Source organism: Streptomyces diversicolor (assembly GCF_057537855.1).
Genome location: NZ_BAAJXA010000005.1, coordinates 230238 through 287908 on the forward strand (window position 1 = coordinate 230238; position 57671 = coordinate 287908).

Sequence of the window (57671 nt, forward strand, 5' to 3'; positions counted from 1 at the left end):
GGGCCGGTCGAAGACGGCACGGACGACGGTGGTTTCATGGCGGTACTGCGGTACGCCGCCCGGCGCGGCCATGACGGCCGTCACCGCCGCCGACCGGAAGCCGAGCGCGCCGAACCGGGCGACCGCGGACTGCGCGGCCGCCCCGACGGCGAGCGGGGAGCCGCTGATCCCGGGGAAGTGGCCCCGGCCGGTGTCCCGCGCGCCGGTGAGCCCGAACAGCTGGTGCAGGGCGAGCAGATCGTGGTCGGCGCGCACGTCGAAGGCGACGGTGGTGACGTCGAGGGTGACCGGCTCGGGGGTGACGGCCGGCTGCCGTTCCACGGTCAGGCCAGGCCCCACGTGCCCATAAGGGAGTTGGCCGCCCCCGACGACCGGCAGCGTGCGCTCCAGGGCCTCGATGCCGGCCCGCAGGATCTGTCCCGGCGTCATCCGCTCCTCGCCGAGCAGCAGATGGACGTCGATGCCGTTGTCCCCGGGGACCTTCAGCGCGGTCACCATGCCCTCGGCGGCGCTGACCACGCCGATCCGGTCGGGCCGCACGCCCCTGCGGTGCAGCCCGAGCAGGGTCCGCCCGCGCCAGGGCCCGGTCTGCGGGCGGCTCGGCTGCTCCGTGAAGGGGCGCGGCCAGTCCGTGCGCACGGTGAGGGCGGTGGCGAGCACCATCCTCGCCTCCCGCGTCAGCGTGACCGGCATCCGCTCGATCAGTCCGTCGCTCCGCTTCGCCGCCCAGGCGTCGAGGGTACGCTGCGCGGCCTTTGGGTCGTCGTCGAGCCTCCCGTGGGTGTCCGCGGGCAGCCCGGCCCGCCACTCCTGCCGTAGGTCCAGCGTGCGGCCGGTCCACAGGCCGAGGGCGGCGCCCAGGCCGGGCATGCCGTCCAGCGCGGCGAGCACGTCCCGTGCCGCACCGGCCGCCCGCTCGGCGGGCACCCCGACGGCCCGTGCCAGTTCGGTGCGGGCCTGGCCCCCCGCCCCGTGCGCGAGAAAGGCCAGCAGGGGCCAGACCCCGGCGGCCGAGAGCACGGTGCCCTCGGCCGAGGCCCCGGCCCAGCTCGCCGTCAGCGCGTTGACCGCGCGGACCGTCTCGGGCGTCAGCTCGCTCACTCGTCGTTCTCCCACTCGTCCTCGAAGCGAGGCGGGGGCCCGTGAGCCGGACCGTGCACCGCGGGAACCGTCGCACGCGTGACCCGCATTCCACCCCCACCCGTAGCGCGCTTACCATGCGCGAAGTCGTACGTCAGTTCAGCGCTGCCGCCGTCCGAACCCAGGAGCACGGTACCGGTGTCCATACCCCCGCCCCCCGGCCCCCACCAGCCCGAAGGGCACTCCCCGCAGCCCGGTCCGTATCCGCACCAGCCGGGCCCCTACCCGCAGGGGCCCGGCCCGTACGCGCAGGGGCCGTATCCGCAGGGTCCCCACCAGCACGGTCCGCATCAGCAGGCCCCGTACGGGCAGCCGCCGTACTCGGCGTGGGGGCAGGGCTACAGCCCCTACAACCGGCCGGCGCCCGTCAACGGGCTCGCCATCTCCTCCCTCGTCCTCGGCATCCTGTGCTGCCTTCCCGGCGTGGGTCTGGTGCTGGGGCTGGTCGCGCTCCGGCAGATCAAGCGGCGCGGGGAACGCGGCAGGGGGCTGGCGATCGGCGGCTCCGTGCTGTCCGGTGTCGGTCTCGGGCTGTGGGTGCTGATGCTCGCCACGGGCGGGGCGGGCGCGTTCTGGGAGGGGGTCAAGGAGGGCGCACGCGACAACGTCGTCTTCACGCTGTCCAAGGGCGAGTGCGTCAACGCGCCGGGCGGTTCGCTGCGCGGCGAGACCTACGACCTCGACACCGTCGACTGCGACGGGGAGCACGACGCCGAGGTGTTCGCGTCCTTCGACCTGCCGGGCGGCTCCTACCCGGGCCAGGAGTCGCTGGACGAGACGGCCGGCGACCGGTGTTACGGGCTCCAGGACGGCTATGCGATGGACGCCTGGGCCGTGCCCGACGACGTCGACGTGTACTACCTCGTGCCCACCACGGAGAGTTGGTCCATCGGCGACCGCGCGGTGACCTGCCTGTTCGGCAACACCGTCGAGGGCGAGCCGCTGACCGGCTCGCTGCGCAACGACGAGACCGTCCTCGACGCCGACCAGGTCGCCTACCTGAAGGCCGCGCACGTCCTGAACGCGGCCCTCGACGCCGCGCCCGACAGCGAGTACGTCGAGGACGACCTGCCGGGCCACCGGGCGTGGGCGCGGCGCGTGTCGACGGCGCTGGGCGAGCAGGCCGGGCTGCTGCGCGGGCACGACTGGCCGACGGGCGCGAGCGGGCCGGTCGCGGCCCTGGCGGACGATCTGGACACGGCCCGCGCGCAGTGGTCGAAGGCCGCCGGGTCCGGCGACGTGGACACCTTCTACGAGCACTACGAGAAGGGGTACGACCTCCTTGACCCGAAGCGGTCGGTCACGGCGCGCAAGGCTCTGGGGCTGGCCACCACCCCGCCGTCGGCGGCGGGCGGTGGCGCCGGCACGGGCGGCACCGGCATGGAGGTGTGATCGCGTCGGCAGCGGGGAGAAAAAATGCCTGGGCAGGGCCTTCCCGCGCCGTAAGTAATCACATCGAGTGATTCTCTGGCCTTTGCTTGCACGTCTCAACCCACGGTTGCCACGCTGTTGCTGTCTGTACAACCTGATGGGAGCGGTCAGTGACATTCGGTGAGCAGCCGGCGTATCTGCGCGTCGCGGGTGATCTCCGCAAGAAGATCGTCGAAGGTTCACTGCCGCCGCACACCCGGCTCCCTTCACAGGCCCGGATTCGCCAGGAGTACGGCGTCTCGGACACGGTCGCGCTGGAGGCGCGCAAGGTGCTGATGGCCGAGGGCCTGGTCGAGGGGCGGTCCGGCTCGGGGACGTATGTGCGCGAGCGGCCCGTGCCTCGGCGCGTGGCCCGTTCCGGGTACCGGCCGGACGGCGGCGCCACGCCGTTCCGGCAGGAGCAGGCCGATGTCACCGCCCGCGGCACCTGGGAGTCCAGAAGCGAGCAGACCGAGGCGAGCGGGATCATCGCTGAGCGGCTGGGCATCCGGGCCGGCGACCGCGTGATGTGCACCAAGTACCTGTTCCGGGACGCCGGGGAGCCGATGATGCTCTCCACCTCCTGGGAACCCCTCGCCGTCACGGGGCGCACGCCGGTGATGCTCCCCGAGGAGGGCCCGCTCGGCGGCATGGGCGTCGTCGAGCGCATGCGCGCCATCGACGTCATCGTCGACAACGTCACCGAGGAGGTCGGCGCCCGTCCCGGGCTCGCCGAGGAACTGCATGTGCTGGGCGGGGTCCCCGGCCATGTCGTCCTGGTCGTCCAGCGCACCTTCTACGCCTCGGGCCGGCCGGTCGAGACGGCCGACGTGGTGATCCCCGCGGACCGCTACCGGGTTTCGTACCACCTGCCGGTGAAGTAGCGCACACCCCCCGGGTGTTCGGCGTCACACCACTCGGACCGGCCCGCGTCGGCGGGTCGTTGGGATCCGGCCGTCCTCGCAGGTGACCGGTGCTGTGCCGGGCGCGCCCCGGCCCCGCCCGGCGGGACGCACACAGGGCGCACCCGGCACGGTGCGCCCCCGGCGTTCTGGCTGGTTGCGTACCTCTTTGTGAAAAGCCGTATTCGCTGAGTGAAGGTTAGGCGTACGCTCGGGCATATGCGGATTGCTGTTTCCTTAGAAGGCGGGGCGACGGGCGGCGGAGGGGCGCGATGAGCGACGGCACGGTCTTACTGCCCTGGCTCGTCATACGGCAGGACGACAACGGCAATCGCTATCGCGTGGGCAGGTACGCGACCCGCGCCGAGGCCCAGAAGATCGCCGACAGTCTCGACGGCCGCGGGCACAAACAGCTCTACTGGGTCGAGCGCATCGGCCAGCTCGGAGAGGGCGCCGGCAACTGAGCCGGACCGCGCTCCCGTAGGCTCCGGCGCATGACCGAACGGATCGTGGTGGTGGCGGCCGCCCTGCTCGACGCCGGCCGCCTGCTCGCCGCCCGCCGCAGCGCACCCCCCGAACTGGCCGGACGCTGGGAACTGCCCGGCGGCAAGGTCGAACCCGGCGAGCGGCCCGAGGACGCCCTGGTGCGCGAACTGCGTGAAGAACTCGGCGTCGACGCCGAGGTCGTCGCGCGTGTCCCGGGGGAGTGGCCGCTGAAGTCCCCGTATGTGCTGCGGGTGTGGACCGTCCGGCTGCGCCCCGGCTCAGCCGCCCCCGCACCCCTTCAGGACCATGACGCGCTGCGGCTGCTCGCCCCCGGCGAGGTCTGGCAGGTGGACTGGCTCGACCAGGACGTGCCCGCGGTGCGCGAAGTGATGGGCCGACTGACGTCGAACGCCCGCTGAGCACCCTGTACGCCGTTCGTGCCACAGTGCGCCTGTCCGGGCGGTACTGGCTCCCGGATATCGGGTATGTGCCTATTAACCCCACGAAACCGGACATGGGATGGGTTCGCTGGCCTGGGAAGTGATCGGCGTGATCGACACCGAAGGCGACTGCGCCGAATGGACGTTTCCGGCGCAGCCCGGCTCCGTGCGCACCGCCCGCCGCGCGGTCCGCGACCAGCTGCGCACCTGGGGGCTCGACAGCCTCGCCGACCTCTCCGCGCTCCTGGTGAGCGAGCTGGTGACCAACTCCCTGCGGCATGCGACGGGCCCCATCGGGGTGCGCCTTGTCCGCTCCGCGAACCTCGGCGCCACCCTGCGGGTGGAGGTCTCCGACCCGCTCCCCGATCTGCCGCGCGAACGCGTCCCCCGACCCGACGACGAGAGCGGCCGCGGCCTTCAACTGGTTGCCAACTCCTCGCGGCGTTGGGGGACCCGGCCCGCCGACAGCGGTAAAACGGTCTGGTTCGAACTGGCGGTGCCGAAGTGAACCGCCGGGATGAGGGAGCGGAGCCATGATGAGCGGAAGGGGGAGGAACCGGATGGAACCGATGTACACGCGCTGCCGTGGCGTCCACTCCCGACGGCCGTCCGGCGGCGGCTGCCGGGGGACGTGATTCGACGGCGTGCTCCCTGGTTAGAAGACTGGAAGTGTTGTCACGGCCCGGCCCGAACAGCGCCTGGACCAGGCTGTGATCGTGAACACCGTGTCGTGCGGACCCGTAGTGCTGGATACTGCGGGCAGCCGCCCCCGGTGACCGGTGCCGGGCGCGGTGAGCTGGAGGGGACGGTTCGCGTGAGCGAGATACCAGCGAAGGCCACGGAGTCCGAGGATCCGTCGGACGCCGCGAGGGCCCGGGGCGTGGCGGCTGCCGCGGCGCCCGGCGACGCCATGTGGCAGAGCAGTCCGCCCGGCTCCATCTACGACTACATCAAGGTCGCCTCCTTCTCCATCGGCCCCGGCGGGCTCGTGGACCAGTGGAGCCTGCGGGCCGAGCAGCTTTTCGGGATCCCCGCCGAACGCGCCGTGGGCATGGACCCCATCGAGGCGTTCGTCGACCCCGACCAGCGCGAGCGCGGCCAGCGGAAGATGGCCGAAGTCCTCGACGGACGGGAGTGGACCGGTGTGGTCCCCTTCCGGGTGCCCGACGGACCGGGCGGCGGGCGCGGCGAGGAGGGCCTTGCCGAGGTCTACGTCATGCCCACCCGCACCGCCGAGGGCGAAAGGGCCGCCGTCTGCATCGTCGTGGACGTCCGCACCCTGCGCAGCATCGAGACCGACCTCGCCGCCTCGCAGGCGATTTTCGGTCAAACCCCGTTCGGTTTCTTCCTGATCGACACCGAGCTGCGGGTGCGCCGCGTCAACACGCGGATCGCCTCGATCTTCGGCGGCACACCCGACGACCACCGCGGCCGGGGGGTCCACGACTATCTGCCACGGGGCGAGGCGGAGCGCATCGCGGCCACCCTGCGCCGGGTCCTGGAGACCGGCGAGCCCATCACGGACATGCACGTCACCGGCTTCGTCCCGGACTCCGAGGAACGCCGGCACTGGTCCGTCAACCTCTACCGCGTGCAGAGCGGCAGCGGTCGCCCGCTCGGCATCGCCTGGCTCGGCACGGACATCACCGCCCGCCGGGAGGCGGCCCGGGAGGCCGCCGCCGCACGACGCAATCTCGCCCTTCTCAACGAGGCGGGCGCCCGGATAGGGAACTCCCTCGACCTGGAGACCACCGCCCGGGAACTCCTCGACGTCGTCGTCCCCGGCTTCTGCGACCTCGCCTCCGTCGACCTCTACCAGGGGCTGCTGGCCGGAGACGAGACCCCGCCGGGCCTCGCTGACGGCAGCGCCGAACTGCGCCGCGTCGCCTTCGCCAGCGCCGTCTCCGGCGCGCCGATTCTCGGCGGCGGTTCGCCGGTCGCGGTCGGCGCGGTCCACCACTACCCCTTCAACTCGCCCTGCGCGGACGCCCTGCGCACCGCCCGCCCGCAGACCGTGCCCGCCGAGGAGGGCGGCCTCGTCCAGTCCACGCTGGCCGTTCCGATGGTGGCCCATGACACCGTCGTCGGCCTCGCCCAGTTCTCCCGGACCAAGGGCAGCGAACCGTTCGGCGACCGCGACCGTGACCTCGCCGTGGAACTGGCCGCGCGCGCCGCGGTCTGCATCGACAACGCCCGCCTGTACCGGCGCGAGCACGAACGCGCCCTGATACTGCAACGGTCCCTGCTGCCGCCGGGCGACCCGGAGGCATCCGGCCTCGACATCGCCTGCCGCTATCTGCCCGGCAACGCGGCCACGGAGGTCGGCGGCGACTGGTTCGACGTCATCGAACTCCCCGGTCACCGCACGGCGCTGGTCGTCGGCGACGTGATGGGCCGCGGTCTGCGCGCGGCGGTGGCCATGGGCGAACTGCGCACGGCGGTACGCACGTTGGCCCTGCTCGACCTGGAACCGGCCGAGGTGCTGTCCGCGTTGGACGAGATCGCCCGGGGCCTCGGCACGCCCGGCGGGGTGCAGCAGGCGACCCGCACGGCCCGCCAGTCCCGGGACGCGGACCTGTCCGAGGTCTATCTGGCGACGTGCGTGTACGCGGTGTACGACTCGGTGACCAGGCGCTGTACGTTCGCCAACGCGGGCCATCTGCCCCCGGTGCTGGTCGAACCGGGCGAGGCGGCGCTGATGCTGGACGTGCCGCCCGGCATGCCGCTCGGCGTGGGCGGCGAGCCGTTCGAGGAGGTGGAGGTCGAACTGCCCGAGGGCGCGCTGCTCGCCCTCTACACCGACGGCCTCGTCGAATCCCGTGACCATCCGCTGGACGAGGGCCTTCAGGCGTTCGTGGGCGCGTTGACGGATCCGACCAGCGCCCTGGAGGACGTCTGCGACCACGTCCTCAACACCCTCGACACGCATCACGGCGAGGACGACATCGCGCTGCTGATGGCACGGGTGCAGGGGCTGCCCACCGAGTCCGTCGGCGACTGGACACTGCCGCGTGAGCCGCGCAGCGTGGGCCGGGCCCGGGAGTACGCGCGCGGGCAACTGCTCGGCTGGGACCTGGAACCCCTGGTCGACACCACGGAGTTGCTGGTCAGCGAGCTGGTGACGAACGCGCTCAGGTACGGCGAGGGAGAGATCAGACTGCGTCTGCTGCTGGACCGCACCCTGGTCTGCGAGGTCTGGGACTCCGGCCTGGTCCAGCCGCGCCGCCGCCGGGCCCGGGACACCGACGAGGGCGGCCGGGGCCTGCAACTCGTCGGCCTGCTCAGCGCGGCGTGGGGCTCCCGCCGCACCCCCCGGGGCAAGACGGTCTGGTTCGAACTCCCCCTCCCCGACGGAGAAAACCCCCTGACAGACCCGGCGGAGGCCCTGCTGAGCCTGTTCTGACGGCACAGAATCCGACCCACGTTTTCAACAGCGCCCCGAAGGGGGCACGGGGCTGTATCAATATGCGGCTCCGCCGCGCGGGCGCGCCCAGCCACGACGACGCCGCACCCGCCCGACGACACCGCGCGGCACTTCCGGCAGGGCGTGTCAGCCACGACGGCGCCGCAGGCGAAACGACGGCAAGCCGTGGCACTTCCGGCCGGGCGCGTCAGCCAGGACCGCGCCGCAGGCGAAACCGACGGCTCATCGCGGCGCATCCCGCGGAGCGTTCCGTGGGCCGCCGAAGCGTGCCGGTGGGCCGCCGTCCGGGTCCTCGCCGAGGAGGACGCCGCCGAGGACGGCACCGGCGAGCCCGGCCGCGTACCCGGACTCGCCGACGTACGGCGTGCCATGCGTGCGCACGTCCCGTTCGGCGAACTCCCGCGCCCTGCGGGCCAGTTCGTCCGCAGCCCGGCTGTCGCCCTGCGCAAGCACCCGCACCGCCTCGGAAAGCGACGTGCGCGCCTCGGCGCCCACCGCAGCCCGGTGCGTGGTCACGAAGTCCTCGGCGATCGCGGTGGCGCTGCGGGCCGCGAGGAACCCGGCGAGCGGTACCACGCCGGAGCGCCCCGCCCCGACCGGCTCGACGGCCCGCGCGATCCGCCGCAGCGCGTCCAGCGGATCGTACGGCCCGCCGGTCAGCTTCCCCCGCACGGCGGCCAGAACGGCGTCGGCGTGCGCCAGCCGGGCACGGAACTCACCGAACGGAATCCGGTAGGCGGCCGTCTTGCCTTGGGGCGGCGGCGCGTCCGGCCGGGCGGCGGGCGCCCCGTCGGCCGCACGCCGGCCCGTGGCCCCGGGCTCGACGGCCGGTGCCCGCGGGACCTGGCCCCGGGCCCGGGCCAGTTCCGCCTCCGCTCCGGTGAGCGCCGACGGCACCAGCGCCGCGGCCTCGGCCAGTTGGTGGGCAAGCCGCTCGACGCCGGTCACGAAGACGTCCGCCTGGGCGATGGCGCCCTCGGCCGCCCGCAGATGGCGGGCCGCCCGCCCGGCGTCATCGGAATCGGCGGCCTGGCGGGCCCGGTCGAGTTCCGCGGTGGCGAACAGCAGCCGGTCGTTGGCCTGTTCGGCATGGCCCCGGACCGGCTCGGCGGCCATCGGCCCATAGCGCTCGCCCAGTCCCGCCGCGGACGCCTGAGTGCCCGCCGTACGCCCCGCCAGCGCCCGGAGCCGCCGCTCCGCGTGGTCCAGCGCACCGCCCGGGTCACGCTCCAGCGCCCGCAGCCGGTCGAAGGCCGCCGCCTCCGTGGCCAGCCGCCGCCCGGCCTCCGCGCACCGCCCGACCACCCCCACGAGCGCCTGCCGCCGGGCGGCGTCGTCCCGCGGCAGCCCTTCCTCGTAGCGCCGTCGTATCGCGAACGCGGCCGACAACTCGGTCTCGGCCGCCCGCAGGGCCCGCGCGAACGGCTCGACGGCCCCGGGCCCGGACCGCGCCTCGGCCCAGGCCAGTTCCTCCCGGCTGCTGCGCACGGCGTCATCGGCCGCGACCAGGGCGGCGCGGGCCTGCCGGTCGGACTGGCCGGGCGCCGGCACGGGCGGCGCCCCGGGTGTCGTACGGGTCCGGGCCCGCCGGGTGCGCCGTATGCAGGCGTACCCCGCGAGCACCCCCGCCGTGCCCACCGCCACCAGCGGCAGGACGAGATCGGCCGGGGACGTCCCGGTCCGTCCCGGCGCGGCGGCCTCGGCCACGGGCCCCGCGCGCGCCGCGGGAACCGGATCTTGCGCGCCGATCGTCATCCCCGGCGACACCAGCCACGCGACCGAGACGACGCCGCCCAGCACGGTGTGCGCCACCCGCACACGTATGTGCGACGCGGCACGCCTGGGCCGCCCCCGGATCAAGGATGACGTCACATTACGGAGCGTATGGGCGTGCGCCCGGCTCCGCGACCGGGGCGGATACGCGCGGGGGACCACGGAAACAGGGGGAAACACGATGACCGCGAACCCGACCCCGACACCCCCACCCCCCGACGCCGACCACACCTCCGACACGCCCGGCGCGCCCGCCCCGCCCGCCACCGAGGCGGCTCCCGGTCCCGTGCCGGAGCAGGGCTCCGACGTGTCCACCGGTCAAGCCGCGCCCGGTGCCGTTGCCCGGCGGGGTGTCGGGGGAAGCAGGCTGCGGCGGTGGGGGCGGTGGGTGGTCGGTGGGGTGCTGCTCGTCGTGGTGCTGCCGCTGCTCGCCGCGGGGATCGCGCTGCGGGTGAACTACGCGGGGGAGCCGGCCGACGGTACGTACACCCGGAACCGGGACGCGATCTGGCTCGGGCACGCCTGGGTGGACGGCCGGAAGAAGGACGCCGACGTCGCGGCGCTCGCACGGCGGCTGCACGGCACCGGCATCCGCGATCTGTACGTGCACTCCGGGCCGCTTGAGCACGACGGCACGCTGCCCGAGTCGGCGTATCCGAGGGCGCGTTGGCTGACCGACGCCGTGCACCGCGCCCTGCCCGGCGTCCGCGTGCAGGCATGGCTGGGCGACGTGCTGGCCACCGAGAGCCCCGAGGGGCTACGCCTGGAGCGCGCCGCGACCCGGGCGGCGGTCGTGGACAGCACCCGGCGGATCCTCGCCGCCGGGTTCGACGGCGCCCACTTCGACCTGGAGCCGCTGCACTCAGGAGACCGCGACTACCTCTCCCTGCTGGACGATCTGCGCGGCGTCACCCGCCGGCACGGCGCCCTGCTCTCCGTCGCCGCCCATCAGATCGACCCGCTGCCCGCCCTGCACTCCGTCTTCGGCGCGGTCACCGGCCACCCCAAGTGGTGGTCGCAGGCGTACTTCGGGCAGGTGGCGCGCCGTGTCGACCAGATCGCCGTGATGTCGTACGACACCATGCAGCCGCTGGAGAGCCTGTACGGCGGCTATGTGGCCCAGCAGACCGCCCTGGCCCTGGAGGTCACCCCGGACTCCACCGACCTGCTCATGGGTCTGCCGTTCTTCCGGGAGAACCGTTTCGGACACTGGGCGCACGCCGAGACCGTCCCGGCCGCCGTGCGCGGCGTGCGGCTCGGCCTGTCCCGCACGGACGCCGACCGGGCCCGCTTCGGCGTCGCCCTGTACGTGGACTTCGCCGCGACGGAGGCGGATTGGGCCGCCTACCGCTCGGGCTGGGTCCGCTGACCCCAGGCCCCCCGGCCGAGCGGGCCGAGAACCTGGGGGCGGTCGGCCACGATGCCGCCGCGGCCGGCCGGCGACGGCACGGCCCTTCCTCCGGGGCTGCCGGGTGCGGGTGTTTCGTGGTTGCTCGCGCAGTTCCCCGCGCCCCTTCGAACTTCGGGGCGCGCCTGCTCCATGCCGGGTGCGCTCTGAGCGATCGCGCTCAGCTTGCGTCGCTGCGCCGCCTGATCTTGGAGCCCAGCCACACCAGCGGGTCGTACTTGCGGTCGACGGCCCGCTCCTTCATCGGGATCAGCGCATTGTCCGTGATCTTGATGCCTTCGGGGCACACCTCGGTGCAACACTTGGTGATGTTGCAGTAACCGAGGCCATGTTCGTCCTGGGCCGTGGCCCGCCGGTCCAGGCCGGTCTCGGCGGCGGCGTCCAGCGGGTGCATGTCCAGTTCGGCGACGCGCATCAGGAAGCGCGGCCCCGCGAACGCCTTCTTGTTCTCCTCGTGGTCGCGCACCACATGGCAGGTGTCCTGGCACAGGAAGCACTCGATGCACTTGCGGAACTCCTGCGGACGGTCCACGTCCTCCTGCATCATCCGGTACTCGCCGGGACCGAGGCCCGCGGGCGGCACGAACGCCGGGACCTCCCTGGCCTTCTGGTAGTTGAAGCCGACGTCGGTCACCAGGTCGCGGATCACGGGGAAGGCGCGCAACGGGGTGACGGTGATCGTCTCGTCGCGGTCGAAGACCGACATGCGGGTCATGCACAGCAGCCGGGGCCGGCCGTTGATCTCGGCGGAACACGAACCGCACTTGCCCGCCTTGCAGTTCCAGCGCACCGCGAGATCGGGCACCTGGGTGGCCTGGAGGCGGTGGACGATGTCCAGGACCACTTCGCCGTCGTTGACCTCGACCCGGAAGTCCTCCAGGCCGCCGCCCTCGGCGTCGCCCCGCCACACCTTGAAACGGGCCTCGTAGCTGCTCACTCGTACAGCTCCTCTTCGGCGAGGTACTTGACCAGCTCCTCCTTCTCGAAGAGGGCGAGCAGGTCGGGGCGGATGGGCTCGGTGGTCTCGCGGGTGAGGGCGATCCGGCCGCGCGCCGGGTCCGTGTCCGTGTCGGCGAGCCCGTCGGCGGGGCGGGCGAGCGCGCACAGCAGGTTGATGTTGCGCCACGCCCGGTCCATCCCCGGACGGTCCTCGCGGGTGTGCCCGCCGCGTGACTCCGTGCGTTCCAGGGCCGCGCGGGCCACGCACTCGCTGACCAGCAGCATGTTCCGCAGGTCGAGGGCGAGGTGCCAGCCGGGGTTGAACTGGCGGTGCCCCTCGACGCCGGCCCGCCGCGCCCGCGTCCGCAGCTCGGCCAGCTTCTTCAGGGCCTGCTCCATCTCCGGCTCGCGGCGGATGATGCCGACGAGGTCGTTCATCGTCTGCTGCAGTTCCTGGTGCAGGGTGTACGGATTCTCCGGCGGCCCGCCCACCGCAGGGCCGGCGCCCGCCGCCGTTTCCTCGCCCGCGGAGAACGGCCGCAGGGCCTCGGCCGCCGCCGCGTCGACCTGCTCGTCGGACACCCGCGGCCGGTCGTCCGCCGACGCCGCCGCGTGCTCGGCCGCGTGCAGGCCGGCCCGGCGCCCGAAGACCAGCAGGTCGGAGAGCGAGTTGCCGCCGAGCCGGTTGGAGCCGTGCATGCCGCCGGCCACCTCGCCGGCCGCGTACAGGCCGGGCACGCCGCGCGCCGCCGCCGTGTCGGAGTCGACGGCGATGCCGCCCATCACGTAGTGGCAGGTCGGTCCGACCTCCATGGCCTCCGCGGTGATGTCGACGTCGGCCAGCTCCTTGAACTGGTGGTACATGGAGGGCAGCCGGCGCCGGATCACCTCGGCGGGCATACGGGTCGACACGTCGAGGAAGACCCCGCCGTGCGGGGAGCCCCGGCCCGCCTTGACCTCGGCGTTGATGGCGCGGGCGACCTCGTCGCGGGGGAGCAGTTCGGGGGGCCGCCGGTTGTGGTCCGGGTCGTCGTACCAGCGGTCGCCCTCCTCCTCGGACTCGGCGTACTTCTCCTTGAACACGTCGGGGATGTAGTCGAACATGAACCGCTTGCCGTCGGAGTTGCGCAGCACACCGCCGTCGCCGCGCACCGACTCGGTGACGAGGATGCCCTTCACGGACGGCGGCCAGACCATGCCCGTCGGATGGAACTGCACGAACTCCATGTTCAGCAGCGGTGCGCCGGCGAGCAGCGCGAGCGCGTGCCCGTCGCCGGTGTACTCCCACGAGTTCGACGTGACCTTGAAGGACTTGCCGATGCCGCCGGTGGCGATCACCACGGCGGGCGCCTTCAGGACGAAGAAGCGGCCGGTCTCGCGCGCGTAGGCGAAGACGCCGCACACGCGGCTGCCGTCCTTGAGGATCCTGGTGACCGTGCACTCCTGGAAGACCTTCAGCCGGGACTCGTAGTCGCCGGTCGCCCGGTGGTCCTCCTGCTGGAGGGCGACGATCTTCTGCTGGAGGGTGCGGATCAGCTCAAGGCCGGTGCGGTCGCCGACGTGGGCGAGGCGCGGGTACTCGTGGCCGCCGAAGTTGCGCTGCGAGATCTTGCCGTCCTTCGTCCGGTCGAACAGCGCGCCCCAGGTCTCCAGCTCCCACACCCGGTCCGGGGCCTCCTGCGCGTGCAGTTCGGCCATCCGCCACTGGTTGAGGAACTTGCCGCCGCGCATGGTGTCGCGGAAGTGCACCTGCCAGTTGTCGTGCTCGTTGACGTTGGCCATCGCCGCCGCGATGCCGCCCTCGGCCATCACCGTGTGCGCCTTGCCGAACAGCGACTTGCAGATCACCGCCGTACGGGCGCCGCGCTCGCGTGCCTCGATCGCGGCGCGCAGCCCGGCACCGCCGGCGCCGACCACGACGACGTCCCACTCCTGTCGGTCGACCACGGACATCAGTAGGCCCTACCCCAATCTAGAAGAAGCGCGGATCGTCGAAGACGCCGGAGGCGAGCAGGTACACATAGAAGTCGGCGAGCGCCACGCTCACCAGCGACGCCCAGGCCAGCTGCATGTGCCGGGCGTTGAGCCGGCCGACGAACCGCCACGCCCGGTAGCGCACGGGGTGCTTGGAGAAGTGTTTGAGCTTGCCGCCGACGATGTGCCGGCAGGAGTGGCAGGACAGGGTGTACGCCCAGATCAGCACGATGTTGGCGAGGAACACCAGGGTGCCGAGACCCATGTGGCCCCACCGGTAGTGCGTGTCGCGGAAGGACAGCACGGTGTCGTAGGTGAGGACCCCGGCGACCAGCAGCGCGGCGTAGAAGAAGTACCGGTGGAGGTTCTGCAGGAGCAGCGGGAAGCGGGTCTCGCCGGTGTACTTCTTGTGCGGTTCGGCGACCGCGCAGGCCGGCGGGGACGCCCAGAAGCTGCGGTAGTAGGCCTTGCGGTAGTAGTAGCAGGTCAGGCGGAAGCCGAGCGGGAAGATCAGGATGATGATCGCAGGGGAGATCGCCCACCAGCTGCCGAAGAGGCCGGCGTTCGGTCCGGCGTGCATCGTCGCGCAGTTCTGTGCCAGGCAGGGCGAGTAGAAGGGCGAGACGTACGGCGCCGAGTAGTAGTCGGCGTTGGCGAAGGCCCGCCAGGTGGAGTACACGACGAAGGCGAACAGGCCGGCCGCGGTGACGGCCGGGGCCAGCCACCAGCGGTCGGTCCGCAGGTGCGGTGCGGCGATCGCGGCGCGCGTACGGGTGCGTACGCCGCCGCCGGTGCTCTGGGGTTCCGTACCAGTGGCCAATGGATGACTCCGGTCGGGTTCGGGTGGCGGGGCCTGCGGTGCCGTCCCGGGGCGGGCCGGCGGTCGCGCCCAGGGGGTGGCGGTCGCGGGCGCTAGGGGGCGTGGCGGTCGCGGGCGCCGAGACCCTCGTCGTCCGTGTCCGTCCACAGGCTGATGTCGTAGGGCGCGTCGGAGATGGTGACGAGATCGGGGCGGCGCGGCGGGGTGCGCCCGGGGGCCGCCTCCCGCAGCAGCGCCACGCTCTCCCGCAGATGATCGGCGTCGGCGCGGACGCGGCGCATCTCCAGTCCGCCGCCGCTGCCGAGCTGCTGCTCCAGGCGGCCGACGGAACGCAGCAGATCGTCGAGGTGGCGCTGGACTGATGTCAGGTCGTCGTGCACGGACATGACGTGACCTCACTTCCGCGGACCGCACGGTCCAAGGCGGCAACGTTCATGCGCCTGCGAGTGTTGCGCGTCACACGTGCCGATGTGAAGGCATGTGCAGCGATTGGCGGATCGTGCCCCGCCGCCGCACGCCCGCACGCGCTCTGTGTGCGCCGGGGCGCGAGTTGCGCCGCACGGGTGGGCTTGGCAGCGCCCGTCGCCGTGTCGCCCCCGGCCGGCGAACCCTTTCCTTTTCAGTGGGTCCGTAGATCTGATCAGCACCAAAATACCGCCAAACGTGATCAGAACCCACCTTTGTCACCGGGCTCCCCGGAGGTAGCACGATGTCCCACGTCGGCGTCGGACCACGCGCGATCATGCGCTCGGCCGCCTTCCTCACCGCGGGCGCCCTCGCGGTGTCCGTCCTGGCCGGCTGTAGCTCCGAAGACGAGGCGAGCCGCCCGCTGGCCGGGCAGGACATCGCCGCCGTCTCCCGCGACGAGGTCACCGACGGCGGCACCCTGCGCTGGGCCGTGGACGCGCTTCCCGAGACCCTGAACGCCTTCCAGGCCGACGCGGACACGGGCACCAACCGGGTCGCCCAGGCCGTGCTGCCGTCGATGTTCCGGCTCGACGAGAACGGGCGCCCGGTCCGCAACCCGGACTACCTGGAGTCCGCCAAGGTCATCGAGACCGAGCCCCGCCAGGTCGTCCTCTACAAGCTCAACCAGCAGGCCGTGTGGAGCGACGGCCGGGAGATCGGCGCCGCCGACTTCGCCGCCCAGTGGCGCGCCCTGTCCGGCAAGGACACCGCCTACTGGACCGCCCGCAACGCCGGCTACGACCGCATCGAGAAGATCGAGCGCGGCGCCAACGACCTGGAGGTCCGGGTCACCTTCAGCCGCCCGTACGCCGACTGGAGGTCGCTGTTCTCGCCGCTGTACCCGAAGGACGTCATGGGCACCCCCGACGCCTTCAACGACGGCGCGCGCCGCAAGCTCCAGGTCACCGCCGGGCCGTTCCGGCTCGACAAGATCGACGCCAAGGCACAGGACATCGTCCTGAACCGCAACCCGCGCTGGTGGGGGCGCCCCGCGAAGCTGTCCGAGCTGGTGCTGCACGCCGTGCCCCGCGACCAGCGGGCCACCGCGCTGGCCAACGGCACCGTGGACCTCACCGACATCGACCCCGCGGACGTCGAGCGGATCGTTCTCGCCGCGCGGGGCAGCGGTGGCGCCCCCCTCGTGGGCGCCGGGCGCACCTCCGCGACGAAGCTGCGCTCCTGGGCCCTGGCGCACGGCCTCCCGCCCCACGATCTGCCCGAGGACACCACGCGGCTGCGCCAGAAGATCACCACGTATCTGCGTGAGCAGGACGCACTGCGCGACGTCGAGGTCCGCAAGTCCCTGGAGCCCGCCTACACCCAGCTCGCCCTCAACGGCTCCGAGGGCCCGCTCGCCGACGAGCGGGTGCGCCGCGCCGTCGCCCGCGCCCTCGACCGCAAGGCGCTCGCCAAGCTGGTCCTCGGCCCCCTCGGCCTGCCCGCGGTGCCGGTCGGCAGCCACCTCGCCCTGTCCGGCCAGTCCGCCTACGCCGACGGCAGCGGCTCCCTGGGCAGCCAGGACACCGCGGAGGCGCAGGCCCTGCTCGCCGACGCCGGCTGGGTGCCCGGCGGCCCGGTCACGGAGCAGAAGACGGACAAGGCGGCCGGCGCCCAGGCGGACAAGGAGTCCGACGGCGGCAAGGAGGGCACCTATGTCGTCGGCGACGACGACAAGCCGCCGCACCGGGACGCCAAGGACGACCCGAAGGACTCCGCGGACTCCGCGGACGGGCACAGCGTGGCCGAGCCGGGCGACGAGGCCGGCAGGCGCCTTGCGCAGGACGGCCGGCAGCACACCGACAAGCACCCGCCGCAGGGCGGGGCGCCCGGCGCGTACGCCCCGCAGGGCACCGCCGCGCCGGCCCCCGCGGCCGGGCCGCTCGCCAAGGACGGCAAGGCGCTCACACTGCGCTTCGTGCTCCCCTCGGGCCCCGGCTCGGAGTCCCTGCGGGCCGTCGCTGACCGGATCACGCAGATGCTGGACAAGGTCGGCATCGTCACGGAGATCAGCAAGGTCCCCGACGAGAGCTACTTCAAGGACCACATCGCCTCCGGCCAGTACGACCTCGCCCTGTACTCCTGGCCGTCCTCCGCCTTCCCCGCCACCGACGCCCGCCCGATCTACGCCAAGCCGGTGCCGGCCGCCGACGGCTCGGTGAACGTCGAGCAGAACTACACCCGGATCGGCACCGACCAGGTCGACCAGCTCTTCGACCAGGCCGTCGCCGCGCTCGACGAGGACGAGGCACGCTCGCTGATCCGCAAGGCCGACTCCCGCATCTGGGCCGCGGCCGGCTCCATCCCGCTCTACCAGCGCCCGCAGCTCACCGCGGCGCGCAGGAACCTGGTCAACGCGGGCTCCTTCGGGTTCCAGACGCCCGTGTACGAGGACATGGGATTCCTGAAGAAGGGGGCGCCGGGCCCGTCCGCGGGCTGAGACGCCGAGGGCTGGGGAGGTCACCTCCCGCGGCGCCCCGTAACATGGGGTGAGGCCGTGGCGTGTCAAGCCCGGCAGGGCCCGCGTCACACGGACCGACGCGAGGGCCTTCCTCACACCCCGGGAGTACGCCGCACTATGGCTGTGACCGCTACGCGTCACGACATCCGCAACGTCGCCATCGTCGCCCACGTCGACCACGGCAAGACCACCATCGTCGACGGCATGCTGAAGCAGGCCGGCGCCTTCGCCGCCCACCAGCTCGACCAGGTCGACGACCGCGTCATGGACTCGAACGACCTGGAGCGTGAGAAGGGCATCACGATCCTCGCCAAGAACACGGCGGTGAAGTACCACCCCAAGCACGGCGGGGACCCGATCACCATCAACATCATCGACACCCCCGGCCACGCCGACTTCGGCGGCGAGGTCGAGCGCGGTCTGTCGATGGTCGACGGTGTCGTGCTGCTCGTGGACGCCTCCGAGGGCCCGCTGCCGCAGACCCGCTTCGTGCTGCGCAAGGCGCTCCAGGCCCGGCTGCCCGTCATCCTGTGCATCAACAAGACGGACCGGCCCGACGCCCGCATCGACGAGGTCGTCAACGAGACCTACGACCTGTTCCTCGACCTGGACGCCGACGAGGAGCAGATCGAGTTCCCGATCGTCTACGCCTGCGGCCGCGACGGCATCGCCTCGCTGACCAAGCCGGACAACGGCACCGTCCCGGCCGACTCCACCAGCCTGGAGCCGTTCTTCTCCACCATCCTGGAGCACATCCCGGCGCCCACCTACGACGCCGAGGCCCCGCTCCAGGCCCATGTCACCAACCTGGACGCCGACAACTTCCTCGGCCGTATCGCGCTGCTCCGGGTCGAGCAGGGCGAGCTGCGCAAGGGCCAGACGGTCGCGTGGATCAAGCGCGACGGGTCCGTGCAGAACGTGCGGATCTCCGAGCTGATGATGACCGAGGCGCTCACCCGCAAGCCCGCCGAGAAGGCCGGGCCGGGTGACATCTGCGCCGTCGCCGGCATCCCGGACATCATGATCGGCGAGACCCTGGCGGACCCGGAGAACCCGGTCGCGCTGCCGCTGATCACGGTCGACGAGCCCGCGATCTCCATGACCATCGGCACCAACACCTCCCCGCTGGTCGGCCGCGGCGGCACCGGCAAGGGCGCCGACAACAAGGCGGCCGTCAAGGACCGCAAGGTCACCGCGCGGCAGGTCAAGGACCGCCTGGACCGCGAGCTGATCGGCAATGTCTCGCTGCGCGTCCTGGACACCGAGCGTCCGGACGCCTGGGAGGTCCAGGGCCGTGGTGAGCTGGCGCTCGCCATCCTGGTCGAGACCATGCGCCGGGAGGGCTACGAGCTGACGGTCGGCAAGCCCCAGGTGGTCACCAAGGACGTCGACGGCAAGGTCCACGAGCCGGTCGAGCGCATGACGATCGACGTGCCCGAGGAGCACATGGGCGCGGTCACCCAGCTCATGGGCGTCCGCAAGGGCCGGATGGACAACATGTCCAACCATGGCTCGGGCTGGGTGCGCATGGAGTTCGTGGTGCCCTCGCGCGGCCTGATCGGCTTCCGCACGGAGTTCCTGACCAACACCCGCGGCACGGGCATCGCCCACTCCATCCACGAGGGGCACGAACCCTGGTTCGGCCCGCTGCAGACCCGTAACAACGGCTCCCTGGTCGCCGACCGGTCCGGTGCCGTCACCGCGTTCGCGATGACCAACCTCCAGGAGCGCGGCGTGCTGTTCGTGGAGCCGGGCACCGAGGTGTACGAAGGGATGATCGTCGGGGAGAACTCCCGCTCCGACGACATGGACGTGAACATCACCAAGGAGAAGAAGCTCACCAACATGCGGTCGTCGACGGCCGACGTGGCCGAGTCGATCGTGCCGCCGCGCAAGCTGTCGCTCGAACAGTCGCTGGAGTTCTGCCGCGACGACGAGTGCGTGGAAGTGACCCCGGAGGCGGTCCGTATCCGCAAGGTGAACCTGGACGCCCGCGAGCGGGCCCGCGCCGCGAGCCGCGCCAAGCACGGCTGAGGCGGACCCGGTCCCCGGACCGCGACGGGCCGGGCCTCCCCAGGGAGGCCCGGCCCGTCGTCATGTCCCTTTAGGGAAAACCCTCGGTTCCGCCCGGGGGACGGCGCGGCGCCACCGTCTCCCACTAGTCTGTGGCCGCGGTCTGCGGCGGCTGTGCCCGCGGTGCGCGCGGGACGGGCCCGGAACCCGGCGCGACGCCCGGCATCCGAAGGCGCACGCGCGTGCGGGTACGCCGAATGGGCCCCGCACGAATCGAAGTCTAACCGCAACCGGATTTCCTATCCTGAGCGTCCGGAATACGGACGCCCGGGGCCGATAGATGTGTAACAAGTCCGTTTCGCAGGGATCTTTCGGCAAACGCTTTGTCCGGATTTTGGAAGATGTTCGCGCCAGGTGTGATCGAACCGAGACCTTAGGAATGTGGTTTCGGTCTTCGCTCATGGCAGATAGTTAGGCGCGTAGAGCTCGGATCAACGGGTCATGCGCTTTCAGGTGGCGCCGACTCACGAGCAGGGGGGCACTCGACTCTCTCCGGCACCGGTGACGGTGCCGTGTCGCGTGCCTCTCCATGCGGTGAACCATTGGACTCATGAGGAGGAACCCATGCGCGGTGCCAAGAGCGCCAAGTGGGTCGCGATAGCCGCGGTTGTGGCGCTGGGCGCGACCGCCTGCGGTGGTGGAGACGGGGACAAGGGCAGCGAGGGCAAGGGCGCGGTCGACCCGAACGGCAAGTTCTCGGTCGAGGTCGGCGAGCCGCAGAACCCGCTGCAGCCCGCCAACACCATGGAGTCCAACGGCAGCATCGTCATCAAGTCGCTCTTCTCCGGACTTGTCGACTACGACCAGAGCGGTAAGATCGTCTACGTCAACGCGCAGTCGGTCGACTCCAAGGACAACAAGACCTTCACGGTCAAGCTGAAGCCGGGCTGGAAGTTCCACGACGGCACCCCGGTGACCGCCGAGTCCTACGTCAAGGCGTGGAACTGGGCCGCCAACCCGGACAACAAGCAGACCAACAGCTTCTGGTTCTCCGACATCAAGGGCTACGACGAGGTCGCGCCGGCCAAGGGCAAGGCGACGGCCACCGAGATGTCCGGCCTGAAGGTCGTCGACGACAACACCTTCACCATCACGCTGAGCAAGCCGATCCCGTACTACGTGTACAAGCTCGGCTACGAGGTCTTCGACCCGCTGCCGGAGTCCTTCTACAAGGACCCGAAGGCGGCCGGCGAGCACCCGATCGGCAACGGCCCCTACAAGTTCGTCAGCTGGGACCACAAGAAGCAGATCGAGGTCGCCCGCAACGACGACTACCAGGGTCCGAACAAGGCCAAGAACGGTGGTGTGGTCTTCAAGAACTACACCAACCTGGAGACGGCCTACGAGGACCTGAAGTCCGGCAACGTCGACGTCCTGCGCCAGATCGCGCCCAAGGACCTCCCGGTCTACAAGTCGGACCTCGGCGACCGCGCCGTGGACCAGGCGTACTCCGCGATCCAGACCGTCGCCGTCGCCTTCTACACCAAGCAGTGGAAGGACATCGACCCGAAGGTCCTGCAGGGCCTGTCGATGGCGATCGACCGCGACACCATCACCAAGACCGTGCTCCAGGGCACCCGTGAGCCGGCCACCGGCTGGGTCGCCAAGGGCGTCCTCGGCTACCAGCCGAACGCCGCCGGTGACGTCACCAAGTACGACCCGGCCAAGGCCAAGCAGCTCATCCAGGACGGCGGCGGCGTTCCGGGCAACGCCATCTCCATCCAGTACAACGCGGACGGCGGCCACAAGGAGTGGGTGGAGGCGGTCTGCAACTCCATCACCAAGGCCACCGGCGTGAAGTGCACGGGCGACTCGAAGGCCGACTTCCAGGCCGACCTGAACGCGCGTGACGCCAAGGAGGTCAAGTCCCTCTACCGCTCCGGCTGGGTGCTGGACTACCCCTTCAACGCCAACTTCCTCCGTGACCTGTTCGGCACCAAGTCGGACGGCAACCAGGGCGGCTTCTCCAACAAGACGATCGACCAGGCGATCGCGGCCGCCGACGCCGCCAGCTCGCTGGAGGAGTCGGAGAAGAAGTACCAGGAGCTGGAGAAGCAGCTCCCGAACTTCATGCCGAGCATTCCGCTCTGGTACTACAAGGTCAACGCGGGCTACTCGGAGAACGTCAGCGGCGTGAAGTACGCCCAGGACGGCGACCCGATCCTGACCGGCGTTCAGGTCAACAAGAAGTAACCACAAGCCCGTAGTCCCGGGGCGCGGCGCCCGCGCCCCGGGATGACGGCAGTGGCTGGGGGGCCCTTTCCGCGCGCATCGTCCGACGGTGCGCGGGGAAAGGGCCCGTCGGCTGCCGCTGTGATTGACATGGAGGCACGATGGGGCGCTACGTCGCACGACGACTGCTCCAGATGATCCCGGTGTTCATCGGGACAACCCTGCTGATCTTCCTCATGGTCTATGCCCTGCCCGGTGACCCCGTGCGCGGGCTCTTCGGCGACAAGGCGGGCAGTCCGCAGGTCATCGCGTCGCTGAGACATGAGTACGGCCTGGACCAGCCGATCCTGGTGCAGTACTTCAACTACATGAAGGGCATGATTCTGCACGCCGACTTCGGTACGCAGATCGCGAGCGGCCGCCCCGTCACCGATGTGCTCGGCGACGCCTTCCCGGTGACCCTCCGCCTCGCCTCGCTGGCCTTCGCCATCGAGGTCGTCCTGGGCATCACCCTCGGTGTCGTGGCGGGCCTGCGGGCCGGCCGGGCGACGGACAACGTCGTCCTCGTCATCACCCTGCTCTTCATCTCGGTGCCCGTCTTCGTCCTCGGCTTCATCCTGAAGCTGGTCTTCGCCGAGCAGTTGCACTGGCTTGAGCCCAACGTCAACGACTCGACGAACTACGGCCAGCTCCTGATGCCCGCGATCGTCCTGGCCACCGCGTCACTCGCGTATGTGACCCGGCTCACCCGGACGTCGATCGCCGAGAACGTGCGCGCCGACTACATCCGCACCGCCGTCGCCAAGGGCCTGCCCCGGCGCCGCGTGGTGGGTGTCCACCTGATGCGGAACTCGCTGATCCCCGTCGTCACCTACCTGGGCACCGACCTGGGCGCCCTGATGGGCGGCGCGGTCGTCACCGAGGGCCTGTTCAACATCAAGGGTGTCGGCGGCACCATCTACGAGTCCATCGTGCGCCGCGAGGGGACCACCGTCGTGGGTCTGGTGACGATCCTGGTCCTCGTCTACCTCGTCGCCAATCTGCTCGTGGACCTGCTGTACGCGGTCCTGGACCCGAGGATTCGCTATGCCTGACGTGACCAAGACGGTTCCCGAGGCCGCCGCCGAGGAGGCGGCGGTCGCGGCGGCGGGCGGACCGCTGCCGGAGACCAAACCGGAGAAGTCCCGCAGCCTGTGGGGCGACGCCTGGGCCGATCTGCGCCGCAGCTGGATCTTCATCGTCTCCAGCGTGCTGATCCTGATCCTGCTGCTCATCACCTTCTTCCCGGGCTGGTTCACCAGCGCGGACCCGGTCCTCGGCGACCTGTCCAAGCACTACCTGCAAAAGCCGCGCCTCGGGGACATCGGCGCGGCCGACTGGCTGGGCTACGACCAGCAGGGCCGCAGCGTCTTCGCCCGGGTGATCTACGGCACCCGCGCCTCGGTGGCCGTCGGCTTCGGCACCACCATCGTCGTCACCCTGATCGGCGGCCTGGTCGGCATGATCGCGGGCTACTTCGGCGGGGCCATGGACGCGATCCTGTCCCGGCTGACCGACGTGTTCTTCGGCATCCCCTTCCTGCTGGGCACGATGGTCGTGCTGAACTCCTTCACCGACCGCACCGCCTGGGTCGTCATCGGCGCGCTAGGCTTCTTCGGCTGGACCCAGATCGCCCGTGTGATGCGCGGCGCGGTCATCACCACCAAGCAGGCCGACTACGTCCAGGCGGCCAAGGCGCTGGGCGCGAGCACGCCCCGGATCATGTTCCGGCACATCCTGCCGAACACCCTGGCCCCGGTGATCGTGGTCGCGACCATCTCGCTCGGCGTCTACATCGGCGCCGAGGCCACCCTGTCCTTCCTGGGTCTGGGGCTCAACGGCGTATCGTGGGGCAACGACATCTCGGACGGCGGTGCCCAGATCCGTGTCGCCCAGTGGATCATGCTCTATCCGTCGATCATGCTCAGCATCACGGTGCTGGCGTTCATCATGCTCGGTGAGGCCGTACGCAACGCCCTCGACCCGAAGATGCGCTGAGGGAGGCGTACGTGACCACCATCGAAGAAGTCGTTCCCGTGCCGTCGTCCCGCGGCGACGGCGCGGACGGCGCACCGCTGCTCGAAGTGCGTGACCTGCACGTCGAGTTCCACACCCGTGAGGGCGTCGTACGGGCCGTCAACGGCGTCAACTACAGCGTCGACGCCGGCGAGACGCTGGCCGTGCTCGGCGAGTCCGGCTCCGGCAAGTCCGTCACCGCGCAGGCCATCATGGGCATCCTCGACATGCCGCCGGCGCGGATCCCGCAGGGCGAGATCCGCTTCCGCGGCCAGGACATGCTGAAGATGACCGGCGAGGAGCGCCGCAGCCTGCGCGGCAGCCGGATCGCGATGATCTTCCAGGACGCGCTCAGCTCGCTCAACCCGGTCCTGAGCGTCGGCTACCAGCTCGGCGAGATGTTCCGGGTCCACCAGGGCCTGTCCAAGAAGGACGCCAAGGCCAAGGCCGTCGAGCTGATGGACCGGGTCAAGATCCCGGCCGCGGCGGCCCGCGTCGACGACTACCCGCACCAGTTCTCCGGCGGTATGCGCCAGCGCATCATGATCGCCATGGCGCTGGCGCTCGAACCGGACCTGATCATCGCCGACGAGCCGACCACGGCCCTCGACGTGACGGTCCAGGCCCAGGTGATGGACCTGCTCGCGGAACTCCAGCGCGAGTACAACATGGGCCTGATCCTCATCACCCACGACCTGGGCGTCGTCGCCGACGTCGCCGACAAGATCGCGGTGATGTACGCGGGCCGGATCGTGGAGCGGGCGCCCGTCCACGAGCTGTACAAGCGTCCCGCGCACCCCTACACCCGGGGCCTGCTGGACTCGATCCCGCGCCTGGACCAGAAGGGCCAGGAGCTGTACGCGATCAAGGGACTGCCGCCCAACCTGCTGCGCGTCCCGACCGGTTGCGCCTTCAACCCGCGCTGCCCCAAGGCCCAGGACGTGTGCCGCACCGAGGTGCCGGAGCTGCTGCCGGTCGCCGAGCAGGACGGCACCGAACTGGTGGGCCGGGCCTCGGCATGCCACTTCTGGAAGGAGACGATCCATGGCTGAGCTCAGCAAGAACGACGAGCCGCAGGACGCCACGCCGAACGTCTCCGAGGTGGACGTCGTCGAGGCCCGCAGCGAGGACGAGGCGGTCACCGCCATCGAGGCGCCCGTCGAGCGCGGCGAACCGATCCTCCAGGTGCGCGACCTGGTGAAGCACTTCCCGCTCACCCAGGGCATCCTGTTCAAGCGTCAGATCGGTGCGGTCAAGGCCGTCGACGGCGTCTCCTTCGATCTGCACCAGGGCGAGACCCTGGGCATCGTCGGCGAGTCCGGCTGCGGCAAGTCGACCGTCGCCAAGCTCCTGATGAACCTGGAGCGGGCGACGGCCGGCGAGATCTTCTACAAGGGCCAGGACATCACCAAGCTGTCCGGGCGTGCCCTGAAGGCCGTGCGCCGCAACATCCAGATGGTCTTCCAGGACCCGTACACCTCGCTCAACCCGCGGATGACGGTCGGCGACATCATCGGGGAGCCCTTCGACATCCACCCCGAGGCCGCCCCCAAGGGGGACCGGCGTCGCAAGGTGCAGGAACTCCTGGACGTCGTCGGCCTCAACCCGGAGTACATCAACCGGTACCCGCACCAGTTCTCCGGCGGTCAGCGCCAGCGCATCGGCATCGCCCGCGGCCTCGCGCTCAACCCGGAGATCATCATCTGCGACGAGCCGGTGTCGGCCCTGGACGTGTCCGTCCAGGCACAGGTCATCAACCTGATGGAGCGCCTGCAGGACGAGTTCAACCTGTCCTACATCTTCATCGCGCACGACCTGTCGATCGTCCGGCACATCTCCGACCGGGTCGGCGTGATGTACCTCGGCAGGATCGCCGAGATCGGCACCGACGAGCAGATCTACGACCACCCGACGCACCCCTACACCCAGGCGCTGCTGTCGGCGGTCCCGGTGCCGGACCCGGATGCCCGGGAGAACCGCGAGCGGATCATCCTCACCGGTGATGTGCCGTCCCCGGCCAACCCGCCGTCGGGCTGCCGCTTCCGCACCCGCTGCTGGAAGGCCCAGGACAAGTGCTCCCAGGAGGTCCCGCTGCTGGCGGTCCCCGAGCGCTTCAAGACCTCGGACGCCCCGGCGGCCCACGAGTCGGCCTGCCACTTCGCCGAGGAGAAGGACGTCGTCCACGCGGCCTGACCCCTGGCACCCCGCCACCCCGGTTCCCGGCACCTCCCCAGGCGCCGGGAACCGGCGTTTTCCGAGGGAGTTCCGCTGGGTGCCGACCGTTCGTGCCACCGACCGGCTCGCCCATGCGTAGATTGACCACGGGTGCGTACCCGTACCCCACATCGGCAGTGAGCGAAGGGATACGCCCGTGTCCGACGCCAACATCCGCATCCCCACCGAGGCTCGCGACCGGCTCGCCGAAATAGCGGCCGGCGAGGGCTTGTCGCTCCGTGCCTACCTCGCTCGGCTCGCCGACCGTCTGCTCACACCCGCGGAGCGTGCCGAGCGTGCCGCGCAGGCCCGTGCTGTGCTGCGGGAGTGGAACGGCTACGATCCCAGCGGGGCCGAAGAGGCCGACCTGGACGCGGAGCTCGACCGCAGACTGGCCGCGGCCGCCGCCTGCTGACCGAGTCCCTGTTGGTGGCCGCCGGTTCGGGAAACATCCTGGCGTCCCGCCTGATTCACCGTGCCCACGCCGTACCCGGCTGGTTCCTGTACGCGCCCGCGTGCGCGTTGGTGGAAGCCGACCGTACCCGGCCTGGCACGGCCGAGCACATCGCGGCCATGCCCGGCATCGCCGTCCTCGAACTTGACCTGCCCGCGGCCCTGGCCGTCGCGCGCGACACCACCTGGGCTCCGGCGCAGATCGAGTACGCGGCCCGGCCGACGCCCGAACGGCCCGACGGAGCGGTCGTCGCCACGGTCGTCGCGCAGAGCTGGCAGGGGCGCAAGGTTCGCGTCCTCGATCTCAGTTCGTGAGCAAGGCCGCCGCCGTCAGGCACCGACCCGTTGCGCGGCCCAGTGGCAGGCGGCCTGCGACGTGCCGCCAGCGTTCAGGACGCCGGGGTCCTCCGTGCGGCAGCGGTCGGCGATGCCCGCTCGGTCGGCCTCGCCGCTCGCCAGGACCGGGCAGCGGGCCCGGAAGCGGCAGCCGGACGGGATGCGGGAGGGGTCCGGGGGCTCACCGGCCAGCACGACCGGTTCGCCCGGCGCCTCCGGCAGCACCGACAACAGGGCCTGTGTGTACGGGTGTCGGGGCGCGGTCAGCACCTCCTCGACCGGGCCCGTCTCCACGATCCGGCCCAGGTACATCACCGCGACCCGGTCGGCGATGTTCCAGGCGAGGCCCAGGTCATGGGTCACGACCAGGGCGGCGAGCCCCAGTTCGGTGCGCAGCCGCAGCAGCAGGGCCAGGATCTCACCGCGCACGGAGGCGTCCAGCGAGGCCACCGGCTCGTCGGCGACGAGGAGTTCGGGTTCCAGGACGAGCGCGCCCGCGATCACCACGCGCTGTCGCTGGCCGCCGGACAACTCGTGCGGATAGCGCAGGAAGAACCGCTCCGGTGGCCGCAGCCCCGCCCGGGAGAGGGCGCCTGCGACCGCCGCCCGTTCGTCCCCCGCGTGCCCGTGGACGCGCAGCCCCTCGGCCACCGCGTCGTACACCGTGTGCCGGGGGTTGAGCGATCCGCTGGGGTCCTGGAGCACCAGCTGGACCCGGCGCCGGTAGGCCCGCAGGGCCCGCGAGGAGTACGCCAGCGGCTTCCCGTCGAAGCGCACGCTTCCGGAGGAAGGCCGTTCCAGTCCGAGCAGCGCGCGGGCCAGCGTCGTCTTGCCGCAGCCCGACTCGCCGACCAGGGCCACGATCTCACCGGGCCTGATGTCCAGTTCGACGCCGTCCACGGCCCGTGCCGCGGGGGCACCGTGCCGTCCGGGGAAGGTCACATGCAGCCCCTGGGCGCTGAGCAGGGGAGACGCTGGTGTCGTCGTCATGCGGTGCTCCTGGTGTCCGCTGCCCCGGTGGCCGGCCCGGGGACGGCCACCGGGACGTGTACGCACGCGGCCCGCCGTTCCCCGGTCACCTCGCGCAGCACCTGATCCTCGGTGGCGCAGGAGTCCAGGGCGACCGGGCAGCGCGGATGGAACGCGCAACCGGAGGGCAGCGCGAACGGGTCGGGCGGGTCGCCGGGCAGCCCCTGGGGGGCGAACCGGGAGGCGGGGTCGCCGATGTGCGGGAACGCCGCCGACAGCGCCTTGCCGTACGGGTGCCGGGCGTCCTCATGGACCGTGCGCGCCGGGCCCTCCTCGACCACCCGGCCCGCGTACATCACCGCCAGCCGGTCGCAGGTGTCGGCGAGCACCGCCAGATCGTGGCTGATCATGATCAGCCCCAGGTCCTGTTCGCTGACGAGCTGTTCGATCAGCCGGAGGATCTGCGCCTGGATCATCACGTCCAGGGCGGTGGTCGGCTCGTCGGCGACCACCAGCCGCGGGTCGCAGGCGAGCGCCATGGCGATCATGACGCGCTGCCGCTGGCCGCCGGAGAGCTCGTGCGGGTACGCCGTCGCCCGCGCCGTGGGCAGGCCGACCTGTTCCAGGAGTTCACCGGTCCGCTTCCGCGCCGCCGCCGCGGTCGCCCTGCCGTGCAGCAGGATCGGCTCGGCGATCTGGTCGCCGATCCGGTGCACGGGGTTGAGCGAGTGCATGGCGCCCTGGAAGACGATCGACGCGCCCGCCCAGCGCACCGCCCGCACCCGCCCCCAGCGCATCGCGAGGACGTCCTCGCCATCCAGCAGGATCTCCCCGCTCACCCGGGCGTCGGCGGGCAGCAGCCGCAGCAGGGCGAGCGCCAGCGTGGACTTGCCGCAGCCCGACTCGCCGGCGATCCCGAGTTTCCGTCCCGCCGCGAGGGAGAGGTCCACACCGCGTACGGCGGCGGCACCGCCGGCGTATGTCACCGTCAGGTTGCGCACTTCGAGGAGCGTCAACGGGCCACCCCCAGCCTGGGATTGAGCACGGACTCCACCGCGCGGCCGCACAGCGTGAAGGCCAGCGCGACCAGGGCGATCGCGATGCCGGGCGGCACCAGGTACCACCAGTCGCCGGCGCTGACCGCGCCCGCCTCACGCGCGTCCTGGAGCAGTCCGCCCCACGAGACGACCGTCGGATCGCCGAGGCCGAGGAACGCCAGGGTCGCCTCGGCGAGGATGGAGGAGGAGACCATCAGCGTGGTCTGCGCCAGCACGAGCGGCATCACATTGGGCAGTACATGCCGGGTCATGACGTGCCAGTGGCCGCCGCCGAGCGCCCTGGCCCGCTCGATGTACGGACGGGACTCCACCGCCAGCGTCTGCGCCCGCACCAGCCGGGCGGTGGTCGGCCAGGAGGTGACACCGATGGCGAGGACGACCGTGCCCAGGGAGCGGGACATGACGGTGGCCAGCGCGATCGCGAGCACCAGCGTCGGCATCACCAGGAACCAGTCCGTGATCCGCATCAGCACGGTCCCGTACGCGCCCCGGAAGTGTCCGGCGCAGATCCCGACCACCGCGCCGATCGCCACCGACAGCACGGCGGCGAGCAGCCCGACCAGCAGGGAGATGCGTGAGCCCCAGATCACGAGGCCCAGCAGATCGCGTCCGAACCGGTCCGTGCCGAGCGGGAACCGCCCGCTCGGCGCCTCAAGGGGGCTGCCGGGCGCGTCGGTCACGTCGGAGACGTCGGAGCCGACCGTCAGCGGCGCGGTCAGCGCCGCGAGCGCGAACAGGACGAGCGCGGCGAGGCCCAGCAGTCCGGCGCGATGGGCGCGGTACCGCTGCCAGAAGCGTGCGGCGGTGCGGCGGCGGCGCTGCCGGGCCAGGGCCCGCGGGCCCGGCCGTGCCGCCTCGGTGCTCATCGGCCCACCCGCGGATCGAGCAGCGGATAGAGCAGGTCGGCCAATGTGTTCATGACGATCACCGCCGAGGCGAAGAAGAGGAACAGGCCCTGCACCAGGGGCAGGTCGGGCACGCTCAGTGCCTGGTAGAAGAGTCCGCCGAGGCCCGGCCAGGAGAACACCGTCTCGACCAGGATCACGCCGGCCACGGTCCGGCCGAGGTTGACGAAGACGAGGGTGACGGTGGGCAGCAGCGCGTTCGGTACGGCGTGCCGGCGCCGTACCAAGTCGTCCCGCAGGCCCTTGGCGCGCGCGGTCGTCAGATAGTCGCTGCCCATCTCGTCGAGCAGCGCCGAGCGGGTGACCAGCAGGGTCTGCCCGTACTCGACGGCGACCAGGGTGATCACCGGCAGCACGAGGTGGTGGGCGACATCGAGGACGTGGGCGAAGCCCTCCTCGCCGCCGGACTCCATGCCGCCGGTCGGGAACAGGCCGGGCACGGGGCCGAGGCCCACCGAGAAGACGATGATGAGCAGCAGGCCGAGCCAGAACGACGGGACGGAGTACAGGGTCAGCGCCAGGCCGGTGTTCAGCCGGTCACCGAGACGGCCGTGCCGCCACGCCGAGCGGGTGCCGAGGTACATGCCGAGCGCGGTGTACAGCACGAACGCGGTGCCGGTCAGCAGCAGGGTGTTCGGCAGGGCTTCGGTGATCTTGTCGATGACCGGGGAGCGGAACTGGTACGACGTGCCCAGATCGCCGGTGAGCGCCTTGCCGCAGTAGTCCGTGAACTGTTCCCACAGCGGCAGGTCGAGTCCGAACTCACGCCGATACTGGGCGAGTTGTTCGGCGGAGACGGGCCGGCCGCCGGTCAGGGTCTTGACCGGGTCGCCGGGGATCAGCCGGAACAGGAAGAAGCCGGTGACGAGGACGGCGAGCAGGGAGACGACGGCGCCGCCCAGCTTCGCGGCCCCGTAGCGCAGATATCCGGTCCAGGAGCGGGTGCGCGGCCCGCGGACCGCCGGCCCGGTGGGAACCGGACCGGCGGCCTCGGCCGGCGTCGACGCGGTGTCAGCGGCCATGGCGGGCCGTCCGCTGTGTGGGTGCGAGCATCGGGTGCATCGGCTATTCGCGGTCGTCGGCGGTGGCGCGGCGGCGGCTCGCGAGGAAGAGCGCGGCGCCGGCGAGGACCACGACGCCCGCGACGACGCCGATGACGATGCCGGTGGAACCGCCGCCGGACGACGAGCCGGAGTCGTCGGCCGGGACCGCCGACCACCAGCTCCAGTAGCCGTCCTGGCCGTAGATGTTGCCGGCGGCCTTGGGCATCGTCGTGATCGACTCGATCTGGTCGGTGCGGTAGGCCTCGACAGCGTTCGGGTACGCCATGACGTTCATGTATCCCAGGTCGTACAGCCTCGACTCGGCCTGTTTGACGAGTGTGGCCCGCTTGGCGGAGTCGTACTCGGCCAGCTGCCGCGCGTACAGGTCGTCGTACGTCTTGTCGCAGATGAAGTTGTCGGTGGCCCCGGTGTCCTTGGGTGTGGCGGGCAGGGCCGCGCAGGTGTGGATGGACAGGACGAAGTCCGGGTCGGGGTTGACGGACCAGCCGTCGAAGGCGAGGTCGTACTTGCCGGCGAGCCAGGGGTCGGTGACGTTGTCGAGGCAGTCGAGCCGCATGCCGATGCCCAGCTCGCCCCACCACTCCTTGAGGTACTGGCCGACCGCCTTGTCGTTGGGGTCGGTGGCGTGGCACAGGACGCGGTAGTTCAGCGGCTTGCCGTCCTTGCCGACGCGGTCGCCGTCGCTGTTCTTCTTGTAGCCGGCCTCGTCGAGGAGCCGGCCGGCCTTCGCGGGGTCGTAGGCCAGTTCCTGGCTCGCGGACGGCTTCCAGAAGTAGCCGGCGAAGCGGGGCGGGATGTAGCCCTGGCCCTCGACCGCGTGGCCCTGGAAGACCTTGTCGACGAGGGTCTTGCGGTCGACCGCCATGAACAGGGCGTTGCGCACCCGCTGGTCGAGCAGGGAGGGATCGCCGTCACCGAACTTCTCGCCGTTCCTGGCCCGGGCGCCGGGGTTGGTGGCGAGGGCGTAGAAGCGGCGGCCGGGGGCGTCGTTGACGCGGACGTTCTTCTCGCCCTTGAGCGAGGCGGCCTGGGCGGGCGTCAGGGAGGGCGAGCCGGCGACGAAGGAGACCTCGCCCTTGCGCAGCGCGGCCACCGCCGCGTCCTGGTCCTTGTAGTACTTGAAGACCAGCTCGTCGAACTTCGGTGCCCCGCGCCAGAACGTCTTGTTGGCCTTCAGCCGCACATAGCTGTCGGGCCGGTAGTCGGTGAGCACGAACGGTCCGTCGCCGACGACGGGGAAGGTCTTGTCGTTGGTGAACTTCGAGAAGTCGCCGACCTTCTCCCAGACGTGCCGGGGCACGATCGGCACGTCCAGCGCGGTCATCGTGGCCTGGGGCTTCTTCAGCTCGATGACCAGCTTGGTGGGGCTCGGGGCGGTCACCTCCCGGAAGTTGGTGACGAAGCTGCCGTTCGCGGTGGCGGCCGCCTCGTCGGTCATCATCTTGTTGAACGTCCAGGCCGCGTCCTGAGCGGTCACCCGCTGTCCGTCCGACCACTTGGCGTCGGAGCGGATCGTGTAGGTCCAGGTGAGCTTGTCGGCGGACGGTGCCCAGCTGGTGGCCAGGCCGGGGACCGGGTGGGCGTCGGCGGGGTCGTAGTCGGTCAGGTACTCGTAGGTCAGCCGCAGGATGCTCGTGCTGACCAGACGTACCGCCAGGAAGGGGCTGAGCGAGTCGACGCTCTGCGCTACGGCGACGGTGAGGACCTTGTCGGCGGGGGCGGCCTCGGCCCGCCGGGGCGCCGGGTCGAGCGGGGTGGCGAGGCCCGCGGTGAGCGTCACGGCGAGGGCGCCGGCGGCGGCGACGAGCCGGGCCGTACGGGATCGCGGGCTTCTCGGTAGTGAACGCCTTCTGCCGTACCGGTCTTGCGTGCTCATGAATCGTGACCTCGCGTCATCGCTCGCACAGGATCAGCCTGTTGGGACTTCGGCCGGATGTGGCCTGGTGGCGCCGGGCGGGTGATGAGTGTGTCTATCAGCGGCGGTCTGCGCGCGTCAACGGCCCGTGTCCAGCACCTTTGGCCTGCGGAAACGATGAGTTGATGTTCGATGAAGCAAACATTGGTGTAGACCGGTGAAGGGCGCCTGGTGGCACGCTGACGCCGATACGACCACGCCCGGCGAACCCTCACCGCGCCACCGGCGACCCCGCCCCTGTCCTGCACCAACGGCCCGCGCGCCCAGCCCCGTACCGCTGTACGGCCCGGCCGCCCGTGTCATCGACGGCGTGCGCGCTCCGGGGTGTGCCCGGTCCGGGCGTGGGCCGCCGGATGCCGGGTCCCGAACGCGAACAACCGGCCGCCGGGTGACAGAGCGGTCTTGACGGCGTGCGGCGCCGGCCGGAACGCCGGGCCCGCGCGGCGTTGAACCGAACGGTAGGGGGCGGGGCTCGTATGGGTGGAGTGTTGTGTCGGGGAGTGTCCTTCGTGTGTTTTGTGGGTGCTTTGCGGTGATATGAGCGGGTGATCGATCGATGCTCAGGGGTGGGCGTCACGGTGCGTACCCGCATGGTCCGCAGGAGGCACCGCATGCGCCGAGCCGGACACCTCACATGGGCCACCCTGCCGGCCGCGGTGGTGCTCGCGGCAGCGGCCTGCGGCAGCGGCACCGGCGCGCAGCGCGGCTCGGTGTTCAGCGCCTCCTGGGGCGACCCGCAGAACCCGCTGGAGCCGGCGAACACCAACGAGGTCCAGGGCGGCAAGGTGCTCGACCTGATCTTCCGGGGCCTGAAGCGCTACGACCCGAGGACCGGCCGCGCCATGAACATGCTGGCCGAAAGGATCGACACCACGGACTCGCGGAACTTCCGGATCACGCTCAGGGACGGCTGGACCTTCTCCAACGGCGAGAAGGTGACCGCCAGGTCCTTCGTCGACGCCTGGAACTACGGCGCGAGCCTGCGGAACAACCAGAAGAACGCCTACTTCTTCGGCTACATCGACGGCTACGACAAGGTTCACCCGGACAGCGGCGCCCAGAGCGCCGACACGCTCTCCGGACTGAGGGTCGTGGACGACCGCACCTTCACGGTCCGGCTCAACCAGAAGTTCTCCAGCTTCCCGGACACCCTCGGCTACGTGGCCTTCGCCCCGCTGCCCCGGGCCTTCTTCACCGACCACGCGGCCTGGCTGGCCAAGCCCGTGGGCAACGGGCCCTACCGGATCGACACCTACACCAGGGGCTTCCAGCTGTCCCTGAAGAAGTGGAACGCCTACCCCGGCGCCGACAAGGCCCGCAACGACGGCGTGAACCTCACGGTCTACACGGACAGCAACACCGCCTACACCGACCTGCTGGCCGGCAACCTCGACCTCGTCGACGACGTACCGGCCGCGCAGCTCAAGAACGTCAGGAGCGACCTCGAAGGCCGCTACATCAACAGCCCCGCCGGCATCATCCAGACCCTCGCCTTCCCGTACTACGACAAGAACTGGAGCAGACCCGGCGCGGAGAAGGTCCGCACCGGCCTGTCCATGGCGATCAACCGCAGGCAGATCACCGAGACGATCTTCCGCAACACCCGCACCCCGGCCACCGACTGGACCTCGCCCGTGCTCGGCGCCGAGGGCGGCCACCAGGCCGGCCTGTGCGGCCGGGCCTGCGACTACGACCCCGCCCAGGCCAGGAAGCTGATCCAGGAGGGCGGCGGCATCCCCGGCGGCCAGGTCACGATCACCTACAACGCGGACACCGGTTCGCACCGGGAGTGGGTGGACGCCGTCTGCAACTCCATCAACAACGCGCTCGGCAACGACAGGGCGTGCATCGGCAGCCCGGTCGGCACCTTCGCCGACTTCCGCAACCGGATCGGCAGGCACCGGATGACGGGCCCGTTCCGGTCCGGCTGGCAGATGGACTACCCGCTCATCCAGAACTTCCTCCAGCCGCTCTACTACACCGGCGCCTCCGCCAACGACGGCAAGTGGTCCAACAAGGACTTCGACCGGCTCGTCGACCGGGCCAACGCCGAGACCGACACCCGCACATCCATCGCCACCTTCCAGCAGGCCGAGCGGGTCGTCCGGGACAACATGGCCGCCATCCCGCTCTGGTACCAGAACGGCAGCGCGGGCTACTCGCAGCGGCTGTCCCACGTGGCGCTCAACCCCTTCAGCGTCCCCGTCTACAACGAGATCAAGGTCGGCTGAGCCGCCATGGGGCGCTATGTCGTGCGGCGGCTGCTCCAGATGATCCCGGTGTTCGTCGGGGCCACGCTGCTGATCTTCCTGATGGTGAACGTGATGGGCGACCCCGTCGCCGGACTGTGCGGCGAGCGGCAGTGCGACCCGGCGACGGCCGCCCAGCTGAAACGGGACCTCGGCCTCGACCGGCCGGTGTGGCAGCAGTACCTGACCTACATGGGGAAGGTCTTCACCGGGGACTTCGGCACCGCGTTCAACGGGCAGCCGGTCACCGAGCTGATGTCGACGGCGTTCCCCGTCACGGTCCGGCTGACGATCGTGGCGATCCTCTTCGAGATCGTCGTCGGCGTCGCGCTGGGCGTGCTGACCGGACTGCGCCGCGGCCGGCCCGTCGACACGGGCGTGCTGCTGGCCACCCTGGTCGTCATCTCCGTACCGACCTTCGTCACCGGTCTGCTGCTCCAACTGCTGCTCGGCGTCGAGTGGGGCTGGATCAGACCGTCGGTCCCGCCGGAGGCCGCCTTCGGCCAGCTGATCGTGCCGGGCCTCGTCCTGGCCTCCGTCTCGCTCGCCTACGTCACCCGGCTGACCCGTACCTCCCTCGCGGAGAACCGGCGCGCCGACTATGTGCGCACGGCCGTCGCCAAGGGGCTGCCCCGGCACCGGGTGATCATCCGGCATCTGCTGCGCAACTCCCTGATCCCCGTGGTCACCTTCATCGGCGCCGACATCGGCGCCCTGATGGGCGGCGCCATCGTCACCGAGCGGATCTTCAACATCCACGGCGTCGGCTATCAGCTCTACCAGGGGATCGTGCGGCAGAACACGCAGACCGTGGTCGGCTTCGTCACCGTCCTCGTGCTGGTCTTCCTGATCGCCAACCTGCTCGTCGACCTGCTGTACGCCGTGCTCGACCCGAGGATCCGCTATGCCTGAGCGGCACGAGCCCGACGGCGCCGTCTCCGCCGCCGGCATGGGCGGCGCGATGGACCTCGCGGCCAGCGAGGCGGCCACCCTGGAGCGTACGCCCGGCGGGCCCCGGGGCACCGGCCCCCGGGGCAGGCCGCGCAGCCTGTGGTCCGACGCCTGGCACGACCTGTGCCGCAACCCGGTCTTCGTCGGCTCCGGCCTGGTGATCCTCTTCCTCGTGCTGATCTCCCTGTGGCCGTCGCTGATCGCCCCAGGCAACCCCCTGGCCTGCGACCTCTCCAAGGCCCAGGAGGGGCCCATGCCCGGCCACCCCTTCGGCTACGACGGCCAGGGCTGCGACGTCTACACGCGGACCGTGTACGGCGCCCGGGCGTCCGTCACGGTCGGCGTCTGCGCCACGCTGGGGGTGGCCGTCCTCGGCTCGGTCCTCGGCGGTCTCGCCGGCTTCTTCGGCGGGATGTGGGACGCGGTGCTGTCCCGCCTCACCGATGTGTTCTTCGCGATCCCCGTCGTGCTCGGCGGTCTGGTGCTGCTCTCCGTGGTGACCAGCAACACGGTCTGGCCGGTCGTCGGGTTCATGGTGCTGCTGGGCTGGCCGCAGATCTCCCGCATCGCGCGCGGCTCGGTGATCACCGCCCGGCAGAACGACTATGTGCAGGCCGCCCGGGCGCTCGGCGCCTCCCCCGCCCGCATCCTGCTGCGGCACATCGCACCCAACGCGGTCGCGCCGGTGATCGTGGTGGCGACCATCGCGCTCGGCACCTTCATCGCGCTGGAGGCGACCCTGTCGTACCTCGGCGTCGGACTGAAACCGCCCAGCGTGTCCTGGGGGATCGACATCTCCGCGGCCTCCCCGTACATCCGCAACGCCCCGCACGCGCTGCTGTGGCCCTCCGGTGCCCTGGCGGTCACCGTTCTGGCGTTCATCATGCTCGGCGACGCGGTGCGCGACGCCCTCGACCCGAGGCTGAGGTGAGCCGCGTGCTGCTCGACGTCCGCGATCTGCACGTGGAGTTCATGACGCGGGACGGCGTCGCCAGGGCCGTCAACGGTGTCACCTGCCGGGTGGCCGCGGGGGAGACCCTGGCCGTGCTCGGCGAGTCGGGCTCGGGCAAGTCGGTGACGGCGCAGGCCGTGATGGGCATCCTGGACACGCCGCCCGGCCGGATCACCGGCGGGGAGATCCTTTTCCGCGGCCGTGACCTGCTGAAACTGAAGGAGGACGGGCGGCGCAGGATCCGCGGCGCCGAACTGGCCATGATCTTCCAGGACGCGCTGTCCGCCCTCAACCCCGTGCTCAGCGTGGGCGACCAGCTCGGCGAGATGTTCGTGGTGCACCGCGGCATGTCGAAGAGGGACGCCCGGGCCCGGGCGGTCGAGCTGATGGACCGGGTGCGCATCCCGGGCGCGGCGCAGCGCGTGCGCGACTATCCGCACCAGTTCTCCGGCGGTATGCGCCAGCGCATCATGATCGCCATGGCGCTGGCCCTGGAACCGGCCCTGGTGATCGCCGACGAGCCCACCACCGCGCTCGACGTCACCGTCCAGGCCCAGGTCATGGACCTGCTCGCGGAGTTGCAGCGCGAGTACACCATGGGGCTCGTCCTGATCACCCACGACCTGGGCGTGGTCGCGGACGTCGCCGACCGGATCGCCGTCATGTACGCGGGCCGGATCGTCGAGTCGGCCCCGGTGCACGACCTCTACAAGGCCCCCGCCCATCCCTACACCCGGGGCCTGCTGGACTCCATCCCGCGCCTGGACCGCAAGGGCCGGGAGCTGTACGCGATCAAGGGCCTGCCGCCGAACCTCCTGCACATCCCGCCCGGCTGCGCCTTCCATCCCCGCTGTCCGATGGCGCGGGACGTGTGCCGGACGGACGAACCCCCGCTGTACACCGTGGACGAGAACCGGGGCAGCGCCTGTCACTTCTGGCGGGAGTGCCTGGATGGCTGAGCCGATCCTGGCGGTCAGCGGGCTGGTCAAGCACTACCCGCTCACCCGCGGCATCCTCTTCAGGAAGCAGGTCGGCGCGGTGAAGGCGGTCGACGGCGTCGACTTGACGCTGGCCAGGGGCGAAACCCTCGGCCTGGTCGGCGAGTCGGGCTGCGGCAAGTCGACGGTCGCGCGGCTGCTGTGCAGCCTGGAAAGGCCGACGGCCGGTTCGATCCGGTTCAAGGGCGAGGAGATCACCACGCTCTCCGGCCGCGCCCTGAAGGCCGTACGGCGCGACATCCAGATGGTCTTCCAGGACCCGTACACCTCCCTCAACCCGCGGATGACGGTGGGCGACATCATCGGGGAGCCGTTCGAGATCCACCCGGAGGCGGCCCCCAAGGGCGACCGGCGCAGGCGGGTCAGGGAGCTGCTGGACGTCGTCGGCCTCGACCCGGAGTACGCGGGCCGCTATCCGCACCAGTTCTCCGGGGGCCAGCGCCAGCGCATCGGCATCGCGCGCGCTCTGGCGCTGCGTCCGGCGGTCATCGTCGCCGACGAGCCGGTGTCGGCGCTGGACGTGTCGGTGCAGGCGCAGGTGATCAACCTGATGGAGCGGCTTCAGACGGAGTTCGACCTCAGCTACGTCTTCATCGCGCACGACCTGTCGATCGTGCGGCACATCGCGGACCGGGTCGGGGTGATGTACCTCGGGCGGATCGTGGAGACCGGCACCGACACGGAGATCTACGACCACCCGACCCACCCCTACACCCAGGCGCTGCTGTCCGCGGTGCCCGTGCCCGACCCCGGGGCCCGTGCGCACCGTGAGCGGATCATCCTGACGGGCGACGTGCCCTCGCCGACCGACATCCCCTCCGGCTGCCGGTTCCGCACCCGCTGCTGGAAGGCGCGGGAGCGGTGCGCGCGGGAGGTGCCGGCCCTCGCGGTCCCGGAGGAGTTCCGGCACACCTCCGGTTCCGCGGCGCATGACTCGGCCTGCCACTTCGCGGAGGAGAAGCGGGTGGTGCCGCAGGAGGAGCACGGCAACGGGCCGGGGTGACATGGCGCACCCCGGCCCGTTCACGGCACCCGCACGGCCGTACGCTGTTCAGCGTCCCGCGTCCGTATATCGGTACCGCTTCCGTGAAGTTGCCTGTGTGTTACGGCGGTTCGCGGTATTTGCCCCGCTATGCCAGGGAGCGCTTGAGGAAGTCCACCTGAAGCAGCAGCAGGTTCTCGGCGACCTGCTCCTGCGGGGTCATATGGGTGACGCCGGACAGCGGCAGCACCTCGTGCGGGCGGCCCGCGGCCAGCAGTGCGGAGGACAGCCGCAGCGCGTGCGCGACCACCACGTTGTCGTCGGCGAGCCCGTGCACGATCATCAGCGGGCGGTGCGGTGCGGCCGGTGCCGACAGGCCGTCGTCCGTGACGAGGGAACTGCGGGCGTACGCCTGCGCGTCCCGCTCCGGGTCGCCGAGGTAGCGCTCGGTGTAGTGGGTGTCGTACAGCCGCCAGTCGGTGACCGGGGCGCCCGCGATGCCCGCGTGGAAGACGTCCGGGCGGCGCAGCACGGCGAGGGCGGCCAGCCAGCCGCCGTAGGACCAGCCGCGGATCGCCACCCGGCCCAGGTCGAGCGGATGGGTCTTGGCGAGGTCCTGGAGCGCGTCGATCTGGTCGTCCAGGGCGACGGTGAAGTCGCCGTGCACCGCCTTCTCCCAGGCCGGCGAGCGGCCGGGGGTGCCGCGGCCGTCGGCGACGACCACCGCGAAGCCCTGGTCGGCGAACCACTGCGAGGTCAGGTGGGCGTTGTGCGCGGCGACCACGCGCGGTCCGTGCGGCCCGCCATAGGGGTCGAGGAGCACGGGCAGGAGTGTGTCGGAGGGGTAGTCCCGCGGCATAAGCACGGCGCACGGAATTCGGCGTGCGCCCCCCTGGGTGAGGGTCACGCGCGGGGACAAACCGGGGTCTTCGGCGTGCGAGCGGACAGTCGCCAACGGTTTTCCGTCGCGCAGCACCCGGCACCGGGCGCCCGGCCGGTCGAGCGCGGCCGAGATCAGCACCGTCACACCACCGGCGCGCACCGCCGTGTGCACGCCGGGCTCCTGCGACACCCGCTGCACGCCCAGCTCGTTCACCCGGTAGACATGCACCTCCCCGATTTCGGCCGACTCACCGATGCCGGCCTCCTCGCCGGCCGACGCCGAGACCAGCACGTCGTCGGCGCCCACGTCGAGCACCGCACGGATGTGCAACTGTGCCCCCGTGAGCGGGCGTTCACCCACCGCGAGCACCCGCGCGCCCCCCTCGTCGGCGATCCGGACGAGCTGTCCTGACGGGCTCCAGCAGGGCACCCCAGGGAAAAGTTCAAGCCAAGTTGGATCTTCATCCGCGTGCACCATCCGGGTCGCCCCCGACTCCGGCTCGACCGCCAGGAACAGCTGGCTGCGCTGGTCGCGCGCCTGCACGAGGAGCAGCGGCGCACCCGCCTCTGACCAGTGCACACGAGCCAGATACGGATAGCGCGCCCGGTCCCAGACCACCTCCGTGCGCGACCCGTCCAGACCGATCACGAACAGCCGTACGTCCGCGTTCGCGGTGCCCGCGGCCGGATAGGCGACGTGGTGTGGCTCACGCTCCGGTTGGGCGGGGTCCGCGATCCACCACCGCTGCACCGGCGTGTCGTCCACCCGCGCCACCAGCAGCCGGTCCGCCTGCGGCGCCCACCAAAAGCCCCGCGCCCGCCCCATCTCCTCGGCCGCCACGAACTCGGCCAGCCCGTAGGTGACCCCGTCCGACTCCGGCTCCGCCAGCGCCCGGTCGTGCTCACCCGCGGCGTCCACCACCCGCAGCGCGCCCCGCGCCACATAGGCGACATACCGCCCGTCGGGTGCAGGACGGGGATCGATCACCGGCCCCGGCACCGGGAGTTCGCGCGCCGTGCCGGCCCGCAGCTCGGCCGTGAAAAGCCGCCCTGACAAGGCGAAAGAGGCCAACTCCACGGCCGCGTCGGTGGCGTAGCCCACAATGCCGGCGCCGCCCTCACGGCTGCGCTCGCGGCGGGCCCGCTCCTCGGGCGACAGATGCTCCACGGCACCGCCCAACAGGGCCCGCGGATCGGCCGCAAGGCGCTCCTGGCCGTCCTCCGTGTCGAGCACCCACAGGGAGTTGGCCCGGTCCGTACCGGATGCGGAACGCAGGAACGCGACACGCGATCCGTCGGGGGCCACGCTGAACGCGCGCGGCGCGCCGAGGGTGAACCGCTGGGTGCGGGCGTGCCGTCGGGGGAAGGAGTCAGGCTCGGTCGTCATGCCTTGACCATATTGGCCATGCGCCCCCTTGTGCGGCCGTGCGCCGACCGATGCGCGAGCACGGATAGTTATGATCACTACCGCTGAGTGGGTATGAACCTGCTGGCTTCCGCATGGATGTGCTGTTCTGCTCTACAACCGATCCACACCCCCCATAGTCCGAACCCCCCGCGTCCCTGGGATCCTTGGAGGTGAGCCGCCGTGGCACTTTCGATTTCGGCGGTGGTGCTGCTGGCGATCATCGTCTTCCTGCTGATCAAGAAGTCAGGTCTGAAGGGCGGCCATGCGGTCGTCTGCATCCTGCTCGGCTTCTATCTCGCCTCCTCCACCATCGCGCCCACGATCAGCGAGCTGACCACGAACGTCGCCAGCATGATCGGCGGCATCAAGTTCTGACCCCTCCCACCGTCCGCCCGGCACCGCCGGCGCGGCTGCGTAGGGTGGGGTGCATGACGGAACAGCCATTCCGCCGTCTGCTGCTGGTGCACGCGCACCCGGACGACGAGTCGATCAACAACGGCGCGACCATGGCCCGGTACGCCGCCCAGGGAGCGCAGGTGACGCTGGTCACCTGCACCCTGGGGGAGCGCGGTGAGGTCATTCCGCCGCGGCTGCGGCAGCTGACCGGAGCCGCACTCGGCGCGCACCGGCTGACCGAGCTGCGGGCCGCCCTCGGCGAGCTGGGCGTCACCGACGTCCGGCTGCTCGGCGGCGCCGGCCGCTACGGCGACTCCGGGATGATGGGCCTGCCCGACAACGACGATCCCGACTGCTTCTGGCAGGCCGACCTCGACGAGGCCGCCGGCCGGCTCGCCCGCATCGTCCGCGAGGTGCGGCCCCAGGTCCTCGTCACCTACGACGACAACGGCGGATACGGGCACCCGGACCACATCCAGGCCCACCGCGTCGCCCTGCGCGCCGTCGAACTGGCCGCCGGCACCGGCTGGAGCGTCCCCAAGGTCTACGTCAACCGCATCCCGCGCTCCGTCGCCGAGGCCGCCTTCGCCCGGCTCCGGGACGAACTGCCCGGCCTCCCCTTCGCCCAGGGCGGCTCCGTCGAGGACCTGCCGGGCGTGGTGGACGACGACCGGATCACCACCGCGGTCGACGGCACCGCGTACGCCGCGGCCAAGGCCGCCGCGATGCGCGCCCACGCCACCCAGATCGAGGTCGCCGAACCCTGGTTCGCGCTGTCCAACGAACGCGCGCAGCCGCTGTTCACCACCGAGTACTACGAGTTGGTGCGGGGCCCGCGGCCGGACACGCCCGAGAGCGACCTGTTCGCCGGGCTCACCCCCGAGGAGGCGTCATGAGCGGGGCGGGCCCACAACGCCGCGGACCGGCGCTCGCCCAGCCGCTGCACCGGCCCTCCGCCGGGCGGATCGCGGCCTGCGCCGGGCTGTTCCTGCTCGGCGCCGTGGTGGCGCTGGCCGGGGCGCTGGTGCAGAGCGGCTGGTTCCCGGGCGGGCTGCTGCTCGCGCTGGCGGGCGCGGCCGGGCTGTTCCTCGGCGGTGCCCGCGCCATCGGCTCCCGGGCCGGTGCGGTCGCGCCCGCCGCCGGCTGGATCGTCGCCGTCATGCTGCTCACCGCGAGCCGCCCGGAAGGTGACTTTCTGTTCGGCGCCGGAATCGGCTCGTATCTCTACCTGCTCGGCGGGATGGCCGTCGCTGTGATCTGCGCCACCCTTGGGCCGGGACGGCAACCGAACGGGGGCGCCGTCCGACTTGGCAAGTGACGTACCACTTCGCCGTGCGACGCGCGTGCGAGTCCGGTGTGGATTTCCCCAGCGGTCATGGGATACACGCCCTAAGCGGACAGTATGGTGGTGCGCGCCGCCGAGCCTCCCCCGAGCACTCGACTCCGCTCGTGCCGGGGGGACCCCCACACTGAGGTCGTCATGGGCGGCGGAGCCAACCGGGAGAACCTGCCTTGAGTCGTGAAACTGACACTCCGTCCTCCGGGCCCAACGGGCGCGGCGGAGCCGCATACCCGTCGGGGACGCCGCCGTACGGGACCCCCATGGCAGCCGACGGCGGCGCGGGCGCGGGTCGTTCGGCCGCGCAGCCGGAGGAGCGTAAGACCGAGACCACGCTGACGACCCGGATCCGGATCAACATCCCCGGATCGCGGCCCATCCCGCCGGTCGTCGTGCGCACGCCCGTCGCGGACGCGGAGAGCCCCGACGAGGGCGCCGGCGCCGACGCGCGGCCCGCTCCCGCCCAGCCGGCCACCGGCCAGGGCCAGGCCCCGGCCGAACCCGCGGCCCCGGCCGCCGAGAAGGAGAAGACGAGCGACTGGTTCGCCCCCCGCAGGTCCGGCCCGGCCAAGGGCGGTCCGGGCGGCGCCGACGCCAACGGTGCCCCGGCTCCCGGCGCTTCGGCGGCCGGCGGCGCGGCGGCCCCGGGCGCGCCCGGCGCGGCGCGGCCCGGTGGCGGACGGCCCGGCGGGATCGTCGGCGCGATGAGCGTGTCCGGCGGGGCCAGGCCCGGCGGTGGCGGCACCAACGGCGGCGGGCTGCCCGGCGCCACCGGCGGACCCGTCGCCCCCGGACACGGTGGCGGCACCGGCTCCTTCGACGTGACCGAGGCGCTTGCCGCGGGCCCCCTGGGCGGCGGCCGGCGGCCCGGCCCGGACGGCGCGGGCGACTCGCGCCGCGACGACCTGCCGTACTTCTCGGAGAACGGGCACGGCGCAGGCGGACCCGGTGCGGGCGGCCAGGGCGGCGCCCACGGCCACGGCGGCCAGGGCGGACCCGGCGGCCCCGGGGGCCTGGGCGGCCACGGCGGACCCGCGGGACCGACCAGCGGACCGGTCACCGGGGACGGGCCGATGGTGCCGCCCGCCGCCGCCGGCCCGGCCGTCCGCGGCGACCACGGCCTGGCCGCGGGCGAGCCCTTCGACGGCCCGAACCCCGGCGGCCACCCCGGGCCGGGCGGACCCGCCGCGCACCAGGGACCCGCCGCGCACCACGGACCCGGCGGCGGGCTGAGCGACGACACCGCGATCCTCACCCCGCAGAAGCAGGTACCGGAACCGGCCGATCCCGGTTACGGCGTCCCGCCCGACAATGTCTCCGGACACACCGTCACCAGCGGCATCCCGGTCGTCCCGCCCGGCCCCGACGCCGCGTTCGCGCCGGGCAGGACCCCCGAAGGGCCGGTGCCGCACACCGCTCCGAAGCTGCCCGAACCGGTCGCGCAGAACGTGCCGGAGGCCAAGCCGAAGAAGAAGGGCCGCAGCAAACTGGTGCTGCTCGGCGGTGTCGTCGTCTTCCTCGGCGCCGGCGTCTACGGCGCCGGGCTGCTGATGAACCACTCCGACGTCCCCAAGGGCACCACGGTGCTCGGCGTCGACATCGGCGGCGGCACCCGCGACGACGCCGTCAAGAAGCTCGACGACGCGTTCGGCAGCCGGGTCGGCAAGCCGCTGAAGCTGTCGGTGGACGGCAAGACCGTCTCGCTCGCACCCGACAAGGCGGGCCTCCAGTTCGACTTCCAGACCACGGTGAGCCAGGCCGCGCGCAGCGACTACAACCCGGTGTCCGTGGTCGGCTCCCTGTTCGGCCAGAAGCGCGAGGTCGAACCGGACATGCCGGTCGACGAGGAGAAGCTTCAGGCCGCCCTGAAGGAGGCCGGCGGCGCGTCCGGATCGGTCACCGAGGGCACGATCAAGTTCGAGTCCGGCAAGGCCGTCGCCGTCTACGGCAAGGCGGGCAAGGGCATCGACGCCGACCGGTCCGTGCAGGCCGTCGAGCGGGCCTACCGCACCCTGGTGGAGACCGGCACGGCGGCCACGGTGACCGTGCCCACCACGACCCAGCAGCCGACCATCTCCAACGCCGAGGTCGACCGGATGATGAAGACGTTCGCCGAACCCGCGATGTCCGACATCGTCCAGGTGCAGACCGACCCGGCGCACAGCATCCCGTTCGGCCCCCTGTCCCTGCCGAAGATCCTCGGCGTCAAGGCGGTCGGCGGCAAGCTCGTCGAGACGTACGACCTTGAGGCGCTGAAGCAGGCGTACGGCAGCACGTACGACGGCGTACAGATCGTGACCGCGACCGGGAAGCGTGCCGTCCAGCCGCAGGACGTCGTCGCCGCGCTGCGCAAGGCCCTGCGCGGCAAGACGCCGGCCGAGCGCATCGGAATCATCGACACCAACCCGAACTGACGCCGACTCGCCCGTCCGAACGACCCCGCCCGGTCACGCAAGGCCACGACGCACCCGCACCCGACGACGAACCGTGCCCCGTCAGGGGCGCGGGGAACGGCGCGAGAGGCCACGGCGTACCCGCGCCCGACGACGGATCGTGCCCCGTCAGGGGCGCGGGGAACGGCGCGAGAGGCCACGACGCACCCGCAGCGCCCGACGACGGATCGTGCCCCGATAGGGGCGCGGGGAACGGCGCGAGAGGCCACGACGCACCCGCACCCGACGACGGATCGTGCCCCGATAGGGGCGCGGGGAACGGCGCGAGAGGCCACAACGCACCCGCGCCCGACAACGAACCGTGCCCCGATAGGGGCGCGGGGAACGGCGCGAGAGGCCACGACGCACCCGCACCCGACAACGCCCCCATAGCGGAGCGCCCGGCACGGGCGGGAGCCCCCCAGACATGACATCCGTCATCCCGCACCGGGGACGGCCGACACTGCCGTCCCCCACCTCGCGCCGTCACCATGAACGCCATGACGACGACAACCGCACCCGCCACCACCCCCGTGGCCGGATTCGACCAGGTGAGCAAGGCGTACGGGAACGTGCGGGCCGTGGACGGGCTCTCGCTCGCCCTCCGCCCGGCGGAAACCGTGGCCCTGCTCGGACCCAACGGGGCCGGCAAGTCGACCACCCTCGACCTGCTGCTCGGCCTCAAGCACCCAGACACCGGCACCGTCCGCGTCTTCGGCACCGGCCCGCGCGAGGCGATCGTGGCCGGCCGGGTGGGCGCCATGCTGCAGTCCGGCGGACTGATGGACGAGGTGACCGTCGCCGAACTGGTCACCCTCGGCTGCGCCCTGCACCCGCGGCCGTACCCGGTCGCCGACGTACTGGCCCGCGCCGGAATCTCCCAGATCGCCGGGCGCAAGGCCAACAAGCTCTCCGGCGGCCAGGCCCAGCGCGTCCGCTTCGCCCTCGCCACCGCCGGCGACAGCGACCTGATCGTCCTCGACGAGCCCACCACCGGCATGGACGTCTCCGCCCGCCAGGCGTTCTGGGCCACGATGCGCGAGCAGGCCGACCGGGGCCGCACCGTGCTGTTCGCCACCCACTACCTGGAAGAGGCCGACGCGATCGCCGACCGTGTGCTCGTGCTGCACCGCGGCAGGCTGCTCGCCGACGGCACCGCCGCCGAGATCAAGGCCAAGGCGGGCGCCCGCCGGATCTCCTTCGACCTCGCGGGCGACATCGACCGGGCCGCCCTGCGCGCCCTGCCCTTCCTGACCGCGCTCGACATCAGCGGCCGTACTGTTCGCATCCGGTCCACCGACGCCGACGCCACCGTGCACGCCCTGTACAGGCTCGGCCTCTACCCCCGCAACCTCGAAGTCGCCGGGCTCGGTCTGGAGCAGGCGTTCGTCGCCCTCACCGAGGCCGAGGAGGCCAAGCAGTCGTGAACAGCCTGATCAAGCTGGAACTCACCCGCGCCCTGCGCAACCGCAGGTTCCTGTTCTTCTCGGTGATCTACCCCTCGGTCCTGTTCCTGCTCATCGCGGGCAGCGCCGACTCCACCGGCACGGTCGACGGCACCGGCCTGACCCTGCCGACGTACATGATGGTCTCCATGGCCTCCTTCGGCGCCCTGACCGCCGTCCTCATGGGCAACAGCGAGCGCATCGCCAAGGAACGCGAGAGCGGCTGGGTGCGGCAGCTGCGGCTGACCAGCCTCCCGGGCCGCGGCTACGTCCTCGCCAAGACCGCGAGCGCGGCCGTCGTCAGCCTCCCGTCGATCGTCATCGTCTTCGTGGTCGCCGCGGCCGTGAAGGACGTACGCCTGGACGCCTGGCAGTGGCTCGCCCTCACCGGCGCGATCTGGGCCGGGAGCCTCGTCTTCGCCGCGCTCGGCGTGGCCCTCGGCTACCTGGCCGCCGGAGACGCCGTCCGCCCCATCACGATGATCACCTACTTCGGCCTGTCGATCCTGGGCGGCCTGTGGATGCCGTCCACGACCTTCCCCCGCTGGCTCCAGGACATCGCCGGATGGCTGCCCACGCACGCGTACGCTGCCCTGGGGCGCGCGATCGAGCAGAACCAGGCGCCGCACGCCCAGGACATCGCCGTCCTCGCCGTCTTCTTCGTGCTGTTCACGGGCGGCGCCGCCTGGCTGTACCGGAAGGACACGCTGAAGGCGTGAGCACGATGACAGGGGAAGCACGGGCCGACGGAAGCGGAACGCGGCCGCGGGTCCCGGACGGACGGCCCTTCCGCGGCCGCCGTCAGCTGCCGGCCAAGGTGCTGTGGATCGGGGTGTGGCTGGTCTTCCTCAAGTCGCCGGTCGAGGACCTGGTGCGCGGCCACCACAGCACCGGCGGCGTCGTGGCCGGGGCGATCGGCCTGGCCGCCTTCGTCGGCGTCTACACGACGCTGCTCATCCGCACCATGGGCCGGCCTCGCCCCGCGCGGGCCGTCGCCCTGCTGCTCGCGGTCCTCGGCGTCCTCGCCCCCGTGCTCGCCCTCACCCTGGGCGGCCCCTGGCTCGGCCTGTTCGTCTACCTCTCCGTCGCCTGCGGGGCGACGCTGCCGCCACGCGCCGCGTACGGGGCCATTCCCGCGTCCGCCGCCGTGATGTACCTCGTCGGGACGCACATCGGCGACGAGGCGACGGCACGCGACCTGCTCCTGCTCCAACTGCTCATCGGGTTCGCGATGAGCGGCGTCGGCCAGCTGGTCCGCACCACCATCGAGCTGCGCAAGGCCCGGGCCACCGTCGCCCAGCTCGCCGCCAACGAGGAGCGGCTACGACTCGCCCGCGACCTGCACGACCTGCTCGGCCACTCCCTCTCGCTGATCACGCTGAAGAGCGAACTCGCCGGCCGGATGCTGCCCGCCCACCCCGACAAGGCCGCCCAGCAGGTCGCCGACATCGAGCGGGTCAGCCGCCAGGCCCTGGTCGACGTGCGGGAAGCGGTCAGCGGCTACCGGCGCCCCCGGCTCACCGCCGAGCTGGCCGGCGCCCAGGTCGCCCTGACCGCCGCCGGGGTCACCGCCCAGATGCCCGCCGAACCGGATCTCGCCGGGGTGCCCGAGGACGCCGAGTCCGCGCTGGCCTGGGCGCTGCGCGAGGCGGTCACCAACGTCGTACGGCACAGCGGCGCCCAGCGGTGCGCGGTGCGGGTGCTGCGCCGGCAGACCCTGGACGGCCCCGTCCTCGAACTCCGCGTCGAGGACGACGGCACGGGCGGCTCCGGAACGGGCCCCGGCAACGGCCTGACCGGCCTGAGCGAACGCCTGGAGAAGGCCGGCGGCACCCTGGAGGCGGGCCGCGTCAAGCACGGCTTCCGCCTGGTCGCCCGCGTGCCCGTGGCGGACGGCGCGGCATAGGATCCCCGGCATGAGCAGCACGATCAAGGTCCTCCTCGCCGAGGACCAGTCGATGGTCCGCGAGGCGCTGGCCGCACTGCTCGGCCTGGAGGACGACATCGAGGTCGTCGCCCAGGTCGCGCGCGGGGACGAGGTGCTGGACGCGGCGCGCGAGCACGGCGTGGACGTCGCCCTGCTCGACATCGAGATGCCCGGCCGCACCGGCATCGAGGCCGCGGCCCAGGTGCGCCGGGAGCTGCCCGGGGTGAAGCTCGTCGTCCTCACCACCTTCGGCCGCCCCGGCTATCTGCGCGGCGCGATGGAAGCGGGCGCCGACGCCTTCCTGGTCAAGGACGCGCCCGCCGCCCAGCTCGCCGAGGCGGTGCGCAAGGTGCTGGCCGGGGAGCGGGTCATCGACCCCACGCTCGCCGCCGCGGCCCTCGCCGAGGGAGCCAACCCGCTCACCGACCGCGAACGCGAGATCCTGCGCGCCGCCGCCGACGGCTCCACCAACGCCGAACTGGCCGAGGCCCTGCACCTCTCCCAGGGCACGGTCCGCAACTACCTCTCCACAGCCATCCAAAAACTAACGGCCCGCAACAGAACAGAAGCAGCCCACATAGCCCAAAAAAAGGGCTGGCTGTAACCACCCCGCCAGAGGCGCGAGGAACTACGTGTAGCCCCGCCAGGGGCGCGGGGAACTGCGCGACCGGCCACAACGCACCCGCATCTGACAGCCGACCGAACCAAAAACGGCGCCCAAACTCGACGCGCCCTAATTCAACAGCGCCCGCGCCGCATTGGCCTGCCGCCGCACCCGCCGCGCCCCCGACTCATCCGCCGCGGCCAACACCTCCGCATACGCCTCCAGCTCCGCCGCCCCGGCGACGAACTCCCCCCGCTGAACAAGCAGTTGCGCCCGCTCATACCGCAACCGCGCCGGATGCGACGGCAGCAGCAGGGACAGCTCCACGGCCCACAGCGCCACATCCGACCGCTCCGGCCGTGCCGCCGCCCACGCCCGGATGTTGTTCAGGATCCGCACGACGACATCGAGCGGCGCCGCGGGCACCAGCATGGACGGCTCCAGCGGAGCCCCCGTCGCCCCGGCGACCAGCAACTCCGCGTCCGTCCCGGTGAGCACCCGGCCACCGTCGAACGGATCCGCCAGCACCTGTTCCCCGGCCGCGCCGAACCCCACCACGAAGTGCCCAGGCAGCGCCACCCCGTACACATGCGCCCCCGCCCGCCGGGCCACCTCCATCCAGATCACCGACAGCAGGATCGGCAGCCCGCGCCGCCGCCGCAGCACCGCGTGCAGGAGCGAGGACTCCAGCCGCCGGTAGTCGGCCCGGGAGCCATGGAACCCGTACTGCGCCCCGAGCAGCTGGTGCAGCGCCGCGGCCCAGGCCGGCGGCCCGCCCGGACGGTACGGCAGCTGCCCCGCGAGCCGGTCGAGTTCCAGCTGCGCGGCGTCCAGGCCCGCCTCGTCCAGCGCCCCGTCCGCCACCGCCCCGAGCAGCAGACACAGCAGCGCCAGGTCGGGCCGCTCGGAGCGGGCCTCCTCGGCGAACCGGCGTCGCACCTCGGCGGAGCGCTCCGGGGACGGGGGATAGGGGGGACGCCCGGCGGGCCCGTGCCCGGTCACGACGGTCCGCGCCGCGGTTCGGCGTCGCCGGAGTCGTCCGGCTCCCGGTAGTGGTGGTAGGTGTGGTGCGCGGCGAAGCCGAGACCGGCGTACAGCGCCCGCGCCCCCGTGTTGTCCGTCTCGACCTGGAGCCAGGCGGCGGAGGCCCCCTCGTCGAGGGCCCGCCGGGCCAGCGCGGCCATCACGGTCGTGGCCAGCCCCCGCCGGCGCTGCTCCGGGTCCACCTCGACGGCGGCGAACCCGGCCCACCGCCCGTCCACGACGCACCGGCCGATCGCGGCCGGGGCGCCCCGGTCCGCACCGGGCACGGTCGCGAACCACACCGACGGTCCGCTGCCCAGCACCCGCAGGGCCATCTCGCTCACCCCCTTGCGCTGGTATCTGGTCAGCCATGTCGCGTCCGCGGTCCGGGACAGCACGACCTCGCCGCCCTCGGCCCTGTCCGCGACCGGTGCGAGCGCCCCGGTCCACAGCTCGGAGGTCACCTCGCGCCACCAGCCGCGCCGTTCCAGCTCCGCGCACAGCAGTTCCTGTGTGCCCGCGGCTCCGGTCGCGGTCTGCACGTACGCGGGCAGCCCGCGCTCGTGGTACCAGCGTCTTACGGCCCGCAGTGCCGCGTCGAGCGGAAGCCCCGGGTCGCCGAGCGGCAGCGCACTGTTGGCCCGCCTCGTGAATCCGCCGGCGGCGCGCAGTTCCCACGCGCCGAGCCGTTCGCTCTCCACCGGCTGCCAGGCCCGCGCGGACACCCGCGCGAGTTCTTCGTAGGTGGCGGCGGGACCCCGGCGACGCGCCGGGGCGTCGGGCACCGTCTTGCCCGCGACCAGCGCGGATTCCGGGATCCGGACGCTCTGCCCGTCCTTCCGTGTGATCAGCAGCACACCGTCGTCCCAGGATGTGAGAACACCCACCGTGTCGGTGAACTTCGGCGTGGGACTTCCGGGATCGCAAAGGCGCCGCACGGAGACCCGTTTACCCACGTCAGCAGCGGTGATACGGACCTCAAGTCGTCCAGCGGCAGAGATTTCCACAGGTCAGTTCACCCCTCCTGTTCGGATCATGCCCAAGAACGGAGATACTAGGTGCGGGCATCGACGACGCCGCGCTCCCGCGCGCCAGGCGGCGGAGCCTGAGGAGGCCCGCCAGCGCCCTATCGAGGAGGAACGACAGCGTGACCTACGTCATCGCGCAGCCTTGTGTCGACGTCAAGGACAAGGCGTGCATCGAGGAGTGCCCGGTCGACTGCATCTACGAGGGCCAGCGGTCCTTGTACATCCACCCGGACGAATGCGTCGACTGTGGTGCCTGTGAGCCGGTCTGCCCGGTCGAGGCGATCTTCTACGAGGACGACACTCCGGAGGAGTGGAAGGACTACTACAAGGCTAACGTCGAGTTCTTCGACGAACTGGGCTCCCCCGGCGGCGCCAGCAAGCTGGGTCTGATCGAGCGCGACCACCCCTTCATCGCCGCGCTGCCGCCGCAGGCCGAGTAACCCGCACGACGGCCCGCCACCCCGGTTCCTGCGACCGGGGCCCCGGCGTCGCCTCGGTCCCGTACGGCCCGGTCGCCCCAGGCGCCACCGCGCGGGACCGAGGCGTTCGCCGTACCGACGAAAGTGAGCCACCGTATCGTGTCCGCAGTCTCCGACCGCCTTCCCGCCTTTCCCTGGGACAAGCTGGAGCCGTACAAGAAGACGGCCGCCGCGCATCCCGACGGCATCGTCGACCTGTCCGTCGGCACCCCGGTCGACCCGGTACCCGAGCTGATCCAGAAGGCGCTGATCGGCGCGGCCGACTCGCCGGGCTACCCGACCGTCTGGGGCACCCCCGAACTCCGTGACGCGATCACCGGCTGGGTGGCGCGCCGGCTCGGTGCCCGCGACGTCACCCACCGCCACGTGCTGCCCGTCGTCGGCTCCAAGGAACTGGTCGCCTGGCTCCCCACCCAGCTGGGCCTCGGCCCCGGCGACACGGTGGCCCTGCCGCGCCTCGCCTATCCGACGTACGAGGTGGGCGCCCGCCTTGCCCGCGCCGACCACGTGGTCTACGACGACCCCACGGACCTGGACCCCGCGCACCTCAGGCTGCTGTGGCTGAACTCCCCGTCGAACCCGACGGGCCGGGTGCTGGCCAAGCAGGAGCTGACCCGGATCGTGGCCTGGGCCCGCGCGCACGGCATCCTGGTCTTCTCCGACGAGTGCTACCTCGAACTGGGCTGGGAGACCGACCCGGTCTCGGTGCTCCACCCGGACGTCAACGGCGGCTCGTACGAGGGGATCGTCGCCGTCCACTCCCTGTCCAAGCGTTCCAACCTGGCCGGCTACCGAGCCGCCTTCCTGGCCGGCGACCCGGCCGTCCTCGGCCCCCTGCTGGAGATCCGCAAGCACGGCGGCATGATGACCTCGGCGCCGACCCAGGCGGCGGTGGTGGCGGCCCTGGGCGACGACACCCACGTCCGCGAGCAGCGCGAACGCTACGCAGCCCGCCGCACGGTGCTGCGCGAGGCGCTGCTCGCCCACGGCTTCCGCATCGAGCACAGCGAGGCGAGCCTGTATCTGTGGGCCACCCGCGACGAGTCCTGCTGGGACACGGTCGCCCACCTCGCCGACCGGGGCATCCTGGTCGCGCCGGGCGACTTCTACGGCGCGGCGGGCGAGACGTTCGTACGCGTCGCACTGACCGCCACGGACGAGCGCATCACGACGGCGGCCGGCCGACTGTCCGAGTGACAGGGCGGTCGCACCGACATGGCGGCCCGGCCCGGCACGGAGCCGGCCCGGCCGGTCGGAGCGGCACAAGGTTGAGATGACACGGCTGTCGGACCGGCACTGCTGTCGGGCCGGCACCGCTGTCGGTGTGACGCGGCGGTGGGTCCGATACGGCTGTCGGACGGGCACTGCTGTCGGGTCGGCACGGCTGTCGGTTCGGCGCGGCGGTCGGTGTGACGCGGCGGTGGGTCCGATACGGCTGTCGGTTCGGCGCGGCTGTTCGGCTGGCCGTGGGTGGCTGGGTTCCGGCGGACACGGCGACGGGGCCCAGGAGGCGTCCTGGACCCCGGCACCGCTCGGTCTCGGTGGCCTCGGCCACCGTCGGCCTCAGCCGCCCAGCGGCAGCCCCTGCACCGGCAGCTGGGAGGTCGGCAGCCCGCCCTTGGTGAGGCCGTCCGTCGGCAGCCCGCCCTTGGTGGCCGACCGGGCCGTCTCGCCGAGGACGCCCCTGGCGGTGCCGGCCGCGTCGCCCGCCGCCTTCTTCACGGCCTTGCCACCGGTCTTGCCCGCGGCCGGCACCGCCTTCTCGACGGCCTTGCCGCCCGTGTCGCCGGCGACCCCGGTGACGTGCCGGGCCGCGCCGTCGACGGTGTTGCCGACGCTCGCCCCGTCCAGGGCGGTCAACCCGCCGAGGTTCGGGGTTGCCGGGAGGCTCGGCGCGGCACTGGCGGAGCCGGCCACACCGACCCCGGCTGCCGCTCCCGCTGCGACGAGCAGCGCGGTACGGGCGATCCGGCGGGTCAGGGGGAGGGACATGATGCTCCATTCGACGGGAGAACTGTGAAGTATCCGACCGCACCCGGAAGTTGACCGACCGCTGTTGATCGTCCGGGCGTGGACGCAGTGACTACCGCTCGAAGCCCGCGAAGGTTGCGGCGGCCCCAGGTAAAGAATTGATGACGCATCGCATTATCGGGTGTGGATAAAAACGGGCAAAGGGCGCTCCATGGAGGCGCCCCCCGAACCCTTGCATCCCTGCGTTCCCAAGGGTTTTCCCGATCGCGGGGGTGACGGCGCGGCCGGCTGCGCGCCGTCCACTTCGAGCCGCGTCGTATAACCCCTGAGAGTGAGTCGCTGTACTACTGCCCGGTCACGATCCGCACGGACCCCGCGGCCCGCTCCGCGCCCGCGGCGCCCTGCGAGGCGACCGGACGCCACCGGCTGTCCGTGCTCCCGGCGGACCACTCGCGCCCCGCGTACGACACCCGCTGGATGTGCAGGGCCGAGGAGTTGGCCACCGCCCAGTGCGCGAGCTGCCAGCCACGCTCCAGCTCGGTACGGCCCGCCGCGTCGGTCCTGGCGCCCTCCGGCACCGGCACGGTCACCGTCCGGCCCTTCGCCCGGGCGGTCACCGTCGGCGCCGGAGCCGGCCGCTTGGAGCCGCCGACCTCCGCGCCGGCCTCCTCCAGGGTGTCCCGCGGGCCGAAGTCCCGTACCAGCGCCGCCCGTACCGCCTCGGCACCCGTGGCCCGGGCCGCCGCCGCCACGCCGGCCGCGGGGCGCCCCTGGCAGGTCAGCGTGGCCGCCGACCGCCCGGTCAGGGCCGCCGCCAGCAGCGTGGCGTCCGGCTCGTGCTTGGCGTACGCCTCCGGGTAGCCGCTGCGCTGCACGCGCTGTGCGGCCACGGTGAGCGGGAGCCGTTCGTAGTCGCGCACCTTGACCAGGTGCTCGTAGAACATGCCCGCCGCGTAGGCCGGGTCCATGATCTGCTTGTCGGTGCCCCAGCCCTGCGAGGGACGCTGCTGGAACAGCCCGAGCGAGTCCCGGTCGCCGTGCTCCAGGTTGCGCAGCCCGGACTCCTGGAGCGCGGTCGCCAGCGCGATGGCCACGGCCCGCTCGGACACGCCGCGCCCCGTGCCGACGGCGGTGATCGTCGCCGCGTTCACCGCCTGCTCGGGCGTGAACCGGTACGACATACGGTCGTTCCCGGTCGCGACCACCTTGCAGGCCGGGGTCCGCGTACCACCGGTGACGTACTGCACGACGAGATAGCCCGCGAGCGCGCTCAGGACGACAAGGGCCGCGCCGAAGCGGAAGAGGCGGCCACGACGCTTGGGAGAAGGAGGGGTCGGCTCTGGCACGCGTACAAGGTACTGGAGGCCACCGGGGCCCCGGCGGCGGGTTCGGCGCGCCGGTGCGCGACATCCCGCGCGCGGCGGCGCGTTAGGGTCGAGACCATGGCCGACACCTCGCTTGACCTCACGCTGGACGCCGCCGCGCTCACCGCGCAACTCGTCGACCTCCCCTCGGAGAGCGGCACGGAGAAGCCGCTCGCGGACGCGATCGAGACCGCCCTGCGCGCCCTGCCGCACCTGACGGTGGACCGGTACGGCAACAACGTGGTCGCCCGGACGGACCTGGGCCGCCCGGAGCGGGTGATCCTGGCCGGCCACATCGACACGGTCCCGATCGCCGGCAACGTGCCCTCCCGGCTCGACGCCGACGGCGTCCTGTGGGGCTGCGGCACCTGCGACATGAAGTCGGGCGTCGCCGTGCAGTTGCGCATCGCGGCCACCGTCCCGGCCCCCAACCGTGACCTGACGTTCGTCTTCTACGACAACGAGGAGGTCCAGGCCGACCTCAACGGCCTCAAGCATGTGGCGGAGGCCCACCCGGAGTGGCTGCGGGGCGACTTCGCGGTGCTGCTGGAGCCCTCCGACGGCGAGGTCGAGGGCGGCTGCCAGGGCACCCTGCGCGTGCTGCTGAGGACGGCGGGCGAGCGGGCCCACTCGGCGCGCGGTTGGATGGGCGCCAACGCGATCCACGCGGCGGCCCCGATCCTGGCCCGGCTCGCGTCCTACGAGCCGCGCCGCCCGGTGATCGACGGCCTGGAGTACCGCGAGGGCCTGAACGCGGTGGGCATCGGCGGCGGCGTGGCGGGCAATGTCATCCCCGACGAGTGCGTCGTCACCGTGAACTTCCGCTACGCGCCCGACCGCACGGAGGAGGAGGCGCTCGCGCACGTCCGGGAAGTCTTCGCGGACTGCGGCGTGGCGGAGTTCGTGGTCGACGACCACAGCGGGGGAGCCCTTCCGGGGCTGTCCCACCCCGCGGCGGCGGCCTTCATCGAGGCGGTGGGCGGCGAGCCGCGGCCCAAGTACGGCTGGACGGACGTGTCGCGGTTCTCGGCGCTCGGCATCCCCGCGGTCAACTACGGCCCCGGCAATCCACACTTGGCGCACAAAAGGGACGAACGGGTGGAAATCGGGAAGATTCTGGCGGCGGAGGCCCGTCTGCGGGCGTGGCTGACAGCATGATCGACAGCGTGGCCGACGGCATGACCGACGGCGTGGCCGGGCCGGGCGGCCGGGGCGAGGGCGCGGCGCTCGACGGCGGACATGCGCAGGTCCCCCGCGTGTAACCCGCGCCGATCTACGCTGAGGTGGAAAGACCGCAATCAGAGGGAGCGCACATGGCCACTGGGAACCCGGAGGGCACCAAGCAGCCGCCGGAGGAGCAGCGCCTCGGGCCGGTCCTCCGCCGCCGCGGCCAGGTCACGGCGAGCACCACGGACCAGCGCCTGCTGGACGCGGGCGGGCCTTCGGACTGGGTGCACACCGACCCCTGGCGGGTGCTGCGGATCCAGTCCGAGTTCATCGAGGGCTTCGGCACCCTGGCCGAACTGCCGCCCGCCATCAGCGTGTTCGGCTCGGCGCGTACGGCGGTCGAGTCGTCCGAGTACGACGCCGGCGTACGGCTCGGCCGGGGGCTGGTGCAGGCGGGCTGGGCGGTGATCACGGGCGGCGGCCCGGGCGCCATGGAAGCGGCCAACAAGGGCGCCTGCGAGGCGGGCGGCATCTCGGTCGGCCTCGGTATCGAACTGCCTTTCGAGCAGGGGCTGAACCCCTACGTCGACATCGGCCTGAACTTCCGCTACTTCTTCGTCCGCAAGATGATGTTCGTCAAGTACGCCCAGGGCTTTGTCGTTCTGCCCGGCGGGCTCGGCACCCTCGACGAACTCTTCGAGGCGCTGACCCTCGTCCAGACCCAGAAGGTGACCCGCTTCCCCATCGTCCTGTTCGGCAGCGCGTACTGGGGCGGCCTGGTCTCCTGGCTGGAGAACACCCTGGTGGCCCAGGGCAAGGCAGCGGAGAAGGACCTGCTCCTGTTCCACGTCACGGACGACGTGGAGGAAGCGGTGGCCCTGGTCTCCAAGGAAGCAGCCCGCTGACCCGCCACGAAGCCTTCACCTGGCGGACAACCGCACCGGGAGGGGCGTCGCGCGGGGGCCGAGACGTCGTGTCTCGCCGAGAGCCGCGCGCTGAGAGCCGCGCGCTGAGAGCCGCGCGCTGAGAGCCGCGCGCTGAGAGCCGCGCCGGGCGGGCGCCGTGCGCGGCAGGGCCACCGCGGCCGGCCGACCGCCCCATCTGGCGGGGCGCCGTGCGTAGCGGTGAGCCGCGATGGGCGCGGTGTTGTGTGGGCCTGTGACGTCGTGGTCGGCTGACCGCCCCACCCTGCCGGGGTGCCGTGCCCGGCCGTTGGTC

Annotated in this window: 48 protein-coding genes and 1 pseudogene (1 of these 49 only partly in view); 33 read left to right on the plus strand and 16 right to left on the minus strand. The window is 71.9% G+C overall.

Annotation, left to right across the window (positions count from 1 at the left end; translation table 11 throughout):
- Window positions 1-1101 carry the 5' portion of a serpin family protein gene (locus AC27LF_RS07940; protein ID WP_479656311.1) on the minus strand. Its footprint begins 99 nt before the window's first position, so the window shows 1101 of its 1200 coding nt (coding positions 1-1101); its start codon is at window positions 1099-1101; its stop codon lies off the left edge, out of view.
- A gap of 177 nt (window positions 1102-1278) precedes the next feature.
- On the opposite strand from AC27LF_RS07940, the gene AC27LF_RS07945 reads away from it, so the two are divergent.
- The 6 genes from AC27LF_RS07945 to AC27LF_RS07970 all read left to right on the plus strand — a co-directional run bounded on the left by AC27LF_RS07945 (window position 1279) and on the right by AC27LF_RS07970 (window position 7781).
- Window positions 1279-2532 carry a DUF4190 domain-containing protein gene (locus AC27LF_RS07945; protein ID WP_479656310.1) on the plus strand — a complete coding sequence of 418 codons (1254 nt, stop codon included), beginning with the start codon at window positions 1279-1281 and terminating at the stop codon, window positions 2530-2532.
- 149 nt (window positions 2533-2681) lie between these two features.
- On the plus strand, window positions 2682-3434 hold the full coding sequence (locus AC27LF_RS07950; protein WP_479656309.1) for a GntR family transcriptional regulator: 753 nt from the start codon (window positions 2682-2684) through the stop codon (window positions 3432-3434).
- Between the two features lie 290 nt (window positions 3435-3724).
- Entirely contained in the window at window positions 3725-3916 is a 192-nt protein-coding gene (locus AC27LF_RS07955) for an SPOR domain-containing protein (protein ID WP_479656308.1), read from the plus strand.
- A gap of 30 nt (window positions 3917-3946) precedes the next feature.
- A complete protein-coding gene (locus AC27LF_RS07960) occupies window positions 3947-4357 on the plus strand; it encodes a (deoxy)nucleoside triphosphate pyrophosphohydrolase (RefSeq protein WP_479656307.1) in 411 nt (136 codons plus the stop codon).
- Between the two features lie 100 nt (window positions 4358-4457).
- Window positions 4458-4886, plus strand: a complete 429-nt coding sequence (locus AC27LF_RS07965; RefSeq protein WP_479656306.1) for an ATP-binding protein — start codon at window positions 4458-4460, stop codon at window positions 4884-4886.
- A 306-nt stretch (window positions 4887-5192) separates the two neighbouring features.
- Window positions 5193-7781, plus strand: coding sequence for a SpoIIE family protein phosphatase (locus AC27LF_RS07970; protein ID WP_479656305.1), 2589 nt, complete (start codon window positions 5193-5195; stop codon window positions 7779-7781).
- A 243-nt stretch (window positions 7782-8024) separates the two neighbouring features.
- On the opposite strand, the gene AC27LF_RS07975 is transcribed toward AC27LF_RS07970, so the two are convergent.
- Window positions 8025-9674 carry a hypothetical protein gene (locus AC27LF_RS07975; protein WP_479656304.1) on the minus strand — a complete coding sequence of 550 codons (1650 nt, stop codon included), beginning with the start codon at window positions 9672-9674 and terminating at the stop codon, window positions 8025-8027.
- 82 nt (window positions 9675-9756) lie between these two features.
- On the opposite strand from AC27LF_RS07975, the gene AC27LF_RS07980 reads away from it, so the two are divergent.
- Entirely contained in the window at window positions 9757-10944 is a 1188-nt protein-coding gene (locus tag AC27LF_RS07980; protein ID WP_479656303.1) for a glycoside hydrolase family 18 protein, read from the plus strand.
- A gap of 199 nt (window positions 10945-11143) precedes the next feature.
- Here AC27LF_RS07980 and AC27LF_RS07985 read toward each other — a convergent pair whose 3' ends face one another.
- From AC27LF_RS07985 to AC27LF_RS08000, 4 genes are all read right to left on the minus strand, one after another.
- Window positions 11144-11920 carry a succinate dehydrogenase/fumarate reductase iron-sulfur subunit gene (locus AC27LF_RS07985; RefSeq protein ID WP_479656302.1) on the minus strand — a complete coding sequence of 259 codons (777 nt, stop codon included), beginning with the start codon at window positions 11918-11920 and terminating at the stop codon, window positions 11144-11146.
- Window positions 11917-13875 (minus strand): fumarate reductase/succinate dehydrogenase flavoprotein subunit, encoded by a 1959-nt coding sequence (locus AC27LF_RS07990; protein ID WP_479656301.1) that lies wholly within the window; start codon window positions 13873-13875, stop codon window positions 11917-11919. The genes AC27LF_RS07985 and AC27LF_RS07990 overlap by 4 nt, the downstream gene beginning before the upstream one ends.
- A gap of 19 nt (window positions 13876-13894) precedes the next feature.
- On the minus strand, window positions 13895-14716 hold the full coding sequence (locus AC27LF_RS07995; RefSeq protein ID WP_479656300.1) for a hypothetical protein: 822 nt from the start codon (window positions 14714-14716) through the stop codon (window positions 13895-13897).
- Between the two features lie 92 nt (window positions 14717-14808).
- On the minus strand, window positions 14809-15102 hold the full coding sequence (locus AC27LF_RS08000; RefSeq protein WP_479656299.1) for a hypothetical protein: 294 nt from the start codon (window positions 15100-15102) through the stop codon (window positions 14809-14811).
- Between the two features lie 323 nt (window positions 15103-15425).
- On the opposite strand from AC27LF_RS08000, the gene AC27LF_RS08005 reads away from it, so the two are divergent.
- The 9 genes from AC27LF_RS08005 to AC27LF_RS08045 all read left to right on the plus strand — a co-directional run bounded on the left by AC27LF_RS08005 (window position 15426) and on the right by AC27LF_RS08045 (window position 26924).
- On the plus strand, window positions 15426-17621 hold the full coding sequence (locus tag AC27LF_RS08005; protein ID WP_479656298.1) for an ABC transporter family substrate-binding protein: 2196 nt from the start codon (window positions 15426-15428) through the stop codon (window positions 17619-17621).
- A 138-nt stretch (window positions 17622-17759) separates the two neighbouring features.
- On the plus strand, window positions 17760-19676 hold the full coding sequence (gene typA, locus AC27LF_RS08010) for a translational GTPase TypA (RefSeq protein ID WP_479656297.1): 1917 nt from the start codon (window positions 17760-17762) through the stop codon (window positions 19674-19676).
- Between the two features lie 603 nt (window positions 19677-20279).
- Complete coding sequence (locus AC27LF_RS08015) at window positions 20280-21908, plus strand: peptide ABC transporter substrate-binding protein (RefSeq protein ID WP_479656296.1); 1629 nt, start codon at window positions 20280-20282, stop codon at window positions 21906-21908.
- A 140-nt stretch (window positions 21909-22048) separates the two neighbouring features.
- Window positions 22049-22981, plus strand: coding sequence for an ABC transporter permease (locus AC27LF_RS08020; protein WP_479656295.1), 933 nt, complete (start codon window positions 22049-22051; stop codon window positions 22979-22981).
- A complete protein-coding gene (locus tag AC27LF_RS08025; protein WP_479656294.1) occupies window positions 22974-23924 on the plus strand; it encodes an ABC transporter permease in 951 nt (316 codons plus the stop codon). Before AC27LF_RS08020 ends, AC27LF_RS08025 begins: the two co-directional genes overlap by 8 nt.
- Before the next feature lie 11 nt (window positions 23925-23935).
- Window positions 23936-24994 (plus strand): ABC transporter ATP-binding protein, encoded by a 1059-nt coding sequence (locus AC27LF_RS08030; RefSeq protein ID WP_479656293.1) that lies wholly within the window; start codon window positions 23936-23938, stop codon window positions 24992-24994.
- A complete protein-coding gene (locus tag AC27LF_RS08035) occupies window positions 24987-26135 on the plus strand; it encodes an ABC transporter ATP-binding protein (RefSeq protein WP_479656292.1) in 1149 nt (382 codons plus the stop codon). The genes AC27LF_RS08030 and AC27LF_RS08035 overlap by 8 nt, the downstream gene beginning before the upstream one ends.
- 178 nt (window positions 26136-26313) lie before the next feature.
- Window positions 26314-26571, plus strand: a complete 258-nt coding sequence (locus tag AC27LF_RS08040) for a hypothetical protein (protein ID WP_479656291.1) — start codon at window positions 26314-26316, stop codon at window positions 26569-26571.
- Between the two features lie 11 nt (window positions 26572-26582).
- Window positions 26583-26924 carry a PIN domain-containing protein gene (locus AC27LF_RS08045; protein ID WP_479656290.1) on the plus strand — a complete coding sequence of 114 codons (342 nt, stop codon included), beginning with the start codon at window positions 26583-26585 and terminating at the stop codon, window positions 26922-26924.
- Window positions 26925-26939: 15 nt separating this feature from the next.
- On the opposite strand, the gene AC27LF_RS08050 is transcribed toward AC27LF_RS08045, so the two are convergent.
- From AC27LF_RS08050 to AC27LF_RS08070, 5 genes are read right to left on the minus strand one after another with little or no spacing between them, the layout of a single operon-like run.
- The gene (locus tag AC27LF_RS08050; protein WP_479656289.1) at window positions 26940-27935 is read right to left on the minus strand and encodes an oligopeptide/dipeptide ABC transporter ATP-binding protein; all 996 of its coding nucleotides are present in this window, start codon (window positions 27933-27935) and stop codon (window positions 26940-26942) included.
- Window positions 27932-28930, minus strand: a complete 999-nt coding sequence (locus tag AC27LF_RS08055; protein WP_479656288.1) for an ABC transporter ATP-binding protein — start codon at window positions 28928-28930, stop codon at window positions 27932-27934. Before AC27LF_RS08055 ends, AC27LF_RS08050 begins: the two co-directional genes overlap by 4 nt.
- Window positions 28927-29838 carry an ABC transporter permease gene (locus AC27LF_RS08060; protein WP_479656287.1) on the minus strand — a complete coding sequence of 304 codons (912 nt, stop codon included), beginning with the start codon at window positions 29836-29838 and terminating at the stop codon, window positions 28927-28929. Before AC27LF_RS08060 ends, AC27LF_RS08055 begins: the two co-directional genes overlap by 4 nt.
- Window positions 29835-30899 (minus strand): ABC transporter permease, encoded by a 1065-nt coding sequence (locus tag AC27LF_RS08065; RefSeq protein WP_479656286.1) that lies wholly within the window; start codon window positions 30897-30899, stop codon window positions 29835-29837. The genes AC27LF_RS08060 and AC27LF_RS08065 overlap by 4 nt, the downstream gene beginning before the upstream one ends.
- Window positions 30900-30942: 43 nt before the next feature.
- Window positions 30943-32817, minus strand: coding sequence for an ABC transporter substrate-binding protein (locus AC27LF_RS08070; RefSeq protein WP_479656285.1), 1875 nt, complete (start codon window positions 32815-32817; stop codon window positions 30943-30945).
- A 650-nt stretch (window positions 32818-33467) separates the two neighbouring features.
- Here AC27LF_RS08070 and AC27LF_RS08075 point away from each other — a divergent pair.
- Genes AC27LF_RS08075 through AC27LF_RS08095 form a run of 5 tightly spaced genes read left to right on the plus strand, consistent with a single transcriptional unit; the run spans window position 33468 to window position 39009 of the window.
- The gene (locus tag AC27LF_RS08075) at window positions 33468-35087 is read left to right on the plus strand and encodes a peptide ABC transporter substrate-binding protein (protein ID WP_479656284.1); all 1620 of its coding nucleotides are present in this window, start codon (window positions 33468-33470) and stop codon (window positions 35085-35087) included.
- A gap of 6 nt (window positions 35088-35093) precedes the next feature.
- Window positions 35094-36017 carry an ABC transporter permease gene (locus tag AC27LF_RS08080; protein WP_404024532.1) on the plus strand — a complete coding sequence of 308 codons (924 nt, stop codon included), beginning with the start codon at window positions 35094-35096 and terminating at the stop codon, window positions 36015-36017.
- Complete coding sequence (locus AC27LF_RS08085) at window positions 36010-36987, plus strand: ABC transporter permease (protein ID WP_479656283.1); 978 nt, start codon at window positions 36010-36012, stop codon at window positions 36985-36987. The genes AC27LF_RS08080 and AC27LF_RS08085 overlap by 8 nt, the downstream gene beginning before the upstream one ends.
- Before the next feature lie 5 nt (window positions 36988-36992).
- Window positions 36993-37967, plus strand: a complete 975-nt coding sequence (locus AC27LF_RS08090) for an ABC transporter ATP-binding protein (RefSeq protein ID WP_479656282.1) — start codon at window positions 36993-36995, stop codon at window positions 37965-37967.
- Entirely contained in the window at window positions 37960-39009 is a 1050-nt protein-coding gene (locus tag AC27LF_RS08095; protein WP_479656281.1) for an ABC transporter ATP-binding protein, read from the plus strand. The genes AC27LF_RS08090 and AC27LF_RS08095 overlap by 8 nt, the downstream gene beginning before the upstream one ends.
- Window positions 39010-39136: 127 nt before the next feature.
- On the opposite strand, the gene AC27LF_RS08100 is transcribed toward AC27LF_RS08095, so the two are convergent.
- Entirely contained in the window at window positions 39137-41257 is a 2121-nt protein-coding gene (locus tag AC27LF_RS08100) for a S9 family peptidase (RefSeq protein ID WP_479656280.1), read from the minus strand.
- A gap of 201 nt (window positions 41258-41458) precedes the next feature.
- On the opposite strand from AC27LF_RS08100, the gene AC27LF_RS08105 reads away from it, so the two are divergent.
- The 8 genes and pseudogenes from AC27LF_RS08105 to AC27LF_RS08140 all read left to right on the plus strand — a co-directional run bounded on the left by AC27LF_RS08105 (window position 41459) and on the right by AC27LF_RS08140 (window position 49421).
- Window positions 41459-41653: a hypothetical protein gene (locus AC27LF_RS08105; RefSeq protein WP_404024542.1), complete on the plus strand. Its 195-nt coding sequence runs from the start codon at window positions 41459-41461 to the stop codon at window positions 41651-41653.
- Between the two features lie 53 nt (window positions 41654-41706).
- The gene (gene mshB / locus AC27LF_RS08110) at window positions 41707-42570 is read left to right on the plus strand and encodes an N-acetyl-1-D-myo-inositol-2-amino-2-deoxy-alpha-D-glucopyranoside deacetylase (protein ID WP_479656279.1); all 864 of its coding nucleotides are present in this window, start codon (window positions 41707-41709) and stop codon (window positions 42568-42570) included.
- On the plus strand, window positions 42567-42992 hold the full coding sequence (locus AC27LF_RS08115; protein ID WP_479656278.1) for a DUF6113 family protein: 426 nt from the start codon (window positions 42567-42569) through the stop codon (window positions 42990-42992). The genes mshB and AC27LF_RS08115 overlap by 4 nt, the downstream gene beginning before the upstream one ends.
- A gap of 194 nt (window positions 42993-43186) precedes the next feature.
- Complete coding sequence (locus tag AC27LF_RS08120) at window positions 43187-45427, plus strand: hypothetical protein (RefSeq protein ID WP_479656277.1); 2241 nt, start codon at window positions 43187-43189, stop codon at window positions 45425-45427.
- A gap of 596 nt (window positions 45428-46023) precedes the next feature.
- Window positions 46024-46872 (plus strand): annotated as a pseudogene (locus AC27LF_RS08125) (ABC transporter ATP-binding protein); the annotation flags it as partial.
- Window positions 46869-47609 (plus strand): ABC transporter permease, encoded by a 741-nt coding sequence (locus AC27LF_RS08130; protein ID WP_479656275.1) that lies wholly within the window; start codon window positions 46869-46871, stop codon window positions 47607-47609. The pseudogene AC27LF_RS08125 and the gene AC27LF_RS08130, both read left to right, overlap by 4 nt.
- Before the next feature lie 5 nt (window positions 47610-47614).
- The gene (locus AC27LF_RS08135; RefSeq protein ID WP_479656378.1) at window positions 47615-48796 is read left to right on the plus strand and encodes a sensor histidine kinase; all 1182 of its coding nucleotides are present in this window, start codon (window positions 47615-47617) and stop codon (window positions 48794-48796) included.
- Window positions 48797-48806: 10 nt separating this feature from the next.
- A complete protein-coding gene (locus AC27LF_RS08140) occupies window positions 48807-49421 on the plus strand; it encodes a response regulator transcription factor (RefSeq protein WP_479656274.1) in 615 nt (204 codons plus the stop codon).
- 129 nt (window positions 49422-49550) lie between these two features.
- Here the strand turns inward: AC27LF_RS08140 and AC27LF_RS08145 are convergent, their stop codons facing one another.
- A complete protein-coding gene (locus tag AC27LF_RS08145; RefSeq protein WP_479656273.1) occupies window positions 49551-50423 on the minus strand; it encodes a transglutaminase family protein in 873 nt (290 codons plus the stop codon).
- Window positions 50420-51451: a GNAT family N-acetyltransferase gene (locus AC27LF_RS08150; protein ID WP_479656272.1), complete on the minus strand. Its 1032-nt coding sequence runs from the start codon at window positions 51449-51451 to the stop codon at window positions 50420-50422. Before AC27LF_RS08150 ends, AC27LF_RS08145 begins: the two co-directional genes overlap by 4 nt.
- Window positions 51452-51591: 140 nt before the next feature.
- Between AC27LF_RS08150 and fdxA the strand changes: the two genes are divergently transcribed.
- Together fdxA and AC27LF_RS08160 are read left to right on the plus strand one after the other, a co-directional pair.
- Window positions 51592-51912 carry a ferredoxin gene (fdxA, locus tag AC27LF_RS08155; protein ID WP_030929316.1) on the plus strand — a complete coding sequence of 107 codons (321 nt, stop codon included), beginning with the start codon at window positions 51592-51594 and terminating at the stop codon, window positions 51910-51912.
- A 138-nt stretch (window positions 51913-52050) separates the two neighbouring features.
- Window positions 52051-53148 carry a bifunctional succinyldiaminopimelate transaminase/glutamate-prephenate aminotransferase gene (locus tag AC27LF_RS08160; protein ID WP_479656271.1) on the plus strand — a complete coding sequence of 366 codons (1098 nt, stop codon included), beginning with the start codon at window positions 52051-52053 and terminating at the stop codon, window positions 53146-53148.
- 366 nt (window positions 53149-53514) lie between these two features.
- Here AC27LF_RS08160 and AC27LF_RS08165 read toward each other — a convergent pair whose 3' ends face one another.
- Both AC27LF_RS08165 and AC27LF_RS08170 read right to left on the minus strand, forming a co-directional pair.
- Window positions 53515-53943: an ATP-binding protein gene (locus tag AC27LF_RS08165; RefSeq protein ID WP_479656270.1), complete on the minus strand. Its 429-nt coding sequence runs from the start codon at window positions 53941-53943 to the stop codon at window positions 53515-53517.
- A 323-nt stretch (window positions 53944-54266) separates the two neighbouring features.
- Window positions 54267-55268 (minus strand): VldE C-terminal domain-containing protein, encoded by a 1002-nt coding sequence (locus AC27LF_RS08170; RefSeq protein ID WP_479656269.1) that lies wholly within the window; start codon window positions 55266-55268, stop codon window positions 54267-54269.
- Between the two features lie 96 nt (window positions 55269-55364).
- On the opposite strand from AC27LF_RS08170, the gene dapE reads away from it, so the two are divergent.
- Both dapE and AC27LF_RS08180 read left to right on the plus strand, forming a co-directional pair.
- On the plus strand, window positions 55365-56444 hold the full coding sequence (gene dapE / locus AC27LF_RS08175; protein ID WP_479656268.1) for a succinyl-diaminopimelate desuccinylase: 1080 nt from the start codon (window positions 55365-55367) through the stop codon (window positions 56442-56444).
- Window positions 56445-56599: 155 nt separating this feature from the next.
- Window positions 56600-57358 (plus strand): LOG family protein, encoded by a 759-nt coding sequence (locus AC27LF_RS08180; RefSeq protein ID WP_479656267.1) that lies wholly within the window; start codon window positions 56600-56602, stop codon window positions 57356-57358.
- Window positions 57359-57671 lie beyond the last annotated feature (313 nt).

Bases quoted from the DNA above. Each gene is read 5' to 3' on its own strand.
- AC27LF_RS08135 (WP_479656378.1), top strand. From the start codon at position 47,615: ATGACAGGGGAAGCACGGGCCGACGGAAGCGGAACGCGGCCGCGGGTC.
- AC27LF_RS08025 (WP_479656294.1), top strand. From the start codon at position 22,974: ATGCCTGACGTGACCAAGACGGTTCCCGAGGCCGCCGCCGAGGAGGCG.
- AC27LF_RS08060 (WP_479656287.1), bottom strand. From the start codon at position 29,838: ATGAGCACCGAGGCGGCACGGCCGGGCCCGCGGGCCCTGGCCCGGCAG.
- AC27LF_RS08115 (WP_479656278.1), top strand. From the start codon at position 42,567: ATGAGCGGGGCGGGCCCACAACGCCGCGGACCGGCGCTCGCCCAGCCG.
- AC27LF_RS08005 (WP_479656298.1), top strand. From the start codon at position 15,426: ATGTCCCACGTCGGCGTCGGACCACGCGCGATCATGCGCTCGGCCGCC.
- typA (WP_479656297.1), top strand. From the start codon at position 17,760: ATGGCTGTGACCGCTACGCGTCACGACATCCGCAACGTCGCCATCGTC.
- AC27LF_RS08050 (WP_479656289.1), bottom strand. From the start codon at position 27,935: ATGACGACGACACCAGCGTCTCCCCTGCTCAGCGCCCAGGGGCTGCAT.
- AC27LF_RS07955 (WP_479656308.1), top strand. From the start codon at position 3,725: ATGAGCGACGGCACGGTCTTACTGCCCTGGCTCGTCATACGGCAGGAC.
- dapE (WP_479656268.1), top strand. From the start codon at position 55,365: ATGGCCGACACCTCGCTTGACCTCACGCTGGACGCCGCCGCGCTCACC.
- AC27LF_RS08020 (WP_479656295.1), top strand. From the start codon at position 22,049: ATGGGGCGCTACGTCGCACGACGACTGCTCCAGATGATCCCGGTGTTC.
- AC27LF_RS08080 (WP_404024532.1), top strand. From the start codon at position 35,094: ATGGGGCGCTATGTCGTGCGGCGGCTGCTCCAGATGATCCCGGTGTTC.
- AC27LF_RS07960 (WP_479656307.1), top strand. From the start codon at position 3,947: ATGACCGAACGGATCGTGGTGGTGGCGGCCGCCCTGCTCGACGCCGGC.
- AC27LF_RS08000 (WP_479656299.1), bottom strand. From the start codon at position 15,102: ATGTCCGTGCACGACGACCTGACATCAGTCCAGCGCCACCTCGACGAT.
- AC27LF_RS08070 (WP_479656285.1), bottom strand. From the start codon at position 32,817: ATGAGCACGCAAGACCGGTACGGCAGAAGGCGTTCACTACCGAGAAGC.
- AC27LF_RS08015 (WP_479656296.1), top strand. From the start codon at position 20,280: ATGCGCGGTGCCAAGAGCGCCAAGTGGGTCGCGATAGCCGCGGTTGTG.
- AC27LF_RS08100 (WP_479656280.1), bottom strand. From the start codon at position 41,257: ATGACGACCGAGCCTGACTCCTTCCCCCGACGGCACGCCCGCACCCAG.
- AC27LF_RS08140 (WP_479656274.1), top strand. From the start codon at position 48,807: ATGAGCAGCACGATCAAGGTCCTCCTCGCCGAGGACCAGTCGATGGTC.
- AC27LF_RS08075 (WP_479656284.1), top strand. From the start codon at position 33,468: ATGCGCCGAGCCGGACACCTCACATGGGCCACCCTGCCGGCCGCGGTG.
- AC27LF_RS07990 (WP_479656301.1), bottom strand. From the start codon at position 13,875: ATGTCCGTGGTCGACCGACAGGAGTGGGACGTCGTCGTGGTCGGCGCC.
- AC27LF_RS07980 (WP_479656303.1), top strand. From the start codon at position 9,757: ATGACCGCGAACCCGACCCCGACACCCCCACCCCCCGACGCCGACCAC.
- AC27LF_RS08035 (WP_479656292.1), top strand. From the start codon at position 24,987: ATGGCTGAGCTCAGCAAGAACGACGAGCCGCAGGACGCCACGCCGAAC.
- AC27LF_RS08065 (WP_479656286.1), bottom strand. From the start codon at position 30,899: ATGGCCGCTGACACCGCGTCGACGCCGGCCGAGGCCGCCGGTCCGGTT.
- AC27LF_RS07965 (WP_479656306.1), top strand. From the start codon at position 4,458: ATGGGTTCGCTGGCCTGGGAAGTGATCGGCGTGATCGACACCGAAGGC.
- AC27LF_RS08095 (WP_479656281.1), top strand. From the start codon at position 37,960: ATGGCTGAGCCGATCCTGGCGGTCAGCGGGCTGGTCAAGCACTACCCG.
- mshB (WP_479656279.1), top strand. From the start codon at position 41,707: ATGACGGAACAGCCATTCCGCCGTCTGCTGCTGGTGCACGCGCACCCG.
- AC27LF_RS08085 (WP_479656283.1), top strand. From the start codon at position 36,010: ATGCCTGAGCGGCACGAGCCCGACGGCGCCGTCTCCGCCGCCGGCATG.
- AC27LF_RS08165 (WP_479656270.1), bottom strand. From the start codon at position 53,943: ATGTCCCTCCCCCTGACCCGCCGGATCGCCCGTACCGCGCTGCTCGTC.
- AC27LF_RS08180 (WP_479656267.1), top strand. From the start codon at position 56,600: ATGGCCACTGGGAACCCGGAGGGCACCAAGCAGCCGCCGGAGGAGCAG.